The organism is Alcanivorax quisquiliarum, assembly GCF_023051175.1.
Lineage (GTDB): Bacteria > Pseudomonadota > Gammaproteobacteria > Pseudomonadales > Alcanivoracaceae > Isoalcanivorax > Isoalcanivorax quisquiliarum.
Genome location: NZ_JALKII010000001.1, coordinates 401312 through 458982 on the forward strand (window position 1 = coordinate 401312; position 57671 = coordinate 458982).

General features: G+C 61.1%; 48 protein-coding genes and 4 tRNA genes (2 of these 52 running past the window's edge). 23 read left to right on the forward strand and 29 right to left on the reverse strand.

Annotated features, from left to right (window positions below):
• The 4 genes from MU846_RS01855 to MU846_RS01870 form a co-directional block, all read right to left on the reverse strand.
• Window positions 1-1325 carry the 5' portion of a FimL-related protein gene (locus tag MU846_RS01855; protein ID WP_246947671.1) on the reverse strand. 370 nt of this gene lie to the left of the window's left edge, so 1325 of the gene's 1695 nt are visible here — the first part of the coding sequence; it begins with the start codon at window positions 1323-1325; its stop codon lies off the left edge, out of view.
• A gap of 220 nt (window positions 1326-1545) precedes the next feature.
• Window positions 1546-2310 carry a DNA polymerase III subunit epsilon gene (gene dnaQ, locus MU846_RS01860; RefSeq protein ID WP_246947673.1) on the reverse strand — a complete coding sequence of 255 codons (765 nt, stop codon included), beginning with the start codon at window positions 2308-2310 and terminating at the stop codon, window positions 1546-1548.
• Window positions 2307-2759: a ribonuclease HI gene (gene rnhA / locus MU846_RS01865; RefSeq protein ID WP_246948272.1), complete on the reverse strand. Its 453-nt coding sequence runs from the start codon at window positions 2757-2759 to the stop codon at window positions 2307-2309. The genes dnaQ and rnhA overlap by 4 nt, the downstream gene beginning before the upstream one ends.
• Window positions 2760-2840: 81 nt before the next feature.
• On the reverse strand, window positions 2841-3623 hold the full coding sequence (locus tag MU846_RS01870; protein WP_246947674.1) for a class I SAM-dependent methyltransferase: 783 nt from the start codon (window positions 3621-3623) through the stop codon (window positions 2841-2843).
• Between the two features lie 348 nt (window positions 3624-3971).
• On the opposite strand from MU846_RS01870, the gene gloB reads away from it, so the two are divergent.
• From gloB to MU846_RS01910, 8 genes are all read left to right on the forward strand, one after another.
• Window positions 3972-4748, forward strand: a complete 777-nt coding sequence (gloB, locus tag MU846_RS01875) for a hydroxyacylglutathione hydrolase (protein WP_246947675.1) — start codon at window positions 3972-3974, stop codon at window positions 4746-4748.
• A gap of 143 nt (window positions 4749-4891) precedes the next feature.
• A complete protein-coding gene (locus MU846_RS01880; protein ID WP_246947679.1) occupies window positions 4892-6484 on the forward strand; it encodes a lytic transglycosylase in 1593 nt (530 codons plus the stop codon).
• Window positions 6459-8354, forward strand: coding sequence for an extracellular solute-binding protein (locus MU846_RS01885; protein WP_246947681.1), 1896 nt, complete (start codon window positions 6459-6461; stop codon window positions 8352-8354). The genes MU846_RS01880 and MU846_RS01885 overlap by 26 nt, the downstream gene beginning before the upstream one ends.
• A gap of 67 nt (window positions 8355-8421) precedes the next feature.
• Window positions 8422-10209 (forward strand): extracellular solute-binding protein, encoded by a 1788-nt coding sequence (locus MU846_RS01890; protein ID WP_246947682.1) that lies wholly within the window; start codon window positions 8422-8424, stop codon window positions 10207-10209.
• Window positions 10209-11300: a microcin C ABC transporter permease YejB gene (locus MU846_RS01895; protein ID WP_246947683.1), complete on the forward strand. Its 1092-nt coding sequence runs from the start codon at window positions 10209-10211 to the stop codon at window positions 11298-11300. The genes MU846_RS01890 and MU846_RS01895 overlap by 1 nt, the downstream gene beginning before the upstream one ends.
• Complete coding sequence (locus MU846_RS01900) at window positions 11300-12328, forward strand: ABC transporter permease (RefSeq protein ID WP_246947684.1); 1029 nt, start codon at window positions 11300-11302, stop codon at window positions 12326-12328. Before MU846_RS01895 ends, MU846_RS01900 begins: the two co-directional genes overlap by 1 nt.
• A complete protein-coding gene (locus tag MU846_RS01905) occupies window positions 12325-13935 on the forward strand; it encodes an ABC transporter ATP-binding protein (RefSeq protein WP_246947685.1) in 1611 nt (536 codons plus the stop codon). The genes MU846_RS01900 and MU846_RS01905 overlap by 4 nt, the downstream gene beginning before the upstream one ends.
• Window positions 13936-14097: 162 nt before the next feature.
• Complete coding sequence (locus MU846_RS01910; RefSeq protein WP_246947686.1) at window positions 14098-14898, forward strand: enoyl-ACP reductase FabI; 801 nt, start codon at window positions 14098-14100, stop codon at window positions 14896-14898.
• A gap of 311 nt (window positions 14899-15209) precedes the next feature.
• Here MU846_RS01910 and MU846_RS01915 read toward each other — a convergent pair whose 3' ends face one another.
• From MU846_RS01915 to MU846_RS01960, 10 genes are all read right to left on the reverse strand, one after another.
• A complete protein-coding gene (locus MU846_RS01915; RefSeq protein ID WP_246947688.1) occupies window positions 15210-17126 on the reverse strand; it encodes a SurA N-terminal domain-containing protein in 1917 nt (638 codons plus the stop codon).
• Between the two features lie 589 nt (window positions 17127-17715).
• A tRNA-Asp gene (locus tag MU846_RS01920) sits at window positions 17716-17792 on the reverse strand.
• Window positions 17793-17802: 10 nt separating this feature from the next.
• The gene (gene hbs / locus MU846_RS01925; RefSeq protein WP_246948273.1) at window positions 17803-18075 is read right to left on the reverse strand and encodes a non-specific DNA-binding protein Hbs; all 273 of its coding nucleotides are present in this window, start codon (window positions 18073-18075) and stop codon (window positions 17803-17805) included.
• A 197-nt stretch (window positions 18076-18272) separates the two neighbouring features.
• Window positions 18273-20669, reverse strand: coding sequence for an endopeptidase La (gene lon, locus MU846_RS01930; RefSeq protein WP_442780652.1), 2397 nt, complete (start codon window positions 20667-20669; stop codon window positions 18273-18275).
• A gap of 37 nt (window positions 20670-20706) precedes the next feature.
• On the reverse strand, window positions 20707-22011 hold the full coding sequence (gene clpX, locus MU846_RS01935) for an ATP-dependent Clp protease ATP-binding subunit ClpX (protein ID WP_246947690.1): 1305 nt from the start codon (window positions 22009-22011) through the stop codon (window positions 20707-20709).
• A 132-nt stretch (window positions 22012-22143) separates the two neighbouring features.
• Window positions 22144-22788 carry an ATP-dependent Clp endopeptidase proteolytic subunit ClpP gene (gene clpP / locus MU846_RS01940; protein ID WP_306799181.1) on the reverse strand — a complete coding sequence of 215 codons (645 nt, stop codon included), beginning with the start codon at window positions 22786-22788 and terminating at the stop codon, window positions 22144-22146.
• Window positions 22789-22975: 187 nt separating this feature from the next.
• On the reverse strand, window positions 22976-24301 hold the full coding sequence (gene tig, locus MU846_RS01945) for a trigger factor (RefSeq protein ID WP_246947695.1): 1326 nt from the start codon (window positions 24299-24301) through the stop codon (window positions 22976-22978).
• Between the two features lie 263 nt (window positions 24302-24564).
• Window positions 24565-24640 (reverse strand) — tRNA-His (locus MU846_RS01950).
• Window positions 24641-24823: 183 nt separating this feature from the next.
• Window positions 24824-24900 (reverse strand) — tRNA-Arg (locus MU846_RS01955).
• 35 nt (window positions 24901-24935) lie between these two features.
• Window positions 24936-25012, reverse strand: a tRNA-Pro gene (locus tag MU846_RS01960).
• A 205-nt stretch (window positions 25013-25217) separates the two neighbouring features.
• On the opposite strand from MU846_RS01960, the gene folD reads away from it, so the two are divergent.
• Window positions 25218-26072, forward strand: a complete 855-nt coding sequence (gene folD / locus MU846_RS01965) for a bifunctional methylenetetrahydrofolate dehydrogenase/methenyltetrahydrofolate cyclohydrolase FolD (protein ID WP_246947697.1) — start codon at window positions 25218-25220, stop codon at window positions 26070-26072.
• A gap of 94 nt (window positions 26073-26166) precedes the next feature.
• Here the strand turns inward: folD and MU846_RS01970 are convergent, their stop codons facing one another.
• Window positions 26167-27846, reverse strand: a complete 1680-nt coding sequence (locus MU846_RS01970; protein WP_246947702.1) for a glutamine--tRNA ligase/YqeY domain fusion protein — start codon at window positions 27844-27846, stop codon at window positions 26167-26169.
• Between the two features lie 130 nt (window positions 27847-27976).
• Here MU846_RS01970 and MU846_RS01975 point away from each other — a divergent pair, with 130 nt between their 5' ends.
• The 3 genes from MU846_RS01975 (at window position 27977) to MU846_RS01985 (ending at window position 29920) form a co-directional block, all read left to right on the forward strand.
• Window positions 27977-28474 carry a peptidylprolyl isomerase gene (locus MU846_RS01975; RefSeq protein WP_246947703.1) on the forward strand — a complete coding sequence of 166 codons (498 nt, stop codon included), beginning with the start codon at window positions 27977-27979 and terminating at the stop codon, window positions 28472-28474.
• 121 nt (window positions 28475-28595) lie between these two features.
• Complete coding sequence (locus MU846_RS01980) at window positions 28596-29198, forward strand: peptidylprolyl isomerase (protein WP_246947704.1); 603 nt, start codon at window positions 28596-28598, stop codon at window positions 29196-29198.
• On the forward strand, window positions 29195-29920 hold the full coding sequence (locus tag MU846_RS01985; protein ID WP_246947705.1) for a UDP-2,3-diacylglucosamine diphosphatase: 726 nt from the start codon (window positions 29195-29197) through the stop codon (window positions 29918-29920). The genes MU846_RS01980 and MU846_RS01985 overlap by 4 nt, the downstream gene beginning before the upstream one ends.
• Window positions 29921-30246: 326 nt before the next feature.
• Here MU846_RS01985 and MU846_RS01990 read toward each other — a convergent pair whose 3' ends face one another.
• Window positions 30247-32598 carry a hypothetical protein gene (locus tag MU846_RS01990; protein WP_246947707.1) on the reverse strand — a complete coding sequence of 784 codons (2352 nt, stop codon included), beginning with the start codon at window positions 32596-32598 and terminating at the stop codon, window positions 30247-30249.
• A gap of 190 nt (window positions 32599-32788) precedes the next feature.
• Entirely contained in the window at window positions 32789-33397 is a 609-nt protein-coding gene (locus tag MU846_RS01995; RefSeq protein WP_246947709.1) for a MiaE family protein, read from the reverse strand.
• Window positions 33398-33533: 136 nt separating this feature from the next.
• Here MU846_RS01995 and MU846_RS02000 point away from each other — a divergent pair, with 136 nt between their 5' ends.
• Together MU846_RS02000 and acnB are read left to right on the forward strand one after the other, a co-directional pair.
• The gene (locus MU846_RS02000) at window positions 33534-34448 is read left to right on the forward strand and encodes a lysophospholipid acyltransferase family protein (protein WP_246947711.1); all 915 of its coding nucleotides are present in this window, start codon (window positions 33534-33536) and stop codon (window positions 34446-34448) included.
• Between the two features lie 128 nt (window positions 34449-34576).
• Window positions 34577-37183: a bifunctional aconitate hydratase 2/2-methylisocitrate dehydratase gene (acnB, locus tag MU846_RS02005; RefSeq protein WP_246947713.1), complete on the forward strand. Its 2607-nt coding sequence runs from the start codon at window positions 34577-34579 to the stop codon at window positions 37181-37183.
• A gap of 63 nt (window positions 37184-37246) precedes the next feature.
• Here acnB and MU846_RS02010 read toward each other — a convergent pair whose 3' ends face one another.
• On the reverse strand, window positions 37247-38386 hold the full coding sequence (locus tag MU846_RS02010) for an aminotransferase class V-fold PLP-dependent enzyme (RefSeq protein WP_246947714.1): 1140 nt from the start codon (window positions 38384-38386) through the stop codon (window positions 37247-37249).
• 310 nt (window positions 38387-38696) lie between these two features.
• On the opposite strand from MU846_RS02010, the gene MU846_RS02015 reads away from it, so the two are divergent.
• The 3 genes from MU846_RS02015 to MU846_RS02025 all read left to right on the forward strand — a co-directional run bounded on the left by MU846_RS02015 (window position 38697) and on the right by MU846_RS02025 (window position 40616).
• Complete coding sequence (locus MU846_RS02015; RefSeq protein ID WP_371738466.1) at window positions 38697-39056, forward strand: YchJ family protein; 360 nt, start codon at window positions 38697-38699, stop codon at window positions 39054-39056.
• A 13-nt stretch (window positions 39057-39069) separates the two neighbouring features.
• Window positions 39070-39606: an isochorismatase family protein gene (locus tag MU846_RS02020; protein ID WP_246947715.1), complete on the forward strand. Its 537-nt coding sequence runs from the start codon at window positions 39070-39072 to the stop codon at window positions 39604-39606.
• A 71-nt stretch (window positions 39607-39677) separates the two neighbouring features.
• Entirely contained in the window at window positions 39678-40616 is a 939-nt protein-coding gene (locus tag MU846_RS02025; protein WP_246947716.1) for a DMT family transporter, read from the forward strand.
• Here the strand turns inward: MU846_RS02025 and murB are convergent.
• The 8 genes from murB to MU846_RS02065 all read right to left on the reverse strand — a co-directional run bounded on the left by murB (window position 40600) and on the right by MU846_RS02065 (window position 49246).
• Window positions 40600-41691, reverse strand: coding sequence for a UDP-N-acetylmuramate dehydrogenase (gene murB / locus MU846_RS02030; protein WP_246947717.1), 1092 nt, complete (start codon window positions 41689-41691; stop codon window positions 40600-40602). The genes MU846_RS02025 and murB overlap by 17 nt on opposite strands.
• Window positions 41691-42176 (reverse strand): low molecular weight protein-tyrosine-phosphatase, encoded by a 486-nt coding sequence (locus tag MU846_RS02035; RefSeq protein WP_246947718.1) that lies wholly within the window; start codon window positions 42174-42176, stop codon window positions 41691-41693. The genes murB and MU846_RS02035 overlap by 1 nt, the downstream gene beginning before the upstream one ends.
• Window positions 42173-42940, reverse strand: coding sequence for a 3-deoxy-manno-octulosonate cytidylyltransferase (kdsB, locus tag MU846_RS02040; protein WP_246947719.1), 768 nt, complete (start codon window positions 42938-42940; stop codon window positions 42173-42175). Before kdsB ends, MU846_RS02035 begins: the two co-directional genes overlap by 4 nt.
• 140 nt (window positions 42941-43080) lie before the next feature.
• A complete protein-coding gene (gene lpxK, locus MU846_RS02045) occupies window positions 43081-44097 on the reverse strand; it encodes a tetraacyldisaccharide 4'-kinase (RefSeq protein ID WP_246947721.1) in 1017 nt (338 codons plus the stop codon).
• 4 nt (window positions 44098-44101) lie between these two features.
• Complete coding sequence (msbA, locus tag MU846_RS02050; RefSeq protein WP_246947723.1) at window positions 44102-45847, reverse strand: lipid A export permease/ATP-binding protein MsbA; 1746 nt, start codon at window positions 45845-45847, stop codon at window positions 44102-44104.
• Window positions 45848-45871: 24 nt separating this feature from the next.
• Window positions 45872-46291 (reverse strand): ExbD/TolR family protein, encoded by a 420-nt coding sequence (locus MU846_RS02055; protein WP_246947725.1) that lies wholly within the window; start codon window positions 46289-46291, stop codon window positions 45872-45874.
• Window positions 46288-46923, reverse strand: coding sequence for a MotA/TolQ/ExbB proton channel family protein (locus MU846_RS02060; RefSeq protein WP_246947727.1), 636 nt, complete (start codon window positions 46921-46923; stop codon window positions 46288-46290). Before MU846_RS02060 ends, MU846_RS02055 begins: the two co-directional genes overlap by 4 nt.
• A 37-nt stretch (window positions 46924-46960) precedes the next feature.
• Window positions 46961-49246: a DNA internalization-related competence protein ComEC/Rec2 gene (locus MU846_RS02065; protein ID WP_246947729.1), complete on the reverse strand. Its 2286-nt coding sequence runs from the start codon at window positions 49244-49246 to the stop codon at window positions 46961-46963.
• A gap of 167 nt (window positions 49247-49413) precedes the next feature.
• Here MU846_RS02065 and MU846_RS02070 point away from each other — a divergent pair, with 167 nt between their 5' ends.
• Window positions 49414-49932: a DUF2062 domain-containing protein gene (locus MU846_RS02070; RefSeq protein ID WP_246947732.1), complete on the forward strand. Its 519-nt coding sequence runs from the start codon at window positions 49414-49416 to the stop codon at window positions 49930-49932.
• Here MU846_RS02070 and lolD read toward each other — a convergent pair.
• Together lolD and MU846_RS02080 are read right to left on the reverse strand one after the other, a co-directional pair.
• Window positions 49904-50632 carry a lipoprotein-releasing ABC transporter ATP-binding protein LolD gene (lolD, locus tag MU846_RS02075; RefSeq protein WP_246947734.1) on the reverse strand — a complete coding sequence of 243 codons (729 nt, stop codon included), beginning with the start codon at window positions 50630-50632 and terminating at the stop codon, window positions 49904-49906. The two genes, MU846_RS02070 and lolD, sit on opposite strands and share 29 nt — an antisense overlap.
• Window positions 50625-51860, reverse strand: coding sequence for a lipoprotein-releasing ABC transporter permease subunit (locus tag MU846_RS02080; protein ID WP_246947736.1), 1236 nt, complete (start codon window positions 51858-51860; stop codon window positions 50625-50627). The genes lolD and MU846_RS02080 overlap by 8 nt, the downstream gene beginning before the upstream one ends.
• A 175-nt stretch (window positions 51861-52035) precedes the next feature.
• Here MU846_RS02080 and MU846_RS02085 point away from each other — a divergent pair, with 175 nt between their 5' ends.
• From MU846_RS02085 to MU846_RS02095, 3 genes are all read left to right on the forward strand, one after another.
• Complete coding sequence (locus MU846_RS02085; protein ID WP_246947738.1) at window positions 52036-52845, forward strand: hypothetical protein; 810 nt, start codon at window positions 52036-52038, stop codon at window positions 52843-52845.
• Between the two features lie 447 nt (window positions 52846-53292).
• Entirely contained in the window at window positions 53293-54342 is a 1050-nt protein-coding gene (locus tag MU846_RS02090) for an agmatine deiminase family protein (RefSeq protein ID WP_246947740.1), read from the forward strand.
• A gap of 38 nt (window positions 54343-54380) precedes the next feature.
• Window positions 54381-55277: a carbon-nitrogen hydrolase gene (locus MU846_RS02095; protein ID WP_246947741.1), complete on the forward strand. Its 897-nt coding sequence runs from the start codon at window positions 54381-54383 to the stop codon at window positions 55275-55277.
• 7 nt (window positions 55278-55284) lie between these two features.
• Here MU846_RS02095 and MU846_RS02100 read toward each other — a convergent pair whose 3' ends face one another.
• Window positions 55285-55887, reverse strand: coding sequence for an exopolysaccharide biosynthesis protein (locus MU846_RS02100; RefSeq protein ID WP_246947743.1), 603 nt, complete (start codon window positions 55885-55887; stop codon window positions 55285-55287).
• A 226-nt stretch (window positions 55888-56113) separates the two neighbouring features.
• Here MU846_RS02100 and MU846_RS02105 point away from each other — a divergent pair, with 226 nt between their 5' ends.
• Complete coding sequence (locus MU846_RS02105; protein WP_246947745.1) at window positions 56114-56458, forward strand: helix-turn-helix domain-containing protein; 345 nt, start codon at window positions 56114-56116, stop codon at window positions 56456-56458.
• A 692-nt stretch (window positions 56459-57150) separates the two neighbouring features.
• A protein-coding gene (locus MU846_RS02110) for a LysR family transcriptional regulator (RefSeq protein WP_246947748.1) crosses the window boundary here: on the forward strand, window positions 57151-57671 show its 5' portion. It continues 370 nt past the right edge of the window; the window shows 521 of its 891 coding nt (coding positions 1-521); it begins with the start codon at window positions 57151-57153; its stop codon lies off the right edge, out of view.

A 57671-nucleotide genomic window follows, 5' to 3' on the forward strand; every position in this document is an offset into this window, starting at 1 on the left:
CGGCACTCGCCCACCACCGTCATCCGGGCCTCGTCCAGCTGATACAGGGAAATGCGGGTGTTGCGTACCTCGCGATTAATGTCGTCCACCGGGGCAAACCGCCGCTCCAGCGTCGCGACGGCGTTTTCCACCATCAGCAGATCATCCACCAGCCCCTGAAAATCCATGCCCTCCGGGTCGATGGCCCCAGCACGCCAGTTGCGCACTTGCTCGGCGCGGCTGCGGATCTGTGTCGATTCCCTGTTTTGCCCGATCATGATCAATGTGCCGGCCAACCGCGCCAGAGTGTCCGCAAGCTCGCAGTAATCGGTGTCTGCGGCCCCCTGAGCGGCAAGATCGAGTGCATTCTTGATGCTGGAGAGTTCTTCTTTCATGGCAACCGCGACGGTGCGAATGACAGAACCGCCGGCACCGCTCATGAGCGATAGCTCATCCTGCAACGCTGCATCACTGAAGCGGGCACTGACAGCAAACGCCCGCTTGATCTCGCCGACCAGCCCCTGATCGTGCTGGCACAACGAGACGATGTACACGGAATCCTTGATCAGCAGCAAAGGCGCGTCGCTGTCCAGTGCACGCTCGCCCTCATACACCAGCCGCTTGATCTGCCGATCAAATTGCGACAACAGATGCTTGCGTGCGGGCGTCAGTTTCATCTCGTCGCTGATCATCGCCTCGACAGCGCCCCGCGCCACCCACCAGAGACGGCCCAGCGGTGCATTGCCGCACAGGCGATCAATGCGCCCCAGCGCCCTGGCGACCAGTTTCAGGCTGGTGCGGCTGTCGCCGCGCAACACGCCCAGCAGCCCCACCTGATACATATGCCGCAGCCGCCGGCAGCGCGCCTGTATCTCGGCGCGGGGCGCCGATCCTGCTGGCGCGGGTGGCTGCCGCTCGCGCGTCACATCAACACGGAAAAAGTGGCTTTCGGGAATCAGCGATTTGCCCGCGGCACGCCGCAGTTCGTTGATGCCGCCCACCAGCAACTCCGGCAACGCCACATTCTTCAGCTGCACATACTCAAGATAACGGCCGAGCAACACGATGCTGTTGCCAAGCGTGCCGATCAGTCGCTCCGGCGCAACGCTTCGCAAAATTGTTCCGGCCACCAGCTCCATTTCTTCCGCCATCAGTGCCGCGGCCGGCAGCTCCAGCATCTGGCAAATGCCGCGCACCTGACGAAACGCCTCGCTACAGGCTTGCAGCTCCGCATTGCGCGACGGTTCGTCAACGAACGCCTCCAGCGCGGCTTCAGCCTGGCTGAGCGTGCTGTCGAGTTCGTCCTTGAGAAACGTCAGAGAGGTGGTATTGGTGATTGCGACCATGGGCTCTCCAGTCCTACCTTGCTACTGCCCGCCGACCATGGCGGCTCGCCCGAGCCGTCATTTCCCCACCAGCGGACAGGGTGGGCTGTCCGTTATAAATTAAGTTGCTGCCCGGCGCATCGCATCGCGCCGGCCAACCAGCAGTCATCAACAATGCGTCAACTTTCATCTGTAAACAACTGAATCAACGACAATTTGATAACCACGCCACAGCCGCCGATCAGCCCTCCGCCGAGGATTCCTCTACATCCTCAGCACCGTCAGCCGCCTCCGCACTTCTTTGCCACAGCGCCGGCTGCCCGCTGGCGGCGGCAATGCGCGCCAGCTTTGCGTCATGGGCGGCTAATTCCTCCGCACTGGCGGCCACTACCCGCAACGCAGGGCGCTGGGCCGGCAGCCGCCGAACCGGTTCCGCTGTGGCCTCGTTGCCGCTGCCGCTATCCTGACCATCCAGCGACAGGCGCGCCTGGCCGCCGGTCATGATCAGATACACTTCTGCCAGAATCTGCGAATCCAGCAGCGCGCCGTGCAGCTCGCGATTGAAGTTGTCGATGCCGTAACGGCGACACAGCGCATCAAGGTTGTTTTTCTGGCCGGGGTGCCGTGCGCGGGCCAGTTGCAGCGTGTCGATGATCGTGCAGCGCTGCTCCATCAGCCGCTCGATGCCCAGCATCTGCAATTCGTGGTTGAGGAAGCCGAGGTCGAACGGTGCGTTATGGATAATCAGCTCTGCGCCCTCGACGAAACGCAGGAAATCGTCTGCCGCCGCTGCAAACACCGGCTTGTCCGCCAGAAACTCGCGAGTGATGCCGTGCACCTGCAACGCGCCTTCATCGATATCTCGCTCGGGGTTCAGGTAGATATGCAGGTTATTGCCGGTCAACCGGCGGCCGACCATCTCGACACAGCCGATCTCGATGATGCGGTGCCCCTCGGATGGCTCAAGGCCCGTCGTTTCGGTATCCAGTACAATCTGCCTGCTCATGACGTGGCTGCCCCTGCCTGCATTTCATCAATACCCTGGTTGGCCAGCTGATCAGCCCGCTCGTTATCCGGGTCGCCGCTGTGCCCTTTGACCCATTTCCATTGCACCTGATGCCGGGCGGTGGCCTGATCCAGGCGCTGCCACAGCTCCGCATTCTTGACGGCTGCCTTGCTTGCCGTGCGCCAGCCGTTACGTTTCCAGCCGTGAATCCAGCGGGTGATGCCATCGAGCACGTATTTCGAATCCGTATATAGCGTCACCTGACACGGCTCTTTCAATGCCTCCAGGCCCTGGATGGCCGCCATCAGTTCCATCTGATTGTTAGTGGTCAAGGCTGCCCCGCCGTGCATTTCCCGGATAACGGTGCCACGGCGCAGCAGTACCCCCCAGCCGCCGGGACCGGGGTTCCCGCGGCAGGCGCCGTCGGTGTAGATTTCCACGTGCTTCAACAAAGAGTTATCCCCATTTTCGTGTACAGCATTGCACCCTCTTTTACCTTCCTGCTCGCTTTTACCTTCCTTCTCGCCCCATCACTCGCTCGCATCCGTCTCCTGCCGCTGTTGCCAGCGCGCCATGGATACCGGCACCACATTGGGCGCAGCCTGCGGCAAGGAAAAACGCGGCCGTAGCGGCCGTACCATCAACGCCCGCTTGCGCGCAACGAGCACATAGAAAGCGCCGTGCTGGGGCCAGAACCGGCTGCCCAGCGCCTCCAGCCAGCGCGGCTTGTGAGCACCGCCGGCCAACGGCAGGCCGTACAAACCGCCTTCGGAGCCTTCCACCTCGCAGGCCAGCACATGCAGCCAGTCGCTGATGCGATGCGGGCGGATGAAGCGGCCGATCCAGGGCACCTGGCGGCTATTCAGCCGCAGCAATCTGGCCAGCCCCCACAGCCCCAGCGGCTGAAAACCTACCACCACCAGGCTGCCGCCCGGCCGCAGCGCACGCGCTGCCTGGCCCAACACCAGATGTGGGTCATCTTCGAAATCGAGTGTATGGTGCAGCAGCACCAGATCCAGGCATTCACGCGCCAGCGGCAACTGCGAGGGGCGCGCCTGTATGTTCACGCCTGCAGCCCCGCCAAGCGTCCAGCGCAGGGAAGCGACGCTGGCCTCCAGCATAGGCTCCGGTGCGCCGACACAGCATTGCAATGCACGCAGGCCGGGCAAGCGAGGCAACGCTTCAGCGAGCACGCGCTGCTCTGCCGCCAGCAATGCCGCACCGAGCGGTGTTTGCAGCCACTGGCTGAACGCCGTACCGGTTTCCGGCGGCTGCCGTCGAAACGGCGCCCGGGTCAATCGGGGTATGCCCATTCGCCACCTCTCAGTCTCGCCGCCTATGAATTCATCACCGGTGGCATCCGGCTTTTGCGCCCGCCAAGGCCATGACAGCAGCGTCGGCAGGCTCTAACATGCCGCATTCAGTCTAAAGCATGTGCGGAACAAGTGGCCAGCCAGCGCGACGCGGGCAGCTAATGGAACCGGTTGTCGGTACTATTGTCCTTCCTGAGTGGCTGCGGCAGGCCTCGATCGGACTCAGCGGCACGCCCGCTGTGCAAGGCGAGCTGATGGATGAATGTTCAAACCGAGCCGCCTGCGTACACGTTATGCGGCCGCTGCCCGGCGCAGCCGCCGAACCGACACCGAAATCAGAGACGTTTGATGCAACTGCACCCTGTACCCGCATTTTCCGACAATTACATCTGGCTGCTTGCCGATGACGCCGGCCACGCACTGGTGGTTGATCCGGGCGATGCGGCGCCTGTGGAGCAGGCGCTCGCCGAGCGCGGCCTGACCCTGACGGCCATACTGGTGACCCATCACCATCCCGACCATGTCGGCGGCATCCAGAGCCTGCTGGCTCGCCACCCGGTCCCGGTTTACGGCCCGGCCGATGAAAGCATCCCCGGCCGCACACACAGTGTGCGAGATGGCGATCGGCTGCGCCTGGACGCGCCGGCCATCGAATTTGAAGTCATGCATGTGCCGGGCCACACGCTGGGCCACATTGTCTTTTTTGCAGCCGATCACGAACCGCCGCTGCTGTTTTGTGGCGATACGTTGTTCGCGGCAGGCTGTGGCCGGCTGTTCGAGGGCACCGCCGCACAAATGCTGGCCTCACTGGATCGCCTGTCCGCCTTGCCAGACGAAACACTGGTGTGCTGCGCGCACGAATACACCTTGAGCAATCTCGCCTTCGCCCAGGCGGTGACGCCAGAGGACGAGGCCGTGCTCCAGCGCGTGGCCGAGATGACAGCGATACGGGAAGCCGGCCAGCCGACGCTTCCGGTGGTGCTTGCAGATGAACGCCGCAGCAATCCGTTCCTGCGTGTTGACGAGGCACCGCTTCAAGCGGCCGTAAACGCACATGCGGGCGCGACACTGCCATCGCGAACCGATGTTTTCGGCGCGCTGCGCAGCTGGAAAGATACGTTCTGAATTGACCAGAGCGGGCCCGGCAATGGCCCGCCAGATGTGTCCACTCCGCCTCCCCGTGGGGCCCGGTGGTCTGACAATACTCACGACAAGAGCCGCATTGCCCATCGACGCGGCCCGCACGGGAGCAAGGAGTTCGTTCTACCATGAAATACCAGAATTTCAGGGTTGCCCTGCTGGCATTGTGCTGCGCGGGATTGGTGGGGGGGTGTACCCTGCGGCCAGTGGTCGACAGCCTGGAGCCGATGCCGGCCGCGACCGAATTGCTGCCAGACCCGATCGTCACCAGCGGTTATGACGACACGGCGCCCGAGGCTGCGCCGGAGAGCGATACGGATCTGTGGCACCGCGTGCGTGCCGGTTTCGGCCTTGATCTTGATATCGACAATGCGCGCATCCGTGCCCAGCGCGACTGGTACAGCCGCCACCAGAGCTATCTGGATCGGATCTCCCAGCGCGGCGAGCGCTATCTGCATCACATCGTCGAGCAGGCAGAAGCCCGTGACATGCCGCTGGAGCTGGTGCTGTTGCCTGTGGTCGAGAGCGCCTTTGATCCGTTCGCCTATTCCCATGGCCGTGCAGCTGGCCCCTGGCAGTTCATTCCGTCCACCGGCAAGCACTTCGGCCTTGAACAGGATTGGTGGGCTGACCAACGGCGCGATATCGTCGCCTCCACCGAAGCGGCGCTGACCTACCTGCAACAACTGGCGAACCGTTTCGATGGCGACTGGCTGCTGGCGCTGGCCTCCTATAACGCCGGCGGCGGTAACGTTTCCCGCGCCATCACGCGCAATCGCAACGCCGGCAAACCAACCGATTTCTGGAGCCTGGAGCTGCCCGGGGAGACCATGGCCTACGTGCCGAAGCTGCTGGCGCTGGCGCAGATCGTGAAAGCGCCGGAAGACTACGGCCTCGCCCTGCCGCCCATCGCCGACGAACCCTATTTCGCCAGTGTCGAGACCGGCGGCCAGATTGATCTTGCCCAGGCAGCGGCGCTGGCCGAGATATCCCTGGAAGAACTCTACCTTCTCAACCCGGCCTTCAACCGCTGGGCCACCGCACCGGATGGCCCACACCGGCTGCTGGTGCCGGCCTCCCACGCCGAGCGCTTCAGCGAGGGCCTGCGGAACCTGCCGGCTGAACAGCGCATGCGCTGGGATCGCTACACTATTCGTTCAGGCGACAGCCTGATCGGCATCGCCCGCCGGTTCGATACCACGCCTGCGGTACTGCGCGACGTCAATCGCCTGCGGGGCAACACCATCGTCGCCGGGCGCACCTTGCTGATCCCCCGGCCAGCCCAGGATGCGGGTAATTATACGCTGAGCGCCGATGCGCGGCTGGATGCGCGCCAGAATCGTGCGGTGTCCGGGCGCCGCCAGGTAACTCATACCGTCGCCAGCGGTGATACCTTCTGGCAACTGGCGCGCCACTATCGCGTTGGCGTGCGCGAGCTGGCAGCATGGAACCAGATGGCCCCCGGCGACACGCTCCGAGTCGGCCAGCAGTTGGCGGTCTGGACAGAAAATGCCGGGGGCAGCACCACTGCGGCAAGCCGCCCGGAGATGGTACGCCGGGTCAGTTATTCGGTTCGACGGGGAGATTCACTCTATGCAATCGCCAACCGCTTCAATGTGTCGGTCAACCAGATCAATACCTGGAACCGCATCAATGGCCAGCGCTACCTGCAACCCGGCCAGCAGCTGACACTTTATGTGGATATTCGCGACGCTCCCTGAGCACCTTTGCCGGCGGCTGACAGCACTGGCGATAGCCGTGCTTCTGTGCCTGGCGACCCTGCCGGCTGCGGCTGCTCCGCAGCCGGCGCCCGCCCCGGAAGAGGTTATCATCAGCCACGGATACAGCCCTTTCGGTAGCCTGAAATATCCCGCCGATTTTGCCCACTTCGATTATGTGAACCCCGACGCCCCGAAAGGCGGCACCTTACGGCTGTTCGGCTTCGGCAGCTTCGACAGCCTCAATCCTTATGTCATCAGCGGCACCAGCCCGGCCAACACGCCGGGGGCGGCACTGTTCGGCTTTCTGGAAACTACCGACACCCTGCTGATGGGTGCCAGCAGCCATAACCGCGTCGGCGACGAACCGGGCAGCGCCTACGGCCTGATTGCGGAAACACTCGAATACCCGCCAAGCCTGGACTGGATCATTTTCAACCTGCGCCCCGCCGCCCGCTTCAATGACGACACGCCCATCACTGCGGAGGACGTGGTGTTTTCCTTCCAGCTGCTGCGAGAACAGGGCCACCCGCGCTATGCACTGATGTTGCAGGATGTGGTCGCCGCCGAGGCGCTCTCGCCCCACCGCGTTCGTTTCACGCTTACCGGCAACAGCCGCCGCGATCTTCCCCTGACGCTGGGTGATCTGCCGGTGCTCCCCGCCCATTACTGGCGCGAGCATTCGTTCGACAGCACGCTAGTGCCGCCAGTGGTCAGCAGCCCTTACCGCATCAGCCGGGTGCGGCCCGGCCGGCAGGTGGTCTTCGAGCGTGTTGCCGACTACTGGGGCCGGAACCTGCCGGTAAATCGCGGCCGCTACAATTTCGATCAGGTCATCATCGATTATTACCGTGACGCTCAGGTAGGCTTCGAGGCATTCAAAAGTGGCGGCTACGATATCCACCTGGATTACGTTGCCAAACACTGGGCCACTGGCTACCAGTTCCCCGCCGTACGCGACGGGCGTGTGTTGCGCGCCGAAATTCCGCACAGCATCCCGCGCCCGACGCAGGCGTTTTTCCTTAATCAGCATCGTGCACCGCTTGATGACGCCCGCGTCCGCAAAGCACTGAACCTGCTGTTTGATTTCGAATGGACAAACCAGACTATTTTCAACGACGCCTATGTGCGCAGCGACAGCTGGTTCCCTAACAGCCAGCACGGCGCAACCGGCATTCCGGATGCGCTGGAGCAGGCACTGCTGGAACCCTGGCGAGAGCACCTGCCCGCCGCGCTGTTTCAGCAGCCCTTCCGTCAACCGGCCAGTGACGGCAGTGGCAATATCCGCGAGCGCATGCGCCAGGCCCTGGCCCTGCTGGCCGACGCCGGCTGGGTGCCGCGTGGCCGGCAGTTGGTGCACCGTGACAGCGGCGAGCCATTCACGCTGGAAGTGCTGAATTACCAGACGCCGACCATGAATCGTGTCGTCGAGCCGTGGCTGCGCAACCTTGAGCGGGTCGGTATCCGTGCCAGTTATCGTCCGGTGGATCTGGCCACTTACAAGGCGCGGCTGGACAGCTTCGATTACGACATCACGATCTTTGTGCTACCTCAGCGCGCCTACCCTGGCGCCGAGCTGGTCGATTACCTGCATTCTCACAGCGCCACCCTGCCCGGCAGCCGCAATTATTCCCGTATCGCCGACCCGGCCGTGGACGCCCTGGTGGAAGCGGCCCTGAACGCAGAGAGCGAAGCCGGCTATCATGCTGCGTTGCGTGCGCTGGATCGGGTGCTACTCTGGCAACACTACAGCATTCCGCACTGGTATATTGACCACCATCGGCTGGCCTGGTGGGATAAATTCGGGCGCCCGGAGACGCCTGTGCCGTACATTCTCGGCACCGAAACCTGGTGGGCAAAAAAGCAACCCTGAGCAGGCGTTGCTGTCATTGAAGACACGCCACACTGCATTGTGGCCCAGAACAAGATCGAGGACCGACATGAGAACCCTGATTGCCATCCTGCTCAGCCTGTGTGCCACGGGCGCTCTGGCAGCACCGCAATACCACGCCGTAGCCATGCACGGCAGCCCCAAGTATCCCGCCAGCTTCACCCACTTCGATTACGTCAATCCGGATGCGCCCAAGGGCGGCCTCTTGCGCCGTCATGTCATCGGCAGCTTCGACAGCTTCAATCCGTTCATTCCGCGCGGCACCGCGGCCGCAGGGATTGGTTATCTGTATGACAGCTTGACCACCGCCAGCCAGGACGAGCCTTTCACACAATATGGCCTGCTGGCCCACCGCATCGAGATGCCGGAAGATCGCAGCTGGGTGATCTATCATCTGCGCAAAGAGGCGCGCTTTGCCGATGGCGAGCCCGTAACCGCCGCAGATGTGGTATTCACCTTCGACACCCTGCTGGAAAAAGGCTCGCCCTTCTACAGCTACTATTATGGCGATATCGAGCAGGTCGAAGCGCTGGACACCCATCGCGTGAAATTTACCTTCAAACCCGGCGACAACCGCGAGCTGGCATTGATCGTCGGCCAGCTGCAAATCCTGCCCGCACACTATTGGCAAGAGCATGATTTCAGCCGCGGCAGCCTTGAAATACCGTTGGGCAGCGGCCCCTACCGCGTCGCCAGCTTCGATGCCGGCAAACGCGTTGTATACGAACGCCGGGAGGATTACTGGGGCAAGGATTTGCCGGTCAATCGCGGCCAGTACAATTTTGATCGCATCACATTCGAGTATTTCCTGGATGACACCGTAGCGCTGGAGGCCTTCAAGGCCGGGCGCTATGACCTGCGGGTCGAAAACGTGGCCGCCAACTGGGCCACCGGCTATCAAGGCCCTGCCCTCAATCGCGGCGATATCGTTCTGGAAACGTTTGCGCACAGCCTGCCCACCGGCATGCAAGGCTTCGTCTACAACTTGCGCCGCCCGCTGTTTCAGGATCGGACACTGCGCAAGGCACTGGCCTATGCGCTGGATTTTGAATGGACCAACCAGAACATCTTTCATGGCCAGTACCGCCGCACACGCAGTTATTTCCAGAACTCGGAGCTGGCAGCCACCGGCCTGCCCTCGGAAGCGGAACTGAAGCTGCTGGAGCCGCTGCGCGAGCAACTGCCGGAAGAAGTGTTCACGCAGGCATATCAGCCGCCTGCCAGCGACGGCTCCGGCCGCCCCCGGGAAAATCTGCTGCGTGCCCAGGCGCTACTGCGCGAAGCCGGCTATACCGTGCGCGACAGCCAGCTCTACACGCCAGAGGGCCAGCCAGTGCGATTCGAGATTCTGCTCGATGCCCCGGTCTGGGAACGTATTGCCGTACCTTTTGCTCGCAATCTGCAAGCTATCGGCGTACACGCTGAAGTGCGCCGCGTGGATCAGCCGCAATACATCGAGCGGCAACGCAATTTCAATTTCGACATGACCGTCAATGTGTTCCCGCAATCCAATTCACCCGGCAACGAGCAGCGGGATTTCTGGCACTCCAGCGCCGTGGAGCGGCCGGATTCGCGCAATGTTATCGGCCTGGCCGACCCAGCCATCGACGCCCTTGTCGATGCCGTCATCAGCGCCCGCGACCGGGAAGAGCTGGTGACCAGCTGCCGGGCACTGGATCGGGCGTTGCAGTGGGGCCATTACGTTATACCGAACTGGAACCTGGATTATTTCCGCATTGCCTACCAGCGCCATATTGCACACCCGGCCAGCAATGCCCCTTACGGCCTGCCGCTGGACGCGTGGTGGGATGCGCGCAGTGAGGGCAAGGGTTCCTGATGAGTCGCTACATCGCTCGCCGCCTGCTGCTGATCATTCCCACACTGTTCGGCATCTTGCTGCTGAACTTCGTTATCGTGCAGGCGGCACCGGGTGGGCCGGTGGAACGCATGGTGGCGCAACTGCGTGGCATGGACAGTGGCGCGGCCGGCAGCCAGTTTGCCGGCGCACGCGCCGACTTTGTTGCACCGGATACCAGCGGCAGCAACGCCTACCGTGGCTCACAGGGTTTGCCACCAGAGCTGATCAAGCGCATCGAGCAGCTTTATGGTTTTGACAAACCTGCGCATGAGCGCTTCTGGCTGATGATTCGCAATTATCTCAGCTTTGAATTCGGCGAATCCTATTATCGCGACCGCAGTGTGACCGAGCTGATTCTCGAACGGTTGCCCGTGTCTATCTCGCTCGGGTTATGGAGCACGCTGCTGACTTATCTGGTCTCCATCCCGCTGGGCATTCGCAAGGCGGTGCGCCATGGCACACCGTTTGATGTGTGGAGCAGCAGCCTGATTATTGTCGGCTATGCCATTCCCAGCTTCCTGTTTGCCATTCTGCTGGTGGTGCTGTTTGCCGGTGGCAGTTATCTGGACTGGTTTCCCCTGCGTGGGCTGACCTCCGACAACTGGGAGCAATTGAGCCTGATGGGCAAACTGCTGGATTATTTCTGGCATATCACCCTGCCGACGCTGGCGATTGTCATCGGCAGCTTTGCCACACTGACCATGCTCACCAAGAATTCATTTCTCGACGAGATCAGCAAGCTTTATGTGCAGACCGCACGCGCCAAGGGGCTGACGGAAAACCAGGTGCTCTACCGCCACGTATTCCGCAACGCCATGCTGATCATCATCGCCGGCTTTCCGGCAGCCTTCATCAGCATGTTCTTTTCCGGTGTGCTGCTGATCGAATATATCTTCTCGCTCGATGGCCTCGGCCTGCTGGGCTTCGAATCTGTGATCAATCGCGACTATCCGGTGGTATTCGGCACCCTGTTCATTTTTACGCTGATCGGCCTGCTGCTGAAGCTGGTCAGTGATCTCACTTATATGCTGGTCGACCCGCGTATCGATTTTGAACGGAGAGATCTGTAGTGCGCTTTCGTAACCCCGTTTACCAGCGCCAGTGGCAAGCCTTCCGGGCCAACCGGCGTGGCTATTGGTCGTTATGGATTTTCCTGACGCTATTCGTGCTGTGCATGGGTGCCGAACTGATCGCCAATGACAAGCCGCTACTGCTCAGTTATCAGGACGAACTCTATTTCCCGGTGCTCAAGACCTACCCCGAAACCACCTTCGGCGGCATGTTCGAAACCGAAGCCAATTACCGCGACCCGTTTGTTGCCGGACTGATAGAGGAAAATGGCTGGATGATCTGGCCACCGATCCGCTTCAGCCACGGCACCATCAACTACGATCTGATGGTGCCCTCACCTGCCCCGCCTTCCGCTGAAAACTGGCTCGGCACCGACGACCAGGGCCGGGACGTGCTGGCGCGCATCATTTACGGCTTCCGCCTTTCTATCCTGTTCGGGCTGATCCTGACGCTCGCCAGCAGCATGATCGGCATCGCCGTCGGCGCTGTGCAAGGCTATTACGGCGGCTGGACGGATCTGGCCGGGCAGCGCTTTATCGAAGTCTGGTCCAGCATGCCGATTCTTTACCTGATCATCATCCTGTCGAGCTTTGTGGTGCCCAGCTTCTGGTGGCTGTTGCTGATCATGCTGCTGTTTTCATGGATGACGTTGGTGGATCTTGTGCGCGCCGAATTTCTGCGATGTCGCAATCTGGATTATGTGCGCGCCGCCCGCGCATTGGGCGTACCCACCCCTATCATCATGTGGCGACATATACTGCCCAATGCGATGGTTGCCACGCTGACATTCATGCCCTTTATCCTCAATGGCTCCATCGTCACCCTGACGACCCTTGATTTCATCGGCTTCGGCCTGCCGCCAGGTTCACCCTCGCTGGGCGAGTTGCTGGGGCAAGGCAAAGCCAACCTGCATGCACCCTGGCTGGGCATCAGCGGATTCGTGTCATTGGCCTTTCTTTTGTCGCTGCTGATTTTTATCGGTGAAGCGGTGCGTGATGCCTTCGATCCAAGGAAGTATCTCCAATGAGCCGGCTGACAATCGAAAACCTGACTATTCGCTTTGGTGACAATGCACCGCCTGTCGTCGATGGTGTGTCACTGTCGTTGCAGGCCGGGCGCATGCTGGCGCTGGTAGGCGAATCCGGGTCGGGAAAATCCGTTACCGCACTGTCGATTCTCGGCCTGCTGCCACCGCAGGCGCAAGTGCGTGCAGACAGCCTCCGGCTGGACCAGCAGAATATCCTCGCACTTTCTGATAGCGGCTTGCGCGGCCTGCGCGGCGGCCGTATCGGCATGGTGTTTCAGGAGCCACTCAGCGCGCTGAACCCGTTGCACAAGGTTGAAACCCAGATCGGTGAAAGCCTGGCCGTGCATCAGGGGCTGTCACGCGCACAGGCACGGGCGCGCACGCTGGAGCTGCTGCACCAGGTGCATCTGCCAGAACCAGAGACCATGCTGGCACGCTTTCCGCATCAACTTTCCGGAGGACAGCGGCAACGGGTAATGATTGCCATGGCGCTGGCCAACAATCCCAGCGTGCTGATTGCCGATGAGCCGACCACCGCGCTGGATGTCACTGTGCAGGCCGGCATTCTTGGCCTGCTCAAGCAATTGCAGGCGGAGCTGGGCCTGTCGGTGTTGCTGATCACCCATGACCTGGGTGTGGTGGCACGCTACGCCGAAGATATCGCCGTGATGCATCAGGGCCGCATTGTCGAAGCTGGCACGGCTGCCCAGGTGCTGGCCGCGCCAGCCGCACCCTACACCCGTCATTTGCTTGCTGCCGAGCCCGGTGGCACACCACCGACGCCTGACCCGAGCCGCCCCGTGCAATTGCAAACGACTGATCTGCGCGTGCACTTCGGCCAGTCCAGCGGCCTGTTCCAGCGCCGCCGCGAGCCATTTCGTGCTGTAGACGGCATCAGCCTGCAATTGCGGCGTGGCGAAACCCTTGGCGTGGTTGGTGAAAGCGGCAGCGGCAAATCCACCCTGGCGCTGGCTATCCTGCGGCTGATCGAAAGCCGGGGCGGCATCCGCTTTCACGACGAGTCGCTGGATCAGTTGCGCGGCAACCGCCAGCTGCAACCCTGGCGGGCGCGGATGCAAGTAGTGTTTCAAGATCCCTGGAGCAGTCTGAACCCGCGCATGACCGTGGGACAGATCATTGCCGAGGGACTGAAAGTGCACCAGCGTGACATGAGTGCCAGCGAACGTGAACACGAGGTCACTGCGATGCTTGCCGAGGTGGGCCTGCCGGATGACACACAACACCGCTATCCGCACGAGTTTTCCGGCGGCCAGCGGCAGCGCATCGCGATTGCCCGAGCGCTGATCCTGCGACCGGAATTGCTGGTTCTGGATGAGCCCACCTCCGCGCTGGATCGCAGCGTGCAACACCAGGTGCTGGAACTGTTGCGTGATTTGCAGAACCGTTACGCGCTTTCCTACCTTTTCATCAGTCATGATTTGAAAGTGGTACGGGCCATCAGCCACGAGCTGATCGTGATGCGCAACGGCAAGGCACTTGAAGCCGGGCCTACGGAGGAGATTTTCCGGAATCCGCGCCATGAATACACCCAGGCGCTGATCACCGCCGCCTTCGCTGGCGAACAGAAATACCAGGTTGCATTTTAGCGGTGTGGATGGCCGCGCTTTTCAGCTACCGTTCGCACCTGACCCTGCGGTCACTCCGGCTGGCGCCACCGCCGCTCTTCGTAGCCGGCTGCTATACTGCGCCACCAGACAAGCCGCGCAGGCATCAATTCATTCCAATGGACAGTATCAAGAGGACGACACATGGGCTTTCTTGCCGGTAAACGCTACCTGATTGTGGGGATCGCCAGCCAGCGCTCGATCGCCTGGGGCATCGCTGAAGCCATGCACCGCGAGGGCGCCGAGCTCGCTTTCACCTATCAGACTGAAAAACTCAGGTCCCGTGTGGAGGGTGCTGCAGAAGAATTCGGCAGCCGTAAAGAGCTTTGCTTCCCCTGTGATGTTGCCAGTGACAGCGAGATCGAAGCGGTGTTCACCGAGCTGGGCAAACATTGGGATGCTCTGGACGGCATCATTCACGCGGTCGGCTTTGCCCCGGCGCATGAGCTGGACGGCAACTTTGTCGATGTCGCCACCCGCGATGGTTTCCGGATTGCGCACGAGATTTCCAGTTACAGCTTCGTCGCACTGGCGCAGGCCGGCCGTGCGCTGCTGAAGGGCCGCCAGGGCGCCCTGCTGACGCTGACCTACCATGCCTCCCAGCAAACCGTGCCGAACTACAACGTCATGGGCATGGCCAAGGCCAGCCTTGAAGCCAGCGTTCGTTATCTGGCTGCCAGCATGGGCCCGGATGGTGTGCGCGTGAACGCTATTTCCGCTGGCCCGATCCGCACCCTGGCCGCGTCCGGCATCAAGAAATTCCGTAGCATGCTTGATCAGAACGCGGCCAAAGCACCGCTGCGTCGCAATGTGACCATCGAGGAAGTCGGCAACGCGGCGGCCTTCCTTTGTTCCGATCTCGCCTCCGGTATCACCGGCGAAATTCTGTACGTGGATGGCGGCGCCAACACCGCCGCAATGTCCATGGACAGTGCAGCCGAGTAAACTCGCCTGTATTGCGTTCAAGGCGGCCACCCTGTCGGCTGCCTTGAACGTGCCGGCTTATTCACCATAGATGGCTGCAAACCGGTTTGAGCCAGGCTGTGGTTTCCGATCAACGGTTCGCGCTACGGCCCGTGCATCCTCCGATAGTCCTTCTCGCTTTCAACCGTTCGTATCGTGCCGAAGGCCACACCTTTTCAGTGACCACTGCACTATGGTGTGCAGTTTCCGAAGAGCTTGCCGGGCTCGCAGCGAGCGCCGCCCAAAAAAAACACCGCCGAAGCGGTGCTTTTTTTCCAGAAATCAAGATGAGGTCAGTCTTCGATCTCACCCATCAGGCGTTCGTTATAAATGCGCACGTCGCCCTCTTCGCGCAGCAAGGTAACCACCTGACGGAAACTTGCCGCACCCGCCAGTTCGCCTAGCTGCCCCAGCGCCGCAGCCCGCTGGGCGGCAGTCAGCCCTTGCGGGTTGCCATCACGCACCGAGTCCAGCGAGATTGCCGCCAGGTCGCCATTGCCCATGCGCACTATCTGTACCGCCGGCTGGCTATCCGCAGCAGGACGTGGCAAACGGAATACCCGCTCCACAAGCTCTGTTTCCGGCTGGCTGCCGCCACGCTCCAGGTTTTCCGCGCTGATCACGTCCTGACGCCACAGGCCGGCCAGGCGAGCGAGATCGGCCCCTTCCGCAAGGGCAGCCTCACCTTCGGCAGCCAGCTCGTCCAGCCGCGCCTGAGCGGCCGCGAGCGCCAGGTGCCGGGCAATATCCTCGCGCACTTCAACCAGCGGAATCTCTTCCTCCGGCCGGCTGCCTGCCACCCGGACTACTACGTAACGACCCTGGCCAAGCTCGATCAGAGCGCTGTTGCGCTCCCCTTCCAGCACCGCGCGATCGCTCAACGCCCGGCGTACTGCTGGCTCGGCTGCGATATCCACCGGTTGTCCCAGCGGGAAGAAGGGCGTCTTTTGCAGCGACACACCAAGCGTTTCCGCCGGCACCGACAGATCCGCATGCTCGAACGCCAGCTCTTCCAGTTGACGCACATCTTCGGACAACCGCATCTCGGCGCGAGCCACTTTCAGCTCTTCTTCAATCTCGTCACGCATTGCGTCGAAGGTGGGCAGGGTGCGGCGATTGATCGAGGTCACTACCAGCAGATGCACGCCGTCATCGGTCGCGATCGGTTGCGACACCTCGCCTTCTTCGAGCGTAAAGGCAACCTGATCGAGGCTCGCCGGCAGGTCGCCGCGGCCGACCAGGCCCAGCACGCCACCCAGTGACGCGCTGGCAGCGTCGTCCGAGTGCTCACGCGCAAGCTCTGCAAACTCGGCGCCGCCGACGATCTGTTCACGCAATGCCTCAGCCCGTGCAAGCATGTCATCGCCGCCTGTCAGCAGAATATGGGAAACGCGACGGCGCTCCTGCTGCTCGGCCACATTCCGGAACATCTGCTCACGAACTTCATATTCTTCACGCAGCTGTTCTTCGGTGAGCTGGACATCATCCAGATAAGCGCTACGGCTGAGGTCGATATACTCCAGCTGATATTCCGGCGGACGGATAAAATCCTCCGGCGTGCTGTGGTAGAACGCCTCGACCTGCTCGTCGGAAATATCGAATTCCGGCACCAGGCTCTCGGCGGAAATACGGATATAGGAAATATCACGGCGCTGCTCGCCAAGCCGCCGCAGATCCTCAAGCTCGTAAGGCAGACCGAACGCGGTATCTTCATAACCGGCACGGAACTGATTCATCAGCATTTCGTCGCGCAGCAACGACATATAACCGCTTGGCGTCTGGCCCATGGTGCGCACGGTGCGATCAAACTGCTGCTGGGAGAAGCGGCCGTTCTGATCGTGGAACTCCGGGATTTGCAGAATGGTGCGGCCCGCCTGTTCATCGGAGATGACCATGCCGGCATCGCTGGCAGCTGTCAGCACGAGCACATTGTTGACCATGCCCTGCAATACCATGCCCGGATTGATGAAGTTGTCCAGCAGTTGCGGATCAAGCTCCGGCGACTGCTGACGCAATGCCAGCCGGGTACGCTGCACCCGGTCGTCCACCACCGCACGGTAGATGTCGTTGCCTTCGACCCGGGCCACAACATCGCCACCACCCCCGCCAGTGAAGTAGCCATAAAATGCGGAAATAATGAACGGCAAGATAATTGCCGCCAGCAAGATCTTGCCCCCTGTTCCGCGCAAGAAGTTTCTGAACCCCTGCATTACTTTCTCCGTCTTGCGGGCCCCCTCACCGGCTCATGCCACCGCACGGCGCCCTGACCCCAGGGGCACCGCCTCGGCCGCAATCAGGTGGAACACCCCATTGTTGGCTGGCCCGGTCTGGCCGGGGTTTTGAGCGAGCTCGTATATATAGGCTAGTCGAAGCCAGCTGACAACAGCCACCCTCGACAAGCCGGTGAAAAGCATCATTCTGCCATGCCTGCGCGGCCACACTTGCCGGCACTGGCACGGCGCCACCTGGGCTCCTTGCTGTCCGGGCAGCGAGCTGTTCATGCACTCGAGCAGGGCTTTGCCTGCCTTACTTGAGAAAACACCCTGAAGTATCAACAGGCGCGCCATTTCGCTTCGCGCAGAACAGAAACGGCAAACTGGTGCTCGCGATCACTGCTACCCGCATCAGCTCGGCTATGCCTTGCAGTGCTGGTGGCGCTGCGACGTTCAGGCCCGGTACACATCTCACTCCCGCCGCCCTCACTCGCCCTCACCCACTTACAGACAAGCCGGCATCCGGCCGCTACAACACAAAACAGCACGAAATAAAAAAGCGTATCCTGATGGATACGCTTTGTTATGGCGGAGCGGACGGGGCTCGAACCCGCGACCCCCGGCGTGACAGGCCGGTATTCTAACCAACTGAACTACCGCTCCGGTACTCGGCTCAGTTCACTGCATCCTTGAGCGCTTTGCCAGCCTTGAAGCCCGGCACATTCGCGGCAGCGATCTTGATGGTTTGTCCTGTCTGCGGGTTACGACCTTCACGCTCGGCACGCTGTTTCACGGCAAAGGTGCCGAAGCCTACCAGCGATACACTGTCACCTTCTTTGAGAGCCTTGGTAATGGCTTCAATCGTGGCATCCAGTGCGCGACCGGCATCAGCCTTGGAAATATCAGCTGTCGCTGCGATAGCATCAATCAGTTCTGATTTGTTCACAAAAATCCCCTTTTTTGATTTCCGGTTTTCCACTGGAGCGCTCAGCACGTCCCTGCAACGGAAGCCGCCTTTATACCAACGAGCCTGAAACCCGTCAAGGAAGCGCCGCTGCTATCCGGCTGAGCGTTTACAATTGCTGATCATTGTCAGCAGATCAGCAACATTTGCCCACTGTCGGGTAGCATTGAATGCATTCGTCAATGCGTGCTTACCCGATCAGAATCATTTTTTTTGCTATCTTCTGCCGTCGCCAGCTCCTCTTCCACTTCCGCTTCACTCAGCGGCGTCGGCATATGCTGTAGCGCAATCTCAAGCACCTGATCAATCCATTGAACCGGCCGAATCTCGAGCGCGGCCTTGATATTGTCAGGTATCTCTTTCAGATCACGCTCATTTTCATGAGGGATGATAACGGTCTTGATGCCGCCGCGATGTGCTGCAAGCAGCTTTTCCTTCAAACCGCCGATCGGCAGCACCTGCCCGCGCAACGTGATTTCGCCTGTCATCGCCACATCTGCGCGCACGGGGATGCCGGTCAATACTGAAACCAGCGATGTGCACATGGCGATCCCCGCACTGGGGCCATCCTTGGGTGTGGCACCTTCCGGCACGTGAATATGAAAGTCATTTCGCTCAAGCTGCCGGCGCCGCACACCGAGCGTCCTCGCCCGGCTTTTCACCACCGTATAAGCCGCCCGGATAGATTCCTGCATTACATCGCCCAGCGAGCCGGTCATGGTGACCTGCCCCTTGCCGGGCGTGGAAACACCCTCGATGGTGAGCAACTCACCGCCTACAGATGTCCAGGCCAGGCCTGTCACCTGCCCGATCTGATCCTGCTCTTCGGCGCGACCGAAGCTGAACTTGCGAACGCCCAGGTAATGCTCCATCTGCTCGACGCCAACATCCACCGGGTCACTGGTATTGGCAAGCAGATGCTCTTTCACCACCTTGCGGCAAATCTTGCTGATCTCCCGCTCGAGCCCTCGCACACCGGCTTCGCGGGTGTAATGGCGCACGATATATTGCAGTGCGTCATCGCCCAGCGTCAGCTCGCCTGCCTTGAGGCCGTTGGCTTCAGCCTGCTTCGGCACCAGATACTGGCGTGCGATATTGATTTTTTCATCCTCGGTATAGCCGGGGATGCGAATCACCTCCATCCGGTCCAGCAATGGCGCCGGGATATTCATCGAGTTGGAGGTGCAGATGAACAGCGTCTCGGAGAGATCGAAATCCACTTCCAGATAGTGATCGTTGAAGGCGTGGTTCTGCTCGGGATCGAGCACTTCCAGCAGCGCGGATGACGGATCGCCGCGCATGTCCATGCCCATCTTGTCGATTTCATCGAGCAGGAACAGCGGGTTGCGCACCGAAACCTTTGAGAGTTTCTGGATCACTTTGCCCGGCAATGAACCGATGTAGGTACGGCGGTGGCCCCGAATCTCGGCCTCATCGCGAACACCGCCCAGCGCCATGCGCACGAACTTGCGGTTGGTTGCCTTGGCGATGGACTGGCCCAGTGAGGTTTTGCCCACACCCGGCGGGCCGACCAGGCACAGCACAGGGCCCTTCACCTTGCCCACGCGGCTCTGCACCGCAAGAAATTCCAGAATCCGGTCTTTCACTTCTTCCAGGCCGTAATGATCCTGGTCGAGAATTTCCTGCGCTGCCCTGAGGTCGTTACGCACTTTGCTGCGCTTCTTCCACGGCACGCTTACCATCCAGTCAAGATAGCTGCGCACTACGGTGGCTTCTGCCGACATCGGTGACATCATGCGCAGCTTGCCCAGCTCCGCCATGGCCTTGTCACGGGCATCCTTGGGCATGCCGGCGGCACCGATTTTCTTTTCCAGCTCTTCGAGCTCGTTACCGCCTTCATCCATGTCGCCGAGCTCTTTCTGAATGGCTTTCATCTGCTCATTCAGATAGTACTCGCGCTGGCTTTTCTCCATCTGTTTCTTGACGCGCCCACGAATACGTTTCTCGACATTGAAAATGTCGATCTCCGATTCCATCAGCGCAATAAGATGCTCGACGCGCTCGCGTGTCTCCGCCATTTCGAGCACTTCCTGCTTCTCTTCCAGCTTCAATTGCAGGTGTGCGGCAATGGTATCGGCCAGGCGGCTCAGTTCATCAATCGAAGATACCGAGCTGACAATTTCCGGCGCCACTTTCTTTGACAGCTTTACATATTGCTCGAACTGCTGAAGCAGGCTCTTGGCCAGCGCTTCGGCTTCGTTGTCGGCAGGCAGGCGCTCACCCAATTCACGGGCGTCGGCCAGTGCGCACTCGTCGTTGAATTCCACGCGCACCACATGCGCACGCCCACTGCCTTCCACCAGCACTTTCACCGTGCCATCCGGCAGGCGCAGCATTTGCAAGATGGTGGATACGGTGCCGACGCGATGCAACTCGGCTTCGCCGGGATCATCATCAGAGGCATTACGCTGCGCGACAAGCAGCACTTGCTTGTCGCCGGCCATGGCGACTTCCAGCGCGCGAATGGATTTGGCTCGCCCGACAAACAGCGGGATCACCATATGGGGATAGACCACCACGTCTCGCAGTGGCAACAGCGGAATATCTTTCAGCACGACAGGCCTCTCACCAAGTCTTCGATTGCGCCCCGGATCAATCCGGGGCGACCTTGGAAGGCTGCTCGCTGCGTTCATAAATCAGCAGCGGCTCGGATTCGCCCCGGATCGTTGCTGCATCGATCACCACCTTCGCCACACCCTCCTGGGACGGCACATCGTACATGGTGTCGAGCAACACGTTCTCAAGGATGGATCGCAGCCCACGGGCGCCGGTTTTACGCTCCATCGCTTTCAGCGCCACCGCCCTCAATGCATCTTCACGGAAATCAAGCTCAACGCCTTCCATATCGAACAAGCGCCCATACTGTTTGGTCAGGGCATTGCGCGGCTCGGACAGGATCTGCACCAGCGCATCTTCGGAAAGCTCTTCCAATGTGGCGATAACGGGCAAGCGGCCGATGAACTCGGGAATCAGACCGAACTTGATCAGATCCTCCGGCTCCACGCCGACCAGCGTCTGGCCCACGCTCACCGTACCATCCTTGCTCTTCACCTCGGCAGAAAACCCGATACCGCCCTTCTCCGAACGGTCGCGAATGATTTTCTCCAGCCCCGCAAACGCACCCCCACAGATGAACAGGATGTTCGACGTATCCACTTGCAGGAATTCCTGCTGCGGATGCTTGCGGCCACCTTGCGGCGGCACCGAGGCAACAGTGCCCTCGATCAGCTTCAGTAATGCCTGCTGCACACCCTCGCCGGACACATCGCGGGTAATGGAGGGGTTGTCGGACTTGCGCGAGATTTTGTCGATCTCGTCGATATAGACGATGCCCATCTGGGCGCGCTCGACGTCGTAATCACATTTCTGCAACAGCTTTTGAATAATATTCTCGACGTCTTCGCCCACATAGCCGGCTTCCGTCAGCGTAGTGGCATCGGCGATGGTGAAGGGCACATTGAGCAGCCGCGCCAGTGTTTCCGCCAGCAGCGTCTTGCCACTGCCGGTCGGGCCGATCAGCAGAATGTTGCTCTTGCCAAGCTCGATGTCTTCGCCTTTCTTGCCGCCCTTGGCCGGCTTGCCGCCGCCGCCGCGCAACCGTTTGTAATGGTTGTACACCGCAACAGACAGAACTCTTTTGGCACGCTCCTGGCCGATCACATAATCATCCAGGGTGTGCTTGATCTCGTGAGGCTTCGGCAGCCGCTGGGATTCTTCATCCGCCGAGTCGTCACTGACCTCTTCACGAATGATGTCGTTACACAGGTCCACGCACTCGTCGCAAATAAACACCGAGGGGCCGGCGATCAACTTGCGCACTTCATGCTGGCTCTTGCCGCAAAACGAGCAGTACAACAGCTTGCCGTCTTCGCTCTTTCCGCCGGTATGATCAGTCATCAGGATAGCCTCTCACTGCGCTCGTTACTGAAGATGCAGGCAGCAGCAGGGGTTTTCAAGACCCTGTGTCGCCCTGGCCGGGAGCCGCGCTGGTCAAAAAGCAGGCAGACCAGCGCAAGCACCTGGCATCACTCAGGCTGCCCTTCTGCTAAGTACCTGATCCACAAGCCCGTATGCCTTGGCATCTTCGGCACTCATGAAATTGTCACGGTCGGTGTCCCGCTCGATCCGTTCGAGATCCGAACCGGTGTGATAGGCCATCAGCTCATTGAGCTTGGCTTTGATCTTGAGAATCTCCCGGGCGTGGATCTCGATATCCGAGGCCTGGCCCTGGAAGCCGCCCAGCGGCTGGTGGATCATGATGCGCGAGTTCGGCAATGCGAAACGCTTGCCCTTCTCGCCAGCGGCGAGCAGAAACGCGCCCATGCTGGCCGCCTGGCCGATACACATGGTGGATACCGCCGGCTTGATGAACTGCATGGTGTCGTAGATCGACATGCCTGCGGTCACCGATCCGCCGGGGCTGTTGATGTAAAGATGAATATCCTTGTCCGGGTTTTCCGACTCAAGAAACAGCATCTGGGCGACAATCAGGTTCGCCATGTGATCTTCCACCTGGCCGACCAGGAAGATGACGCGCTCTTTCAGGAGCCGGGAGTAGATGTCAAACGACCGCTCGCCACGGGCTGTCTGCTCGATCACCATCGGCACCAGGCCCAGAGCAGAAGTATCCTGCCCGCCGGTGGCCATGGAAGACATTGCGCTCAAATCAATCATTCGCGATTCCTGCGTAAAATTAATGCTTGCCGGCATATTATGCCCGCCCCTGCGGCACGTCCATAAAGAGGGGAAGAATAAGGCCCCGGTTGCACAAAACTTGCACAGATGCAGCTCAAAGTGCGCCAAAACCACGAAAAACGGGGCCTAATGGCCCCGTTTCTTGTAAGGGTTTCAGGCTTTTGCCTCACTCGGCATCCGCCTGCTCCTCCTGGGGCGGCCGCACCGCTTCTTCATAATTCATGGTACGGGTGTTCACTGTTGCGCTTGCCAGTACCAGCTCTACCACCTGTTCTTCCAGCACGCCGCCTTCAATCTGTTGCAGTTGCTGCTGGTTGCTATACACCCAGTTCACCACTTCTTCCGGCTGCTCGTACTGGGACGCAATTTCCTCTACCTGGGCGCGCACCCGATCCTGATCAACTTTCAGCTCATGCTGCTCCAGGATCTGACGCACCACCAGGCCCAGCCGCACGCTGCGCTCGGCCTGCTCGGTGAACAGCTCCGCCGGCAACATGTCGGCATTGAAATTCTGCGCACCGGCACCAAACTGCTGCACCATTTGCTGGCGCATACGGTTCACTTCGCCGTTCACCAGTGTGCCGGGCACATCAAATTCGTGCAGTTTGACCAGGCTGTTCATCACCTGCTCTTTGACCTTGCTACGCACCGCGTTCTTCAGCTCGCGCTCCATGTTCTTGCGCACTTCGGCGCGGAACTCATCCAGGCTGCCATTCTTGACACCAAACAGCGCCATGAACGCATCGTCCACTTCCGGCAGACGGCGTTGCTCGACCTTGTTCACGGTAATGCTGAACTGCGCTGCCTTGCCTTTGAGCTCCTCGGCCTGATAATCCTCCGGGAAGGTCACGTCGATAACCTTTTCATCGCCGGCCTTCAGCCCCACGATGCCATCTTCAAAGCCCGGAATCATTTGCCCCGAGCCTAGTACCAGGTCTTGTCCGCTGGCGCTGCCGCCTTCGAACTCTTCACCATCCACCCGGCCGACATAATCGATATTGACGCGATCATCGTTTGCGGCGGCGCCTTCTTTCTCGGCCCAGTCTGCGCGCTGCTGGCGCAGATTTTCGATCATCTGCTCCACATCGGCATCAGTGATTTCCGCTTCCGGCTTCTCGACAGTGATGGCATCGAACGATGCCAGCGACACCTCGGGATACACCTCGAACGTGGCGACAAACTCCAGATCCTTGCCCGGCTCGGCCGGCTTCGGCTCGAACGTCGGCAAACCTGCCGGCTCGATTTTTTCCTGCTGCACTGCCTTGATGAAGCTGTCGCGCATCAGTTCATCGAGCACCTCTGCACGCACCGCGCGGCCGAAGCGGCGCTTCACCTCCGCCATCGGCACCTTGCCGGGGCGAAAACCGTCCAGACGCAGGTTCTTGCGTGCGTCCTGAAGCCGAGCTTCGACGGTGGATTCCAGTTGTTCGGCGGGCACACCAGCGGTCAGACGCCGTTCCAGACCTGAAGTCGCTTCGACAGAAACCTGCATAACTTCCTCTTTGTACAAGCTGAAAATTCGGTGACGGACGGCGGCCCGATAATGGCTGGCGCCCCGGAAAGGGGCGGAATTATAGCGGAATAGCCTCGGCCCGACCAGACGCATGAAGAGTGCTTTCGACGCCTCCCGGCGAGCCTTGCCTGAGCTGCTCCGACGGCGCAAGGCAGCACGACTGACATGCCGGACAGCTGTGCCGAGGCCGGCCCAGACACAAAAAACCCGGCTCGTGCCGGGCTTCGATTGATGCTGGAAACTGGGGTGGCTGACGGGACTTGAACCCGCGACCACTGGAGTCACAATCCAGGGCTCTACCAACTGAGCTACAGCCACCATTGAACTGGTGTGGTTCCGCCTCGGCGGTTCCCGGAAACTTCTTGAGGCCAGCGGCACCGGCGCTCTTCTTCACCCGGCCACTTTTCTCTTGTGTATCTTGTGGCGTTCTATCATCTCGCTGCTGCCGCTGCTCGTGAAGCCGGCCATGCAACGTCGACCATCATGGGCCGCTGCCATTAGTGGCACGCCTGGCAGGGCTCGAACCTGCAACCGACGGCTTAGAAGGCCGTTGCTCTATCCAATTGAGCTACAGGCGCATCAAGCGAGCGACCCCACTTCCTTGCGGAAATAGTGGTCGGGGAGGAGGGATTTGAACCCCCGACATCCTGCTCCCAAAGCAGGCGCGCTACCAGGCTGCGCTACACCCCGAACTGAACTGCTCAAGCGAGGCGGCATCATACTCGCGCCCCTCTGGAGCGTCAACGCGAAAAGCCGCCTTCGCGCTTTATAGTACGCATTTTGCACACTATTGCTCCAGCATGCGAGAATCGCGCCTCGCCGGCACTCGGGGCCATGATGCCATCTTCCCCGGCGCGGCGTAACACCCTGGATCATCAATCTGCGGAGACACCCGATGACTGCCCCCCTGGTTCTCGACGGCAAGACCCTGGCTCAGAAACACGAGGCTGCGATGCGTGCACGCGTCGCCGAGCTGCGAGAACGTGCCGATGGCCGCACGCCGATCCTGGCGACTATTCTGGTGGGTGCAGACCCGGCGTCCGCTACATACGTCAAAATGAAAGGCAACGCCTGCGAGCGGGTGGGCATGGCCTCGCTGAAAATCGAGCTGCCTGATACCACCACCACTGCCGAACTGCTGGCGCAGATCGACGAGCTCAATCGCAACCCGGATGTACACGGCATCCTGCTTCAGCATCCGGTGCCCGCGCAGATCGACGAACGGGCCTGCTTTGATGCCATTGCTCTGGAAAAAGACGTGGACGGCGTGACTTGCCTGGGTTTCGGCCGCATGAGCATGGGCGAGAGCGCCTATGGTTGCGCTACACCAAAAGGTATCATGCGCTTGCTGGAGCATTATCAGATACCGCTGCAAGGCAAACACGCGGTGGTAGTCGGCCGCAGCCCGATCCTGGGTAAACCCATGGCGATGATGCTGCTTGGCGCCAACGCCACTGTGACTATCTGCCACTCTCGCACCGAGCGGCTGGCGGATCACATTCGACAGGCCGATATCGTGGTGGGCGCCGTGGGCAAACCGGAATTCATCAAGGCGGAATGGATCAAGGACGGCGCCGTCGTGGTAGACGCCGGCTACCACCCCGGCGGTGTGGGCGATATCGAGCTGGAGCCTCTGAAAGACCGGGTAGCCGCCTGGACGCCGGTGCCTGGCGGCGTTGGCCCGATGACCATCAACACGCTGATTTTCCAGACACTTGAGGCAGGCGAGAAAGCACTCGGCACCCCGTAAGCGCTGCCGCCTCCCTCGGCCACACAAATGAAAACGGCCCCCTCGCTTCGGCCAGGCACGCGAGGGGGCCGCCATTCCAGGCAACGCCACGCTGTCAGAACGACTCGCGCAACCCCACCGTCAGGTTGAATACCAGCCGCTCCGGCTCGCTGTCCTCATCAACACAGAAATACCCTTCCCGCTCGAACTGGAAACGGCTGCCCGGCGAGGCGCCAGCAAGGGCCGGCTCGACCCGGCATTCGCTCATCACTTGCAGAGACTCCGGGTTGACCACCGACAACACGCCCTCCTCCATCCGGTCTGGCGACGCCTCGGTGAACAGGCGCTCATACATGCGCACTTCGCACGGCACACTATGCTCCGCTGACACCCAGTGGATGACGCCTCGCACCTTGCGACCTTCCGGGTTGCGGCCCAACGTCTCGGGATCATAAGTGCAACGCACTTCGCTGATCTCGCCAGCGGCATCGCGGATCACTTCTGTTGCGCGAATCACATAGCCGTAGCGCAGCCGTACTTCATCACCCAATACCAGGCGCTTGAATTTCTTGTTGGCCTGTTCCTGAAAATCCGCCTGGTCGATCAGCACTTCGCGTGCCATGGGCACCTCGCGACTGCCCATTTCCTCGTTCTGTGGATGCAGCGGCGCTGAAAGCATTTCCACATGGCCTTCTGGCCAGTTCTCGATCACCAGCTTCAGGGGCTTGAGCACACACATGGCACGCGGCGCGGTGGCATTGAGATCATCCCTCACTGCCGATTCCAGCATCCCCATATCGACCACGGAATCCGCCCGTGCCACGCCCACCATGTCACAGAACCGACGGATCGCCGCTGGCGTATAGCCGCGCCGGCGCAGGCCGGAGATGGTCGGCATCCGCGGATCATTCCAGCCGGACACGTATTTCTCATCTACCAGCTGCTTGAGCTTGCGCTTGCTGGTAACGGTGTAGTTCAGGTTCAGACGGGCAAATTCATACTGCCTTGGCCGCGCAGGGATGCTGTCGCGACTGGCCAGGAAGCCTTCGAGCTTGTCCAGCGTCCAGTCATACAGCGGGCGGTGCGCCTCGAATTCCAGCGTGCACAGACTGTGGGTGATGCCTTCCACCGCATCCGAGATCGGGTGGGTAAAATCGTACATCGGGTAGATGCACCATTTATCGCCGGTCTGATGGTGCGTTTTCTTGCGAATCCGATACAGAATCGGATCGCGCATGTTCATGTTCGGCGAGCGCATGTCAATTTTGGCGCGCAGCACTGCCTCGCCTTCCTCGAACTCGCCTTGCCGCATACGCGCGAACAGCGCCAGGCTTTCTTCCACCGGCCGCTCACGGAACGGGCTGTCCTGCCCCGGCGTGGTGAAATCGCCACGCTGGCGGGCAATCTCTTCGGGGCGCTGGGTATCCACATACGCCAGGCCGAGACGAACCAGCTCCACTGCGCAGTCGTGCAACAGATCAAAGTAATCCGAGGCATAGCGCACCTCGCCGTGCCACTGCCAACCCAGCCAGGCCACATCCCGCTGGATGGCCTCCACGTATTCTTCGGATTCCGTTTCCGGGTTGGTGTCGTCAAATCGGAGATGACACACTCCACCATAGCTCTCGGCGATGCTGAAATTGAGGCAGATCGATTTGGCATGGCCGATATGCAGGTAGCCGTTCGGCTCCGGTGGGAAGCGGGTTACCACCTTGCCATCATGCTTGCCCTCGGCCAGATCCCGGTCAATGATCTGACGAATGAAATTGGTCGGCGTTTCTGCGCGATCAGTCATGCGATTTACAACGTCCTGTGGCAGGATGCGAAAACGGGAAACCGGCCCGGAACGGGCCTGAACAGTTCCGGTCAGCGGGGGCGCTAGTGTACAGTGCGCCCCCAGTCAGTCAAAGCAGGAGGACGGTTTGATGAAAGCCGCACTGAGCACCACCTATGGCACCATTGTCATTAGCCTCGATAGCGAACGCGCCCCGGAAACAGTGGCCAACTTCGCGCAGTATGTCCGGGAGGGTTTCTACGATGGCACTATTTTCCACCGTGTGATCAGCAATTTCATGATCCAGGGGGGCGGCTTCACCGAATCCATGGAACAGAAAACCACCCGTGCGCCGATTCAGAATGAATCGCACAACGGGCTTTCCAATGAAACCGGCACGGTGGCCATGGCGCGCACCTCCGATCCACATTCTGCCACAGCGCAGTTCTTTATCAATGTGGTGGATAACCACTTTCTGGACAAGGCACGCAGCCAGGATGGCTGGGGCTATGCGGTGTTCGGCAAAGTGATCGAAGGCGAAGAAGTGCTCAATCGCATCAAGGCAGTCGCCACCGGCAACAAGGGTTTTCACCAGGATGTCCCGCTGGAAACCGTGCTGATCGAAAAAGCCGAGCTGATCGAAGAGTAATCGTTACCCGACCCGGCCAGGGCCGCTCATTAGCGGCCCGATGGCCATAAATCGAATAATGACGGCCTGCCCCGACAATGGCCTGCCAGATAATGGCTTACCGGATAAAGGAGACAACCCCATGCGCCGCCTGTTTCTGAGCCTCGCCCTGCTACTACCCTTGGCCGCCACGGCTGACAACCCGCAAGTCACCATGGAAACCAGCGAAGGCACAGTAGTGATCGAGCTGCATCAGGATAAAGCGCCTGTGACGGTGGCCAACTTCTTGCAGTACGTCGATCAGGGGCACTACGACGGCACTGTTTTTCACCGGGTCATTCCCCGCTTCATGATTCAGGGCGGTGGCTTTACCCGCGACTATCAGCAAAAAGACACTCTGGCGCCGATCACCAACGAAGCCAACAACGGCTTGCGGAACCTGCGCGGCACCCTTGCCATGGCGCGCACCAGTGACCCGCACTCCGCCACCAGCCAGTTTTTCATCAATACGGTCAACAACCCCAACCTGGATCACCGTGGTGAAAACGCTTCCGGCTGGGGTTACGCCGTGTTTGGCAAAGTGGTCAAAGGCATGGATGTGGTGGATCGCATCAGCGCCCTGCCCACCGGGCGCGGCACGCTCAATGGTATGCCGGCCAGTGACGTGCCGAATCGCCCGGTCATCATCCGCAGCATTGCCCGGCTGGCAGAAGACGATGCAACAGCAGCGGCCGAGACAGAATGACCTACACGCTCTTTATTTCCGATCTGCATCTTGATGCCGCCCGGCCGGAACACCTGACAGCACTGGAGCAGCTGCTGGCTCGCCACAAGGGCTGTGATGCCCTTTATGTGCTCGGCGATCTGTTCGAAACCTGGATCGGCGACGATGACGACACCGAGTTCAATCAGGCGGCCATCAAGGTGTTTCGCGATTTCAGTGACAGTGGCAGCGCCTTGTTTTTCATGCACGGCAACCGCGATTTCCTGCTGGGCCCGGCTTTCGCAGAGGCCACCGGCGGCACGCTGCTCGATGAAGGCACCGTGGTGGATCTCTACGGCACCGCCGCGCTGCTGATGCATGGCGACAGCCTGTGCACCGGCGACGAAAAATACATGGCGTTTCGCGCTCAGGTGCGCGACCCGGCGTGGCAGGCGGACATGCTCGCCAAACCGTTGGAGCAGCGCCGCATGATCGCACAGATGATGCGCATGCAAAGTATGCAGAACAACGCCAACAAAGCGCAGAACATCATGGATGTCACACCGGAGGAAGTGGTGCGCGTGATGGACGAAGCCGGCGTTCTGCATCTGATTCATGGCCATACACATCGCCCGGCCGTGCATGATGTCGCTCTGGCGAGCGGCAGCGGCAAACGCTGGGTGCTGGGGGACTGGGGGGCATCGGGCTGGCAGATTGTGGCGGATCAGGCGAAGGGGTTGCGGTTGGAGAGCTTCGCGATCTAGCTCTCTTGCGGCGCACCACACTGCCAGCACTGTCTGATTCAGCTATCTTCTTTGCGCAAACCTGGCAAGCCCCAGGGGGCATTGCCAGCTAGGCCGCCAGCTTTGCACTCGCCGCAGGAGTGCAGGGTCCGCACTGAGCCGAGGCAAATATTCGCTCTCCGTCCAGTGCGACCGTTAGCGGGGCGGCCCGCAATACCAGCCGAAAACCAGACAAACAAATAAGCCCGCGAACGCGGGCTTATTTGTTTCAGCCAGGTTTTGTGCAGCTACCTTTATGCGTTACAAGGCTTTCACAGCACCTGCTACGAAAGCCCTGCGTAGCGCGATCAGGGCGCCTCCACATCAGCAGGCGAGCCAGCGCCCACCGCCACTTGCGCGCCACCCGATATCACGAAAGATACCACCTGGGCCTGCATTTCCGTGGTGACCGACAAACCAGCACTCGGATCAAGCAGCGAACCATGGCCGCCATTGAGCATTTTCACCACACCCGGTGCAGAAGCCATGTCTACCGGAGCCGGCGATGGGCCAGACTGGCTTGCGCCCGTCAACTTTATCAGCCCTGCTGTCGCAGCAAGTGGAAGGCCAGGAGCCTCATTCGGCACCACAGTATCGCCGTTAACCTGCTGGAGCAGCACCGGCACGCCCAAGGCACCGAGTGTCGCGGCGAAGTTCACGGGATCAGCCGAATCCACCGTGCTCTGCGCCGCGAAAATGAAACGCTCGAAGTTGACACTGCCAGGCACCACGCCGGCATCGGCCAACCCGCCACGAATGACCGGGCCAAAGGTATCCGAGTTCAGCAGTATCTGTGTGAGCTGGGTGCCCGCCACAGAAGCGGCCAGACCGCTGATCGGATTGAGGTTGGAGGCAAATGCAACCGTCGCCGCCTCCGCGCCAATCGCCATCTGGTTGATGGTGGTCATCACAGAAGCCACCATGCCGCCCAGCGAAACACCCACCACCTTGACGTTACTGGTGTCCAGTGCGCCAAGGCCCTGCGCATCCAGTTGCATACTGATCTCGTCGAGACTGGCATTCAGGTTCAACAGATCCATCACACCCTGACGCAGGTTGTCGCGGGTATTGGTCAGATTCGCCAGATTGATGAACTGCGCACCTGAGCCGCCCGGATCGTTGAAGAAGCGCTCCCTCGGTGCATCCACACCGTAGAGCAGGTCAAACGGTATCATCGGCGAGCTTTCCACGTTCAGCACGGCAAAACTGCTTGTCGGAGACACACCGTGCAGTGGCAGATCGACTGAAACGGTCGCCACACAGTTATCCGCCAGCGAGTGAGCCAGCGTGACCACCGAAGAACGATCGCTGGTGATACCATGCGCGTAAATCACCACCGGATAACCCGAGGCGCCATAGGCCATACCACAGGTTGCACCACCCAGATACGCTGGCGTATTGGCGGCATCCGGCAAGGTCACCTGCAACGGCACGGATTCCGTACCCTTCTGGCCGGCAAACGGATAACGGTAGGTGACGTTATAGGTGGTGCCATCCACATCCGACGGCGGCAGCGCCGGCGCGCCCGGCAGCCCTGCGCCCAACGCATAGCCCAGCGTCTGGTCGGCCGACCAGCTGCTCCGGGTATAGCTGGTATCACCCCCCTGCTGTGGTGCATCAAGGTAGTACGGCAGCTTGATAAAGCCGGTGTACAGGTAACCGACATCTGCCGGCAACAGGCCGCCAGTCAGCACACTCAGGTCGATCTCGGTCTGCATGGCGATGCCCAGCTCCCGTGGCTGCGGTGTGCTGAGCGTCACCTGGCTGTCCAGAATCTGCACCATGCCAACCGCGTCCGCGGGCGGGATACCAAAATCGTTGACCGCAGCCTGCACCAGCGCGGCACGCGGTGCGGCCATGGCCAGCAGTGGTGTGATCGGGTCGGTGGTGGTGAACGTGTAGGCGATCACCACTGATTCAATTGCATCTTCCAGTGGCAGCAGACCACCACTGCCCGCAACCAGTACGCTACCGGCAATGCCGTCCCAGGCACGAACGAGTTGACGCACCGTTGCCAGTGCGCCGGTCGCATTGAAGGAATCACCGCGCAGCGCGTTGTAGGCCCACGAGGTGGTCAGTGGCTCGCCTTGCGCGTCGACCACGTTATTGGTGACAAACACCAGATACTTTGTAGCAGGCTGCAGCGGCTCCTTCGGAATAATGCGAATCGCATTATTCACGCCACCATCCACCGAGATCACTTCTGCATCAATCTCCGCAAGGCCGGCGACGCCGGTGATATTGCCCGGATCAAGTACCTCGCCGTTCGAGGTCAGCTCCACCAGAAAAACCGTGGCACCACCGATCACCGAGGCCGGATTGACGCTACCACTGATCAGAATGTCGAACGGTGCGTTGGTGGAAAACCCGTCGAGCGCATTGACCGCATCGATCACCGGGTTGGAAGGCTGCGCGATGTTCGCGGTGCCGTCGAAGGCATCGCCTTCGGAGTTCGCTGGTGTGAGGAAAATCAGATCGTTGTTGAAGGGCAGGTCAGAACCACCCGGATCAAATCGTGGGTGTGTCCCTGGCTGATACAAAACATGGTCTTGCGAAGGCGGCGTGACGCGCACCTTGGAATCTTCACCACCGCAGCCCTGCAAGGCAAACGCCAGCGGCAGTACCGTCAGCATTGCCAGGGCTTTGCTTGTCTTTCTCATGGGGCACTCTCCCGGGAGCCTCTGATATTATTGTCATGAGCATGGCCGCTTTTTGTCATAATAAAGTTGTAGCCATACCGTCTCCGGAGAATAGCCCAGCCGCTACACCTGAACAAGACGCCAATATTGACTACCAAGTCAGCAGTTTGCCTTCTTCACCGCCGCACTGAGCACTCACTGCAGGGCTGGGTCAGGCGGTTGCCGGCACCCCCGAATGGAAACGAAACTCGCTGTCGGCGGCTGTGATCAACTGCGCTTCGATATCGGCAAACTCTGCCACACGCGGCTGGATGTCCGCCTCGGCATAGAGCTGCGCCAGCCTTAAATAGTCTTCGAAATGCCGGGATTCGCTTTTCAGCAGAAAACGATAGTAGCGCCCCAGCTCTTCATCCACATGCGGCGCCAGTGCTGCAAAGCGCTCGCAGGAACGGGCCTCGATAAAGGCGCCGATGATCAACACATCCACCAGCCGCTCCGGCTCGCTGCTGCGCATATGGCTGCGCAAGCTGCTGGCGTAGCGCGACGGCGAGAGATGGATATAAGGCAGCCCACGCTTGCGCAGCAACCCCAGCACCTGCTCGAAATGCAGCAACTCTTCACGGGCCAGCTGACTAAGCGCATCCAGCAATTCGGGCCGATCGACGTAGCGGAACATCAAATTCAATGCGGTGGAGGCCGCTTTTTTCTCGCAATGGGCGTGATCCACCAGCAACAGATGCTCGTGTGATAACGCCCAACCGATCCAGGCGTCCGGAGTCGGGCAGGCAAGGAACGCCTGAACAGCACTGATATCCTGCATCGCAGCCACTCTTTGCTATGTCCGAAAGGCGGGGAGTATATAACAGCGCGCCTCGGGGCGGCGGGCTGCGCTGACTTCGGCACCGGTTTGAGGCCATAATGCCCGCCCCTCACCCGCGGCAGGCACGATTCTCGATATGGGTAGAAGAAGCTCCCCCCGCAGCCAGGCCATCAAGGGCCGCCTTGCCACGCTCGTTCTGCGCTTCATGAGCGGGCTGCCGCTGCCCCTGAACCGGGCGCTCGGCAGCCTGATCGGCACATTGCTCTGGTGGCTGCCCTCGGAGGCTCGCGCCATCAGCCAGGCCAATATTGCCTACTGTTTCCCTGAGCTGCCTGCCGCAGAGCAGCGGCGGCTGGTGCGTCTTTCGCTGCGTGAAACCGGCAAGGGCAGCACCGAGCTGGGGCTGGTCTGGCACCGCCCTGCTCTGGCGCTTGATCTGGTCAAGGGCGTGGAGGGCGAAGATGCCCTGCGGCAGACGCTCGCGGAGGGCCGCCCCGTGCTGCTGCTGGTGCCACATCTCGGCTGCTGGGAGGTGCTGAACTTCTGGCTGAGCGAACATTACCCGTTGCACGCCATGTACAACCCTTCCGGCCTGCCGGCCGTAGACCGGCTGGTACGCGGTAGCCGCGAGCACTTCGGCACTGTCATGTATCCGGCCACGCCACGCGGGGTCGTCAGCCTGGTGCGTGCATTGAAGAAATCCGCTGTGCTCACCGCCATCCTGCCCGATCAGGTGCCAGACCGGCGCAGCGGCCGCTTTGTGCCGTTCTTCGGCCGGCCGGCTTACACCGCAACACTGAGCGCCCGGCTGATTCAGCAGACCGGGGCCCGCGTGTTCGTGGCCAGCGCAAGGCGGCTGCCGGGCAGCGAAGGCTACCGGATCGTGCTGCGAGAGCCGGAGCCGGCGCTTTATGACGCCGATCTGGATAAGGCGCTGCCGGCGCTCAACCGCAGCATCGAAACGCTGATCATGGAAATGCCGGAACAGTATTTGTGGAGCTACAAACGCTTTCGCCGCCGCCCGGAAGGCGCCGCCAGACTGTATCGGTGAGTTCGCACCTGCCCCTTTCGGAAAGCCTCGCAAAAGAGTATAATCCGCGCGCCGTAACAACCCCGAAACACACCCCAGGCGCTTGATTTCCAAAAGAAATCGGGCAGTCACGATACGAGGGATGCGCAGTGCTTGAAGCCTATCGCAAACATGTGGAAGAACGCGCCGCCGAAGGCGTACCGCCGAAGCCACTGAATGAACAGCAAGTCGCCGAGCTGGTGGAACTGCTGAAAAACCCGCCCCAGGGCGAAGAAGAATTCCTGCTGGATCTGTTCAGCAACCGCGTACCGCCCGGCGTCGACCAGGCCGCGTACGTCAAGGCGGCGTTCCTTGCCGCAATCACCAAGGGCGAAGCCGAATCTCCCCTGATCAACCGTGAGCTGGCCACCAAGCTGCTGGGCACGATGCAGGGTGGCTACAACGTCGAGCCGCTGGTTCACCTGCTGGATGACGAAGCAGTTGCCGCCATCGCAGCCGAGGCGCTGAAACACACGCTGCTGGTGTTCGATGCGTTCCACGATGTGGAAGAAAAAGCCAAGGCCGGCAACACCTACGCCAAGGCTGTGCTGGATTCCTGGGCTGCTGGCGAGTGGTTCACCAGCAAGCCGGAAGTGCCGGAAAAGCTGACCGTCACCGTGTTCAAGGTGACCGGCGAAACCAACACCGATGATCTGTCGCCGGCACAGGATGCCTGGAGCCGCCCGGATATTCCGCTGCACGCGAATGCCATGCTGAAGAACGAGCGCGATGGCATCAATCCGGACAAGCCTGGTGAAATCGGGCCGATCAAACAGATCGACGCTCTGAAAGCCAAAGGCCACACGGTCGCCTATGTGGGCGATGTGGTCGGCACCGGCTCCAGCCGTAAATCAGCCACCAACTCGGTGCTCTGGTTTACCGGCGACGACATTCCCTACGTGCCCAACAAGCGCCAGGGTGGCATCTGCATTGGCAGCAAGATCGCTCCGATCTTCTTCAACACCATGGAAGACTCCGGTGCCCTGCCCTTTGAAACAGACGTTGCCAACCTGAACATGGGCGATGTCATCGACATCTACCCGTACGAAGGCAAGATTACCCGCCACGGCACTGACGAGGTGCTGAGCACATTCGAGCTGAAGTCTCAGGTACTGCTGGACGAAGTGCGCGCAGGCGGCCGGATCAACCTGATCATCGGCCGTGGCCTGACCACCAAGGCGCGTGAGTCGCTCGGTCTGCCGGAATCCGATCTGTTCCGCAAGCCGCAACAGCCGGCTGACACCGGCAAGGGCTACACGCTGGCGCAGAAGATGGTCGGCAAGGCATGCGGCCTGCCGGGCGTTCGCCCCGGCATGTATTGCGAGCCGAAGATGACCACCGTGGGCTCTCAGGACACCACCGGCCCGATGACCCGCGACGAGCTGAAAGACCTCGCCTGCCTGGGCTTTTCTGCCGATCTGGTCATGCAGTCGTTCTGCCACACTGCCGCCTACCCCAAGCCGGTGGATGTGGAAACCCACCACACCCTGCCTGACTTCATCATGAACCGTGGCGGCGTCTCCTTGCGCCCCGGCGACGGCATCATCCACAGCTGGCTGAACCGCATGTTGCTGCCGGATACTGTCGGTACCGGCGGTGATTCTCACACCCGCTTCCCGCTGGGCATTTCCTTCCCCGCCGGTTCTGGCCTGGTGGCCTTTGCTGCCGCCACGGGCGTGATGCCGCTGGACGTGCCGGAATCTGTGCTGGTGCGCTTCAAAGGCAAGATGCAGCCGGGTATCACCCTGCGCGATCTGGTACACGCAATTCCCTATTATGCGATCCAGAAAGGGCTGCTCACTGTCGAGAAGCAAGGCAAGAAGAACGTCTTCAACGGCCGCATCCTGGAAATCGAGGGCCTTGAGCACCTCACCGTGGAACAGGCGTTCGAGCTGTCTGATGCTTCCGCCGAGCGCTCTGCCGCAGGCTGCACTATCACCCTTTCGGAAGAAAGCGTGGCGGAATATCTGAAGTCGAACATCACGCTGCTGAAGTGGATGATTGCCAATGGCTACGGCGATGCACGAACCATCGAGCGTCGCATCACCAAGATGGAAGAGTGGCTGGCCAATCCGTCGCTGATGCGCGCTGACGCCGATGCCGAATATGCCGAAGTGATCGAGATCGATCTGGCTGAAATCAGCGAGCCGATCCTGTGCTGCCCGAACGACCCGGACGATGCCAAGAAATTGTCTGAAGTCGCTGGCGACAAGATCGACGAAGTGTTCATCGGTTCCTGCATGACCAACATCGGCCACTTCCGCGCAGCCGGCAAGCTGCTGGAAAATGTGCCCGGTGGCTCGTTGAGCACACGTCTGTGGCTGGCACCGCCGACCAAGATGGATCAGCAGCAGCTTTCCAACGAAGGCTACTACAACATCTATGGCCGGGCCGGTGCGCGCACCGAAATGCCGGGCTGCTCGCTGTGCATGGGCAACCAGGCGCGCGTTGCGCCCAACACCACGGTGGTTTCCACCTCCACACGGAACTTCCCCAACCGCCTCGGACAGGGCGCCAACGTTTACCTGGCCTCTGCCGAGCTGGCCGCAGTCGCCGCCGTAATGGGCAAACTGCCGACCGTGGGCGAGTACATGGAATACGCAGCAAGCATCGATTCAATGGCGGCGGATATTTACCGCTACCTGAATTTCGATCAGATTGCGGATTACCAGACCGTGGCCGACAGCGTCAAGATTCCGGTGGCACAAGCCCTCTGAGTCTGCGCAGCTCCAACAAAAAACCCGGCAATCGCCGGGTTTTTTGTTTGCTGATGCGGCGCCTCATTCGATCTCGGCCAATGCCCGCTCAAGCCCCTGTTCAAGCTGCGCCACAGTGCGCTCGATGTTGCCCAATTTATCCAGCCCGAAAAGCCCCACACGGAAGGTTTTAAAACTCGGCGGTTCGTCGCATTGCAGCGGCACACCCGCTGCGGTTTGCAGCCCCTGCTCCGCAAACCGGCTGCTGTTGTGAATCCCTGCATCGCGGGTGTAGCTGACCACCACGCCCGGCGCCTCGAAACCGGGCGCAGCCACACTGGCAATACCACGCGCTGCCAGCATGTCACGCACACGGCGCCCCAGCTCGAACTGTGCTTCACGGGCACGCTCGAAGCCGAACGCTTCGGTATCGCGCATGGCATCTCGCAGGCATTTCAGCGCATCGGTGGGCAGCGTGGCATGGTACGCATGGCCACCGTTTTCGTACGCCTGCATGATGTGTAGCCACTTGCGCAAATCGCACGCAAAACTTGTGCTTTGCGTGTCATCAATACGAGCGAGCGCACGTTCGCTCAACATCACCAGGCCGCAAGACGGCGAGGCGCTCCAGCCTTTTTGTGGTGCACTGATCAGAACATCCACGCCCACCGCTTTCATATCCAGCCAGACAGTGCCGGCGGCGATAGCATCCAGCACCAACATGCCGCCGTAGGCGTGAACCGCTTCGGCCATCTGGCGCAAATAGCCATCCGGCAGCAAGATGCCGGAGGCTGTTTCCACCTGCGGCGCAAACACCAGATCCGGTTGCTCCGCCTGAATTGCGGCGACCACTTCCGCTATCGGCGGGGGCGCGTACGGTGCGTTTTCCTCGCTGCTGATACGCCGTGCCTTGAGCACGATTTCTTCTGCGGGAATTGCGCCGGCTTCAAATATCTGGCTCCAGCGAAAACTGAACCAGCCGTTGCGAATCACCAGACATTTGCGGCCCGTTGCAAATTGTCGCGCCACCGCCTCCATGGCGAAGGTGCCGCCGCCCGGCACCAGCGCGACGCCATCGGCATTATAAACTTGCCTCAGTGTTGCCGAGATATCACGCATCACTTGCTGAAACAGTTTCGACATATGGTTCAGCGCACGGTCGGTGAAGACCACGGAATATTCCAGCAGCCCGTCGGGGTCTACCTCTGGCAACAGCTTTGACACGTCATGCTCCGCATCCAGTCCTCGATACCCTGTTATAGAGCATTCATGCGGCGCGGGAAACTGTGTTTTTTTGCTTTTCAGAGCTGCCAGAATGACACCACAGGTGTTTGCCATCAGGTTGATGTCAGCTTGCTTTTCAATCCTGGAACAGCGCTACAATGCAGCCATGAAGACTTATTCCAACTCTTGCTCGAACTCTTGCTCGGACGCTCGCCCGGAATCCCCTTGCCCCTGTGGCTCAGCATCTCTTTATGGTGATTGCTGCCAGCCATTGCATCGGGGCGCGCCCGCACCCTCGCCCGAAGCATTGATGCGCTCCCGCTATAGCGCCTTCGCCATGGGCAACGTCGATTATCTGCTACAAAGCTGGCATCCCCTGACACGCCCGGCCTCGCTGACACTTGACGCCGACGTGCGCTGGCGCCATCTGGCGATCGAAGCAGCCCCGCAGGCCGCTAGCGATAGCAGTAGCGGAACGGTGCGTTTCCGGGCCGTCAGCCAGCAAGGCGACGAGTGGCACCAGCTTGCCGAATTGTCCCGATTCATAAAACAGGATGGCCACTGGCGCTATCATGATGGAGACGCCGTCTGGACGCGGCTGCACCCTGGCCGTAATGATCGCTGCCCCTGTGGCAGCGGGCGCAAGCTCAAGCAATGCTGCCTGACCTGATGAGGGAGCCGAGATGCTGTTGAATGCCGAAACCTCGACATTGGTGCTGGTGGATTATCAGCCCCGGCTGCTGCCCGCGTTGTCCGGTGCCGAGCGCGCCGTGTCGCAAGCTGTTCGCCTCGCACAGCTGGCGCAGTTGGCTGACGTGCCGATACTCGCCACGGAGCATTACCCTGCCAAGCTTGGCGAAACCACGCCGCCGTTACGCCCGCTTTGCCAGCAGATCGTGACGAAGCAGTCTTTTGATGCCTGTGCCGATGGCCTGCTCGAAGCACTGCCGGGGCAACGGGATGATATCGTCATTGCCGGCTGCGAGACGCATGTGTGCATGTTGCAAACCGCGATGGGGGTATTGGCAGGCGGCTACCGGGCCTGGATCGTTACCGACGCTTGCGCCAGCCGACGGCCCGAAGACCACGCGCTGGCACTCGGCCGCCTGAAAGCCGCAGGGGCTACTCTGATCAGCGCCGAAATGGCCGGCTTCGAGTGGCTCCGGCACGGCGACCATCCGGCGTTTCGCGAGGCGCTGGCGCTGATCCGCCCGCTGTAGCCTGGGTGCCGTTGTGCTACCCTGCACGCGCCACAGAACCATTCGTCTGTGTATCCACGCCGAGGCCACAGGTGCCGCTTTCCAACGCCGCCAAATCTGATCTGTCATTAGTGCTGGTAACCGTGCTGGCCGCCGCAGGCTGGGTGTTTTCCCGCGAGGCGATCCTGTTGATGCCGCCGCTGCTGTTCATGTGCCTGCGCTTTCTGCTGGCTGGCATGTTGCTGGCGCTGATCGGCCTGCGTCAATTGCGCCGCATGTCTGCCGATCAGATCATTCGCAGCCTCCGCGTCGGGCTGGTGTTCGGCCTGGGCATGAGCTGCTGGGTCATGGGGCTGCATTTCGGCAAGCATCTGGGCGAAGGCGCCTTCCTCGCCAGCCTGGCCGTGGTGATGGTGCCGGTGATTGCGCGGCTGATCTTCAAGGAGATTCCGCCGCCGACGACCTGGCTGGCGTTACCGGTGGCAATCGGCGGGCTGGCTATGCTGGCGCTGGACAGCGGGCGCTTTCGGCCGGAAGCCGGGCAGCTGTTTTTTCTGTCGTCGGCGCTGATTTTCGCTTTGTATTTCACCCTCAATACGCGTGCGGCCAACCCGCAGACCGTGGCCACGGCCGAGGGCCTGTCCCAGCGTGAGAAAATCCCGGTGCTCGGCCTGACCTCGCTGGCGCTTATCACGGTCGGCTTGCTGACGGGTGCGCTGTCACTGCTCACCGAACCCTGGCGCCCTACCCTGACCACCTTCCAGCCTGATCTGATCGGCTGGCTGCTAGCCAGTGCGCTGATTGCCACGGCAGCGCGTTTTTTTGTGCAAACCTATGCGCAAAGCCTGTCCAATCACAGCCACGGCGTGGTGATCCTGGTGCTGGAGCCCATATGGGTAGCGCTGTTCGGCGCCTTCTGGTTCGGGGAAACGATGAGCGCCGCGCAACTGAGCGGCTGTGCGCTTATTTTTCTCGCACTATTGATCAATCGCTGGGGGGCGTTGAGCCGTATCCTCAAGCATTGGTTATGATATCTCCGCCCGGAGCACCGGGCGGGCCAGCCGGGCTGGAGCGCCTGGCCTGAAGAGCCTGGCCAGGAGAACCCAGCGTGACGGGCTCCTGCTCAAGCTGTACCTGAAACATCGTCTGCACACTCTCGCGCACTGCCTCTGCGAACGCCAGCACCGTGGCGCCGCTCGCCCCGCCATGATTGACCAGCACCAGCGCCTGCCGCTCGTGCATGCCCAGCGGGCCATGGCGGCGGCCTTTCCAGCCTGCCTGTTCAATCAGCCAGCCGGCAGCGAGTTTCACCCTGCCATCCGCCTGCGGATACCCGACGATGGCCGGAAAGCGCTCGCGCAAAGCCGCCCAGTGCGCGGCCTCGACAACCGGATTCTTGAAGAAACTGCCCGCATTGGGTAGCGCGGCGGGATCAGGCAGTTTTTCACGCCGCAGCTGGCAGATGACCTGCCGCAGCCCGGCCGCATTGCGGCCGCTTTCCGGTAGCGCCGCAAATCGCTCCGACAGATCGGCATAACCAAGCTGCAACACTGGCGCCCGGTTCAGCCGCAGCTGCAAGCGTGTGATCAGCCATTGCCCCGGCTCGGCGCTCTTGAAACGGCTTTCGCGGTAGCCGAAATCGCACTGCTCGGCGGTGAAGTGGTGAATCTGGCCATTCTGCAGGGACACTGCTTCCAGCCCGGCCAGGTGATGGCATAGCTCGACGCCGTAGGCACCGATGTTTTGCACCGGCGCGGCACCGGCGCTGCCGGGGATCAATGACAGATTTTCCAGCCCTTGCCAGCCGGCCTCGATGGATCGCGCCACGACGCTATCCCATTCTTCACCCGCCTGCACTTCCAGCAACCCGCCGGGCAGCTCTCGCAGCCCACGCATCATCGGCCTGATCACCAGCCCGCTGATATCCCCTGCCAGCACCAGATTGCTGCCGCCGCCGAGCACCGTGCGCGGCACACCACGCCAGCGGGGTTCCCGCAGTAACGCCACCAGCGCCTCCGTGGAAGCGGGCTCAGCGTACCACTGCGCCCTTGCCGGCAGGCGCAGGGTATTCAGATTGTCCAGAGGATAGTCGGCGCGGACGTCCATCAAGCCTGCAACCGGTGGGTATCACGCAGGTGCGCCAACAGGCCGTCGCTGGCTGCCTCGACCAGATCAAGCACATGGCCGAACCCGTCGCTCTCGCCGTAGTAGGGATCAGGCACTTCGGCGGCCACGTCACCGGGGTGAAAGGCAAGGAACAGCCCCAGATGGCCATCGAAGCCCTTTGGCTGCATGGCTTGCAGATCACTCAGGTTGGCCTGATCCATGGCAAGGATGTAATCGAACCGCTCGAAATCGGCGGCACTGACCTGGCGCGCGCGCAGCGTCGAAAGATCATAGCCGCGCTCAAGTGCGGCCACTTGCGAACGGGGGTCGGGCGCCTTGCCGATATGCCAGTCGCCCGTGCCGGCGCTGTCGATGTGCAGCCCGTCCGCCAGGCCGCTCGCCTGCACCCGCTGGCGCAGCACCGCCTCGGCGGTGGGGGAGCGGCAGATATTGCCCAGGCAAACAAACAACACTGAAATAGTCACTGACCTTCTCCAATCAGGGAACGCATGCGCAGCAGATCTGCTTCGGTATCCACGCCACCGGGTACGGTTTCGCAGGCCGGTGCGACGTGGATCGGCACACCATGATACATGGCCCGCAGCTGCTCCAGCGATTCGGCCTTTTCCAGCGGCGCCGGCGACCAGCCCACATAGCGATTCAACAGCCCGGTGCGATAGGCATAGATGCCGATATGGCGCCACCATTGCCCTTCGGGAAGCGTTTCTCCCGGCGCGCCGTCGGCGAACGCATCACGGTGCCAGGCGATTGGTGCGCGGCTGAAATACAGCGCCCGGCCATGCACGTCGAACACCACTTTCACCGCATTCGGGTTGAACAGCTCGGTGCCGGTGGTGATCGGCTCGCACAAGGTGGCGATACCAAAACCGGGGTGTGCGGCCAGGTTGGCCGCCACCTGGTCGATCACGGCGGGAGGAATCAGCGGCTCGTCGCCTTGCACATTGACGATGATGTCGTCATCGGCAAGGTCCAACTGCGCCGCCACTTCCTGCAAGCGATCCGTGCCGGAGGGGTGATCCGGGCGCGTCATCAGTACCTGCCCGCCGTGGGCCTGCACGGCGACCGCGATGCGCTCGTCATCGGTAGCCACCCAGACCTCATCGGCGCCGCTCTCAAGGCAGCGCTCGCGAACGTGCACCACCATCGGCTTGCCGCCGATATCGGCCAGCGGCTTGCCCGGCAGGCGGCTGGCGCCAAAACGTGCGGGAATAACAATGCGAAAAGTCATCGTTCACATCTCTTGATCGGCAGTGTCTGCTGATTGCCGGTGCCTGTTCATTGCCCGCGCCTGTTCATTGATAGCGTCGGTTGATTGGCAATGCATCCTGATCTGACAGCACCGCACACGCGCTGCGGGCCTGGCCGAAACTACTGCGCGCTCTGCGCACCGCGCTGATGCCGCTCCACCAACGTGCGCAGCACTGTGCCCGCAAAGCCAGGGGGCAACTCGGCACGCACCGGTAATACCCAGACCCGCTCGGTAACAAAATGATCGCATTTGACCAGATCTTTTTCGGTGATCACCACGGGCAGCGTGCCGGGAAAATCGAGATCACCCGGCTGGAATACATAATGATCCGGCAACACATGGGGCGATACTTGCAGCCCGGCACGAGTCAGCACCGAGAAAAACCGTTCCGGATGCCCGATGCCAGCCGCGGCGTGTACAGCAACAAACTGCCGCGTGAATTGCTCCAGCGAGAGTTGCTGCCCGGTCACGGCGTTGACCACGCCGTCGGGCACCAGCTGCATCGGCGTAGCGCCCGGCCAGGCGCTGTGCGCGCCGCCGTTGACCACTAGCCAGTCTACCTCCTGCAATCGCGTCGCCGGCTCACGCAACGGCCCGGCCGGCAAACACAGCCCGTTGCCCAACCCGCGCACGCCATCCAGCACCACCAGCTCGGCGGTGCGCGGCAATGGGTAGTGCTGAAGCCCGTCGTCACTGATCACCAGATCCGGCTGCAACGCGACGGCGGCCTGCAAGGCACGGCGGCGTTGCGGATCGATGATGACGGGCGCGCCTGTCAATTGCGCCAGCAGCAACGGCTCGTCACCGTTGAGCGAGGCCGGCTGGTACGGGTCGATCCGCCAGGGCCAGCTGGGTGGCCGCGCACCGTAGCCGCGGGAAATGACCACCACCGACAACCCCAGCTCGGCCGCTGCCTTGCAGAGTGCAGCAACCAACGGCGTTTTGCCGGTGCCACCTACGGTAATATTGCCTACCACCAGCACCGGCACCGGCGGCCGCTCGTTGCGTGCCCGGAACCGGCGCAGCCGTCGGGCCGCGATGCAGCCGGTCAGGCGCGCCAGCGGCGCCAGTGGCAGCAGCCAGCGTGTGCCGCCATACCAGGCCGTATTCACCCACGCCGCCAGCTGGCCTTTCATGGCGTCAGTGATCCGCAAAATTCATCTGGTGCAACTGGCCGTATTGGCCGCCCTGGGCGAGCAGTTCTTCATGCGTGCCACTTTCCACCACCTGGCCCTGATCCATCACCAGAATACGATCCGCTTTTTCGATGGTGGTCAGGCGATGCGCGATGACGATGGTCGTGCGGCCTTTCATTACGCGCTCCAGCGCTTGCTGGATATAGTGCTCGGATTCGTTGTCCAGTGCCGACGTTGCCTCGTCGAGAATCAGGATCGGAGCGTCTTTCAGCAACGCCCGTGCAATGGCCAGACGCTGGCGCTGGCCACCGGATAGCTGCATACCGTCCTGCCCGACTTCGGTATCCAGCCCGTGCTCAAGTTTGCTGATGAAATCCCAGGCGTAGGCATCCTTGGCGGCCTGGATGATTTCCGCCTCGGAGCGGGAGCGCAGCTCGCCATAGGCGATATTGTTGCGAATGGTATCGTTAAACAGCACGACTTTTTGCGTCACCATGGCGATCTGGCGCCGCAAGTCTGCCAGGGAGTAGGCCGTCAGCGGCTGCCCGTCCAGCAGGATCTGGCCCGCATCGGGGTCGTAAAAACGCGGGATCAGCGCAGCGACGGTGCTCTTGCCCGCACCGGAGCGGCCCACCATCGCCAGCGTCTGACCCGGCGATACGGAAAAAGACAGATCGCGCAACACCGGCGCATCTGGCGCGTAGCCGAACGTCACCTTGTCGAAAACGATGTCCCCTCGGGCCCGCTGCAACGGCACCGTGCCGATATCCGGCTCTGCTTCGCGATCCATCAGATCGAATACCGACGCCGCACCGGTCACGCCGCGCTGAATCTTGACGTTCACATCCGTCAGTTGCTTGAGGGGTTTCTGAATCAACGCCACGGCGGCGATAAAGGCGAGGAACTCTCCCACCGTGATCGCCTCGCCCATGATCTGAATGTAGAGATAGGTGATGACGCCAACGCCGATGGCGACGACCAATTGCACTGTGACGGTGCTCGTCACCTTGCTCACTTCCATCTTCACATGCTGTTTCTGAAAACGGCGGCTGGCGCGCTCGAAGCGCTCTTCTTCCAGTGCCTGGCCAGCAAATATCTTCACCGGCTGGTTGCCCTCGATGGCCTCGCCCAGATACTGGGTGATATTGCCCATGCTGCCCTGGATGCGACGGCTGATGGCCCGAAAACGCTTGCTCATGTAATTCACCATCAGCGCGATGATCGGCCCGACAGTGAACAGGATCATGGTGAGCTTCCAGTTGCTGTAAAGCAGATAGCCAAGCAGCCCGATGACGGTCAGCCCCTCGCGCAGGATGATGGTCACCGCATCGGTGCCTGCGGCGGTGACCTGCTGCGCATCGTAGGTGATCCGTGACAACAGCCGCCCGGAAGCACTTTTCTGATATTCCCGCGTCGGCAGGCGCAGCACATGCTGGAATGTCTCGTTGCGCAAATCATAGACAATGCGCTGCCCCACCCAGGTAATACAGTAAGCGCCGATAAACTGGCCAATACCTTGAATCAGGTTGATCACAAAAGGCGCGATGCAGATCAGCAGCACCCGTTCGGGGGTCGGATTTTCAATTGTTTCGGTGATTATCCGCATCATTTCCGCCACGAGTGGCTGCATTGCGGAATAAATCAGGTAGCCCAGCACACTGCCCGCCAGCACCCAGCCGTGCCGCCGGGTATAACGCAGCAGCCGCTTGTAGGTTTGCCAGGTGTTCTCCTGTTGCAGGGGTGTTGTCATTACTGACGCTTGCTCCTAATGCCCTCAGCCGCCCGACGGCGCCTGAGTCGTAATGGTGATATTGACGAAGCCCAGCTGCCCGGCCACGTCCATGACACGCACCACAGCCTGGTGGGGGCTGCTGGCGTCGGCGGTGATGACCAGCGGCCGGTCGGTGCCGGCGCGCGCCAGCGGCAACAGCACCGAGCGCAATGTGGCCTCATCATGCCGGAGCAGCTGTTCGCCGTTGACAAGATACTCGCCACCGGCGCCGATCACGACCTCAACATGATCTGCCACCTCCACACGCGGCTGGCCGGACGCCTCGGGCAGCACTACCCCTAGCCGCGTTTCGCGTGTAAAAGTGGTAGTCACCATAAAGAAAATCAGCAGCAAGAACACCACATCGATCAGCGGTGCCAGGTTGATCTCCACATTGTCATTGCTCTGGCGGCGAAACTTCACGATGCGCTCCGGGCCCCGGCTGGCGACTCACTGGCCGCATGCATCCAGTCCAGCAGTTGCACCGCCGCCTGCTCCATGCCAACGGTCATTTCATCCACCCGCCGTACCAGAAAGCGATGGAAAAACAGCGCCGGGATAGCCACTGTCAGGCCCGCCGCTGTCGTGATCAGCGCCTTGGAGATGCCGCCGGCAAACTGGCTGGCATCGCCGCTGCCCTGCAACATTATCACGGTGAACACATCGATCATGCCTACCACCGTGCCCAACAGCCCTATCAGCGGCGTGATCGCGGCAATGGTGCCCAACGTGTTCAGAAAACGCTCCAGCTCGTGCACTTCCTGGTTCGCGGCTTCTTCGATCCGCTCCTTGGTCACCTCGCGGCTTGCACCCGCGCAGGCCAGGCCGGCCGCCAGAATGCGCCCCAGCGGCGAATTGGCACGCAGGGCCTGCAAATAAGCACGATCAACCTTGCTCTTCTGCCAGCTGCCACGTACCTGGCCGAGCAGCTCTGGCGGTGCGATGCGGGCACGGCGCAGGCTCCACAGCCGTTCTGCCACGATGGCCAGCGCCACCGCCGAGCACAGCAGAATGGGGAGCATCAACCAGCCCCCGGCAATTACGATATCGAGCACGCCATTTCCCCCTTGATACACGCAGTATGCAAAATCATCATTCGCTGTGGCGGCCCGCCATGACTGAAGAAGCCGCCGGCCGCCAGGGCCGTGGATATCGTTCACGCCACAATATTGGCGCCGGATTATGGGAGCCATGCAGGCTGAATACAATCATGCCTGTCTCATAACTGATCAGCAGCGGGATGCCCAGTTCCGCGTAGCGTGCCCGGATGATTTCCGCCGGGTGCCCGAAGCGATTGGCATAGCCCGCTGTCGCAATAGCCCACTCCGGCTGGAGTGCACGCAGCAGCGGATAGGACGAGCTGGTGCGGCTGCCGTGATGTGGCACTTGCAAGATGGTCAACGGCGCCGGGTCCCGAAAATCCTGTGCCACCAGCCAGTATTCCACCAGGCGAGTAATGTCTCCGGTCAGCAGCACCGTGCCGCCCGCGCCGCTGATTCGCAACACGCAACTGGTATTGTTGCGTTGGCGCAACGGCATGGCCGGTGGCGGCCAGAGCACCTCGAACACCACCTCGTCCAGCTGCCATTGTTGCCCGCGCAAACACGCTCGGGTGCCCGGCAAGGCGCCGGGATCACCGCTATACAGCGCCTCCTCCGGCAGCAACTCACGGACGCCTGCCAGGCCACCGGCATGATCCAGATCCGCATGGCTGACAAACGCCAGCGTAACAGGCCGCCGCTGGCGTACCAGCCAGGGGCGCAGCACCAGGCCACCGGCATCGCCCCCCGGCCAACCCGGCCCGAGATCATAAAGCACCAGATGAGACGCCGTACGGATGGCAGTGGCCTGCCCCTGCCCCACATCAAACACAATCAGATCGAAATCTCCTTGTGCCAATGTGACGTCAGCGGGCCACAGCCAGGGCAGCAACAGCAGCAACGCCAGCCACCGGGGCCAAGGTGGCCGCGTCATGGCAACGGTGATGCAGGCCAGTAGCACCAGCGCCATCGCCAGCAGTGACGCCGGAGGCGGCAACAGCGGATCATGCGCCACCAGCCAATCCAGCGCATACCAGCACCCTTGCACCAGCCAGGCGGCAACGTCCAGTAACCATCCCAGCCCCGGCACCAGGCTGCCCAGCAGTGCAAGAGGAATCACCGCCAGCGAAAACAGCGGCACCATCACCAGATTAGCCAGCGGCGACGCCAGCCCCCAGTGCGTGAACAACCAGCCGGTGAGCGCCCCCAACCCCAACGAGAGCAGCAACTCCATCCTCAGCAAACCGGGGCGCGCACCAGACCAGGCGAGCCATATCAGTAGTGCGACGGCAGAAAAAGAAAGCCAGAAGCTGTTATCCAGTGCCGCCAGCGGATCAGGCGCCAGCACCACTATCGCTGCCAGCAGCAGCCCGGCCCGACCGCTCAATCGCCAGCGCGCCCACACTGCCACCAGCGCCACCAGCAACATCACCAATGCGCGCAATGTCGGCAGTGCAAAGCCGGCCAGCGCGGCGTACCCGGCCGCTGCTGCCAGAGCCGGCCAGACCGCCCACTGTGCAGGTGTGTTGCGCCAGTTCGCCGACCATGGCGTCAGCAGGCCCCGTGCCAGCCACCACACCAGGCCCGCCACCAGGCTGATATGCAGGCCGGAGATCGCCATCAGGTGCGCTGTCCCGCTGACTTGCAGCAACGTCCAGTCATCCCGAGACAGATGGCGCCGATCAGCGCTGACCAGCGCGGGTATTACTCGTGCGCCGGGCCGATGTGCGCCCAGACGCTCCGCCAGCTGTTGCCCGAGCCGGTCACGGTAGACGCCGATCCCGCCCGCCGCCGGCGCCAGCAACGCCAGCTCTGCCACTGAACCGCTGGCATCAACACCACGGGCAAGATCCAGCCGCGAGCGATCTTGCGTGCCCTCGTTGACCCAGCCCCGGGGCGGCAACAACCGCGCTCGCACCGCCACCCGGTCACCTGGCCGCAGCGCCACCTCCGGGTCATACCAGCGCAACCGCACGCGGTGCCGGCCCGGCCATTGCGACGAGCTGGCTCCCGCCAGCACGAAATCCAGCCGCTGCCGGTCTTGCCATTGCGGCACCGTGACCGGCAGGTCTGCCACTTGCCCGACCAGTAGCAGGGTTTCTCCCACCTGCTCCGGCGGCAGCCAGCCGGCCAGACCCTGTTGCACCGCCGCATCGCCCCAGAGCGCCCCGGCTACCACCCAACATGCTATTTTCAGCAGCCGCCACCGCAGCCTCACGCCAGCCAGCGCGAATCCTGCGGCCAGCAACCCGGCCCATAGCATCGGCACGCCGAGCCCGGCAACGGCCAACGGCGCGGTGAACACCGCCCACAGTAAACCACCCACCCACCAGACCATTGCTCCGCTCCCGTCGTCCGTGACACGCGGGAGCATGGCACAATAACAAAAGCGTGTACGGCGGCATCACGCTATCATCCGACGACGAGCGCCGCCCGAGCAGCAGAAGCTGGCATCACGGCCATAACGCTGCATAATGCGCCCACTCAGCTCAGCGGACACCCTCGATGCCAAGACGGATCTTCAAGAAATACCTGCCTTCTTCCGAGCGCGTGCGCCAGACACGCTCGCTAGGAGCGTTTGCCACGTTGCTCGGGGAACCGGGGTTATGGCACCTCAACCGCCGCTCGCTCTCCGTGGCGGTTTTTGTCGGAGTGTTTTGCGCGCTGCTGCCGATGCCGTTTCAGATGCTGCCGGCGCTGTTGCTGGCGGTATGGCTGAAATGTAATCTGCCGCTGACCATTGTCGTCGTCTGGACCACAAATCCTTTCACCTATGTGCCGGTGTTCTACTTCTGCTATCGCGTCGGCGCACGCTTGCTGGATATGCCGGTGGCGCCGCCGGATGCCGTCAGCTTTGCCTGGCTGCTGGAGCAGATGCTGCCCTTGTGGGTCGGCTCGCTGGCCTGCGGAGCAGTCTTCGGCCTGCTAGGGATGTTGGCGACACGCCTGCTGTGGCGTCTGGCCGTGGTGCGGCGCTGGGAACAGCGCCGTCAGCTCAGGCGTGCGAGTCAGGGGCAGGAGTAGGCGCCGCCGGGGCCGTTAGTGGCTGCAACCGCCCATCGTGCAACTCCAGCTGCTGGCGGCAGCGCCTGGCAAAGCTGGTGTCGTGGGTGACAATCAATAGCGCAATGCCAAGCTGTTGATTCAGCTGCAGCATCAGATCCTGCACCTGCGCTGCCGTGCGCTCATCCAGATTGCCGGTCGGCTCATCGGCAAGCACCAGCGCCGGTTGCGTCACCAGCGCCCTGGCAATGGCCACCCGCTGCCGCTCGCCGCCGCTCAGCGCCGCCGGCTTGTGCTGTAGCCGATGGCCCAGACCTACCGCCGCCAGCATATCGCGGGACTGCTGCCGCGCCGCCGCCGGCGCCATGCCGCGAATCAGCAACGGCATAGCCACATTCTCCACCGCCGTGAATTCCGGCAGCAGATGGTGGAACTGATAAATGAACCCCATGCGTCGATTGCGCAACGTGCCCCGCTGGGACTCCGACAGCTGCGCCAGATCATGGCCAGCCACCACCACCTGCCCCTCGCTGGGCCGATCCAGCCCGCCAAGCAGGTTCAACAGCGTGGATTTGCCGGAGCCGGAGGTGCCGACAATGGACAGCGTATCGCCCGGCATCAGTTGCAGCTCGATCCCCTTCAACACCAGCACATCGCCAGCGCCCTCGGCATAGCGTTTGACCAGGCCCTGCGCCTGGATGACCGGCCTGGCGCTACTCATACCGCAACGCCTCGGCCGGCTCGACTTTGCTGGCACGCCAGGAGGGATACAGCGTCGCCGAGAAGCTGATCAGCATAGCGATGCCGGCGATGATCCCGACATCGCGCCACTGCAACTCCGATGGCAGGTAATTGACAAAATAGGCATCGAACATGTGCGCATTGAAGGTGGTTTCTATCCACTGACCCAACGCCGATACGTTGGTCGCCATGAGAATGCCCAGCAGGATGCCCAGCGCCGTGCCAGCGAAGCCGATCAGCGTCCCCTGCACCATGAAAATCCTCATGATCATCCCCGGCGAGGCCCCCAGCGTGCGCAGCACGGCGATATTGGCGCGCTTTTCAGTCACCAGCATCACCTGGCTGGAAATGATATTGAAAGCCGCCACTGCGACAATGAAAGACAACAGCAGCGTCATCATGGTCTTTTCCATGCGAATCGCCTGGAACAGATTGCCATGGCTGCGTGTCCAGTCGGCGGTGTAATAATCCCTGCCCAGCGAATGCTGCATCGACCAGCCCAGACGCGGGGCGGCAAACAGATCGTCCAGCCGCAGCCTGACGCCTTGCACGGTGCCCGGCTGCCGGGCCATGCGGGCGGCATCCTCCACATGTACATAAGCAAGCAGCGAATCCACCTCGGCCCGCACCCGAAACACGCCGGTTATGGTGAAACGACGAAAGCGCGGCGTGACCCCGGCCGGCGACAGGCTGGCCTCGGGCAACACCAGCACGACCTTGTCGCCGACCTCCACACCCAGCTGACGCGCCAGACCATAACCCAGCACCATGCCGTATTCGCCTGCCGCCAGGCTATCCAGCTCACCTTCCCACATGAAATCGCCAACGATGGAAACATCCTGCTCGGCCGCCGGATCAATACCGTTGACCATCAGCCCGGCCACCACGCCTTTGTGAGTCAACATGCCTTGCAGCTCGACAAAAGGCGCAGCCGCCATCACCCCCGGCTCCTCCATCACCCGCTCGGCCAGCGCCTGCCAATCCTGAACAGGCTCCCGGCCGTGCACGGACAAATGCGTCACCATGCCGAGGATGCGCGTCTGCAGCTCACGCTCGAAGCCGTTCATCACCGACAACACCGTGATCAGCACGGCCACGCCGAGCATCAGGCCCAGCGCCGAGATCAGCGTGATGACGGAGATAAAACTGTTGCGTGCCCGGGCACCGGTATAACGCACGCCAATAAAGAGGGAGAAAGGTCTGAGCATGGCGCGCATTTAAGCATTAAAGCGACAGCCGGCGCCAGCGCCATCTCAGCCGCCTGCCACTCATGCAATTGTGTGATCATGGTCGTGACAGCACTGCTGCCATAGTGATTGAATAGCACCAGCTAACTTTCTAATATCACAAGACTTTACAGCTCCCATGGGGGGGGGAACGGGGATGCCAATAACAATAAGCCACCGCCTGGTGACGGCCCTGCTGCGCCCGGTGGCGGTCACGCTTTGCCTGCCGCTTGCCATAGCCGCACTCATCAACACCAGCCATGCCCAGCTGCTGCCGCAGCGCGGCATGTCGCAGCAGGCTGTCGAGCAGCAGTTCGGCGCGCCAGAGGACACTCGCCCTCCCGTGGGGCAGCCGCCCATCGAACGCTGGGTGTATGCGGATTTCACTGTCTACTTTGAAGGGCACTACACGCTGCATGCCGTATCGCATCACGCGCCGGCCGCCATTAGCGCTCCGGTGATCGAGAGCGGCGTTACGCACGAAGCCGAACCTGCCGCCACACGCCCCGCATTCCGCTTCAACCCCGCCACCGGCCAGATCACCGAGGTGGATGAAGTGAATAGCGCGCCTGTTACGAACAGCACAGAGACCGCCGGCCCCGCTCCGGCCAGCCTCGCGCAAGCAAGCCCGGTTCAAGCCAGCGCCGCAGAACACCCTGCCGCCGCACCGGCCCCCGCCGAGCCTGAAACAGCACCGGCGACAGCAGAAACCACCCCCGAAGCCGAGCCAGTTGCACCCGCTACCGCAGAGCAGAGCGCGCCGGCAGCAGAAGAGCCCGAAGAGGCACCGCCGCGTTTCCGCTTTGATCCCGTCACCGGCCGTATCATCCTTGATGACGCGCCGGTGGACAGCGTCACCCCGGCAGGTACCCGCGACGCTGCTGCGTCCGCAGATGGCGCCACCGAGCCGGACAAGCCGACCCCGGAAGCCGCCTCCGGGCAAGGCGGTTACCGGATGCAGTGGTAACCCATGCTGAACCGGAGTGCCCGGCAGCCGCCGGGCACTCCTTGTATACGTTCCATTCTACGTTCCGCTTCCTGCGCTCCTCCTCCGATCTTTGCCCCCGCGCTTCTCGTCCGACACTCTTTAATCTGCACGCATCCTCTGCCGCGTCTGAACGTTTTTTGTTGTGTCTGAGCTCGGATCCTGCCTGATTTTGTCCTGTTTGACTGACAGCTTTTTCCGCTTTCGCTGACAAATTTGTCAGCTTTGGCTGACACGCTCGCCGCCGGTTGATACCTCACAGATACTTGCGCGGCCCACCGCCTCGCTTGAACCGCCGCCACAGGGGCCACATTTATGCTCCGGCGCGGAGCAATAGCGCGTGCGCTTGGCCACAGGTACTTGCCAAGCGCCGCGCTTGCCTTATCCTTGCCGCCTGCTCGCCCACCCGCTGAACGAGGCAATATCTGTATGCGCCCGCACCTGCTTCCCGAATGGCACCCTCAATGGGGGGTGATGATCGCCTGGCCGCACGACGGCACCGACTGGGCTCCGATTCTGGATGCGGCCGAGCGCACATACGTCGCCCTCGCCTCGGCAGTCCTGGCGCACGAGCAGCTGCTGGTGCTGTGCCGCGATAGCGCTCATGAAACGCACATCCGGGCGCTCCTGACAGAGCAAGGTGCCGATGTGTCGGGCCTGCATATGCGGGCGGTGCCTTATAACGATACCTGGGCGCGGGATTTCGGGCCTATTACCGTCGCCCACACCGAGGCCGGGCCAGGCGGCACTACCGCGCCTGTGGAGGATGGCGAACTGGTGCTGCTTGATTTTCGTTTCAATGGCTGGGGCGAAAAATTCGCCGCCGACGCCGATGATGCCGTCAATGCCCGGCTCGACTGGCGTGCCCCGCTTCAGGCCGTGGATCTGATTCTGGAAGGCGGCGCCATTGATACCGACGGCCGCGGCAACCTGCTGACCACTCGCCAGTGCCTGCTGAATCCGAATCGCAACCCGCACCTGGGCCAGGCAAGTATCGAACAGCAATTGCGCGCAGCGCTTGGCGTGCACAATATCTGGTGGCTGTCACACGGCCACCTGGAAGGCGATGATACCGATGCGCACATCGACACCCTCGCCCGCTTCTGCGATGCCGACACCATCGCCTATGTGCAATGTACCGACCGCACCGACAGCCACTACCCGGCGCTGCACGCCATGGAGCAGGAACTCAAGACTCTGGCCGCGCACGAAAACCTGCAACTGGTGCCGCTGCCGATGACACCGCCATTGTTCGACGACGATGGCGAGCGCATGCCAGCCACCTATGCCAATTTTCTGATCATCAACGGCGCCGTGCTGGTGCCGACATATCGCTGCGAAACCGATGACGAAGCGCTGCGCCGCTTGGCAAGTGTATTCCCGCGTCACAACGTGATCGGTATCGATTGCCGCGCATTGATCGCGCAACATGGCAGCCTGCACTGTGTCACCATGCAACTGCCAGAAGGTGTCCGCTGAAGCGGGCGCAAAATTCACATTTCTTTCGGAGAAGTCTCATGCGTGTTGCCGTAATTCAGCAAGCCAACAGTGATGATCTGGCAGCCAACATGGCACGCTCTGAAGCTCTGGTGCGTGACGCCGCAGCCCAGGGGGCGGAGCTGGTCATGTTGCAGGAGCTGCATCGCAGCCTGTACTTCTGCCAGCGCGAAGACACTCACTGCTTTGATCTGGCCGAGACAATTCCCGGCCCGTCCACAGAGCGTCTTGGTGCGCTGGCCCGTGAGCTGGGCATCGTGCTGGTGGGCAGTCTTTTTGAAAAACGCGCCACCGGTCTGTACCACAACACTGCCGTGGTGATGGAGCGCGACGGCAGCCTCGCCGGCACCTACCGCAAGATGCATATTCCCGATGATCCGGGATTTTACGAAAAATTCTATTTCACGCCGGGCGACGCCGACTTCAATGATGGCCGTAGCGGGTTTTCCCCCATTCAGACATCTGTTGGCAAACTCGGCCTGCTGATTTGCTGGGACCAGTGGTACCCGGAAGCTGCCCGCCTGATGGCGCTGGCAGGCGCAGAGATTTTGCTCTATCCCACTGCCATCGGCTGGGATCTGAACGATGACGACGCCGAGAAAGAGCGCCAGCGTGACGCCTGGATCACGGTGCAGCGCGCCCATGCCATCGCCAATGGTGTGCCGGTGATCGTCGCCAACCGAACCGGTTACGAAGCAGCACCAGACGGCAGCGATGATGGCGTGCAGTTCTGGGGCAACAGTTTTATTGCCGGCCCCCAAGGGGAGTTTCTCGCCCACGCAGATGCCGACAGCGAGCTGGCGCTGGTAGCAGACATCGACATGAAGCGCAGCGAAGCGGTGCGGCGAATCTGGCCGTATCTTCGCGACCGCCGTGTGGATGCCTACGGCGATCTGCTCAAGCGCTATCGCGATTGAAGCCTTGTCAAATCAGCCAGACAGCGAGCGCCGAGCCCGTCATCAATAACGCGCCCAGGGCGAGCAGCCCGTCACGCGCCACCAGCGCAAGCGCATAAAGGGCAATGATTGCGGCGGCGCTGGTGGCCATGAACGGAACCGGCTCCAGCACCGGCATCGTCGCCGCCACGAGAATACAGAGCAGCGCGATCAGTTGCCGAAAAGGTGCCCGGGTGAAAAGCTCGAGGCGCGGGCGTGTGACGCGATCCACGACCCGCGCCACTGGTGCAAGAAAGCGCACCGCGCGCTCCAGTGTCTGGCGCTTGAGTTTTCTTCTCAGCAGCCATTGTGGCAGCCACACATGGTGGCGCCCGATCATCAGCTGCAACGCGATCAGCGTGATGATAATGGCGCCGAAGGTCGGCACCGTCGGAATGCCGCTGACAGGTGACAGAATGATCAGTGCCGGCACCAGCATTACCGGCCCGAATGATCGTGGGCCTATGGCCTGCAACATGTCGCCGACACTGACCGTGTCACCCTCCCCTGCGGTTTGCAGGCGAGCCATGACAGCTTGCAACGAGACTAGCGGCTGGTTCTTTTCCTGTGCATCCTTTCCTTGCGCGGCCATAGCCCGCCTCCCGGTTGTGCCCGGAGCTGCTCCGTCACTCTGTCGGCGCAGGAACGTGGCATCCCGTTTGCTCGACTACCCTGTTGGATGATGGCGTTTTGCAACGCTGACCGTCCATCTTTCGAGGCTTGCATCCTTGTGAGTGTTGCGCCATTTTATATCCGCCAATGCAGCAATAACGCATGGCGTCTAATCCATGCACGCCAGATAACACAAGCGGATCTCCATGAATATCGGTCAAGCACTGAAGCGCCGCCGCGAGGCTCGCGGCGACACCCTGGAAGAAGTTGCCTATCGCGCTGACACTGATGCCAGCAATCTCTCTCGAATCGAACGCGGTATGCAGCAGCCCTCAGTGCTGCTACTGCAAAATCTCGCCCGTGCTCTGGGCACTTCGGTTTCGGAAATATACCGTGAACTGGAAGCCGGCAGTCGCGTTCTGGAGGTGGATGAGGTTCTGGCCGCCGATCTCGCCAGGATGCAACGCCACTTTCGCAATCTTGCCCCGACGGATCGCACACTCGTAATGGAATTCACGCAGCTGCTGAAACGGCGGGCGCGTCAGTCCTGAACAATGTCCCGGTGCCGAACCTCTGTGCCGGGCCCACCTCCTCGATGGTCGCCGTCATTATGTGGGGGCCATCTGCCATCAACCGTCATTTTTTTACCTTTAAAATCTTCGCCGGGCCTCCGCAAGCAGAAATTTATTACCATTGAGTAATGTCACAGTGAGATCATTAATGAAAATAATGAAAAGCAGCTTTTCATTATTTTCACTTAAACTCTTGCCGAGCATTTCTTGCGCGTGACGCAAAGTTTCAGAAAGCGCGCTCTGGTGCGGCATTTCGCCACCACTTGACATCATTTTTTGAAAAGCAGCTTTTCCTTTATTTTGAAACCTGTTTCACACATACTCCGGTTCGTGCAATTTCCACATACGCCAAGAAATACCTGTGCAAAAACAATGCGTAATGGCAATATGCCATACCCTCTGCTGTCGGATCCTGCTTGGCAAAGCCGTGCCAAAAGGGTATTACTGACAGCCGGTCGCTGACGGTCGTGCACCAAACTCTATACAGTGGATGAAAGGCTGTTTATATAATTACTCAAGAGAACAGCATGTTCACTCTCGCAAACGGATGGCTTGATTGAGCTGGCCTTTTACCTGGCAGCGGTTCAAGTGCGCTATGAAATCAAATTCAGTGAACAGACGAACACGTACAATAAGTAAAAGCTACATTTCCAATTAAAGGTCAGGGTCGAATGAACTCAATTACGGACCTCAGTATTTTTGTAGGTGTGGTGAAAGCCGGCACCATCTCCGGCGCTGGGCGTCGTCTTGGGTTATCGCCGGCCTCGATCAGCAAACGCCTTGCACGCCTTGAAGAAGAAATCGGGGTGCGGCTACTGAACAGAAGCTCGCGCGCCATGAGCCTCACCGAAGAAGGCAAGATTTTATATCACAAGCTGCTGGTGATCCTCGACGATCTCGACGAAGCCACTTCCTCCGTCTCCCGTGCCGGCGACAACGCCCGCGGCACCCTGAAGGTGGCTTCGACTGTTGGCCTTGGCAAAAGTCGCATCGCATCGCTGATTGCAGAGTTTTCCCGCGACAACCCGGAGCTGGTAGTGCAGCTTTATCTTGGCGACAAACAAATTGATTTCATCCGAGAGGGTTTTGATGTGGCCATCGCCATCGGCCAGCCCTCCGACTCCACCATGATCGCAAAGCGACTATTGAAGAATCGCTGCTTCGTTTGTGCCTCACCCGAATATCTTGAAGG

Coding starts and splice junctions, on each gene's coding strand:
- dnaQ (WP_246947673.1), bottom strand. CDS start 2,310: ATGAGCAGGCAGATTGTACTGGATACCGAAACGACGGGCCTTGAGCCA.
- MU846_RS01870 (WP_246947674.1), bottom strand. CDS start 3,623: ATGGGCATACCCCGATTGACCCGGGCGCCGTTTCGACGGCAGCCGCCG.
- gloB (WP_246947675.1), top strand. CDS start 3,972: ATGCAACTGCACCCTGTACCCGCATTTTCCGACAATTACATCTGGCTG.
- MU846_RS01880 (WP_246947679.1), top strand. CDS start 4,892: ATGAAATACCAGAATTTCAGGGTTGCCCTGCTGGCATTGTGCTGCGCG.
- MU846_RS01885 (WP_246947681.1), top strand. CDS start 6,459: ATGTGGATATTCGCGACGCTCCCTGAGCACCTTTGCCGGCGGCTGACA.
- MU846_RS01890 (WP_246947682.1), top strand. CDS start 8,422: ATGAGAACCCTGATTGCCATCCTGCTCAGCCTGTGTGCCACGGGCGCT.
- MU846_RS01895 (WP_246947683.1), top strand. CDS start 10,209: ATGAGTCGCTACATCGCTCGCCGCCTGCTGCTGATCATTCCCACACTG.
- MU846_RS01905 (WP_246947685.1), top strand. CDS start 12,325: ATGAGCCGGCTGACAATCGAAAACCTGACTATTCGCTTTGGTGACAAT.
- MU846_RS01910 (WP_246947686.1), top strand. CDS start 14,098: ATGGGCTTTCTTGCCGGTAAACGCTACCTGATTGTGGGGATCGCCAGC.
- MU846_RS01915 (WP_246947688.1), bottom strand. CDS start 17,126: ATGCAGGGGTTCAGAAACTTCTTGCGCGGAACAGGGGGCAAGATCTTG.
- clpX (WP_246947690.1), bottom strand. CDS start 22,011: ATGACTGATCATACCGGCGGAAAGAGCGAAGACGGCAAGCTGTTGTAC.
- clpP (WP_306799181.1), bottom strand. CDS start 22,788: ATGATTGATTTGAGCGCAATGTCTTCCATGGCCACCGGCGGGCAGGAT.
- tig (WP_246947695.1), bottom strand. CDS start 24,301: ATGCAGGTTTCTGTCGAAGCGACTTCAGGTCTGGAACGGCGTCTGACC.
- folD (WP_246947697.1), top strand. CDS start 25,218: ATGACTGCCCCCCTGGTTCTCGACGGCAAGACCCTGGCTCAGAAACAC.
- MU846_RS01970 (WP_246947702.1), bottom strand. CDS start 27,846: ATGACTGATCGCGCAGAAACGCCGACCAATTTCATTCGTCAGATCATT.
- MU846_RS01975 (WP_246947703.1), top strand. CDS start 27,977: ATGAAAGCCGCACTGAGCACCACCTATGGCACCATTGTCATTAGCCTC.
- MU846_RS01980 (WP_246947704.1), top strand. CDS start 28,596: ATGCGCCGCCTGTTTCTGAGCCTCGCCCTGCTACTACCCTTGGCCGCC.
- MU846_RS01985 (WP_246947705.1), top strand. CDS start 29,195: ATGACCTACACGCTCTTTATTTCCGATCTGCATCTTGATGCCGCCCGG.
- MU846_RS01990 (WP_246947707.1), bottom strand. CDS start 32,598: ATGAGAAAGACAAGCAAAGCCCTGGCAATGCTGACGGTACTGCCGCTG.
- MU846_RS01995 (WP_246947709.1), bottom strand. CDS start 33,397: ATGCAGGATATCAGTGCTGTTCAGGCGTTCCTTGCCTGCCCGACTCCG.
- MU846_RS02000 (WP_246947711.1), top strand. CDS start 33,534: ATGGGTAGAAGAAGCTCCCCCCGCAGCCAGGCCATCAAGGGCCGCCTT.
- MU846_RS02015 (WP_371738466.1), top strand. CDS start 38,697: ATGCGCTCCCGCTATAGCGCCTTCGCCATGGGCAACGTCGATTATCTG.
- MU846_RS02020 (WP_246947715.1), top strand. CDS start 39,070: ATGCTGTTGAATGCCGAAACCTCGACATTGGTGCTGGTGGATTATCAG.
- murB (WP_246947717.1), bottom strand. CDS start 41,691: ATGGACGTCCGCGCCGACTATCCTCTGGACAATCTGAATACCCTGCGC.
- kdsB (WP_246947719.1), bottom strand. CDS start 42,940: ATGACTTTTCGCATTGTTATTCCCGCACGTTTTGGCGCCAGCCGCCTG.
- lpxK (WP_246947721.1), bottom strand. CDS start 44,097: ATGAAAGGCCAGCTGGCGGCGTGGGTGAATACGGCCTGGTATGGCGGC.
- msbA (WP_246947723.1), bottom strand. CDS start 45,847: ATGACAACACCCCTGCAACAGGAGAACACCTGGCAAACCTACAAGCGG.
- MU846_RS02065 (WP_246947729.1), bottom strand. CDS start 49,246: ATGGTCTGGTGGGTGGGTGGTTTACTGTGGGCGGTGTTCACCGCGCCG.
- MU846_RS02070 (WP_246947732.1), top strand. CDS start 49,414: ATGCCAAGACGGATCTTCAAGAAATACCTGCCTTCTTCCGAGCGCGTG.
- lolD (WP_246947734.1), bottom strand. CDS start 50,632: ATGAGTAGCGCCAGGCCGGTCATCCAGGCGCAGGGCCTGGTCAAACGC.
- MU846_RS02080 (WP_246947736.1), bottom strand. CDS start 51,860: ATGCTCAGACCTTTCTCCCTCTTTATTGGCGTGCGTTATACCGGTGCC.
- MU846_RS02085 (WP_246947738.1), top strand. CDS start 52,036: ATGCCAATAACAATAAGCCACCGCCTGGTGACGGCCCTGCTGCGCCCG.
- MU846_RS02090 (WP_246947740.1), top strand. CDS start 53,293: ATGCGCCCGCACCTGCTTCCCGAATGGCACCCTCAATGGGGGGTGATG.
- MU846_RS02095 (WP_246947741.1), top strand. CDS start 54,381: ATGCGTGTTGCCGTAATTCAGCAAGCCAACAGTGATGATCTGGCAGCC.
- MU846_RS02100 (WP_246947743.1), bottom strand. CDS start 55,887: ATGGCCGCGCAAGGAAAGGATGCACAGGAAAAGAACCAGCCGCTAGTC.
- MU846_RS02105 (WP_246947745.1), top strand. CDS start 56,114: ATGAATATCGGTCAAGCACTGAAGCGCCGCCGCGAGGCTCGCGGCGAC.